General features: G+C 41.1%; 38 protein-coding genes and 1 tRNA gene (1 of these 39 running past the window's edge). 15 read left to right on the forward strand and 24 right to left on the reverse strand.

Translation table 11 applies throughout. The features are described from left to right. Positions 1 to 917: 917 nt before the first annotated feature. Positions 918 to 1,994: an RICIN domain-containing protein gene (locus ASU31_RS27860; protein WP_209434998.1), complete on the forward strand. Its 1,077-nt coding sequence runs from the start codon at positions 918 to 920 to the stop codon at positions 1,992 to 1,994. Positions 1,995 to 2,303: 309 nt separating this feature from the next. Here the strand turns inward: ASU31_RS27860 and ASU31_RS28125 are convergent, their stop codons facing one another. From ASU31_RS28125 to ASU31_RS15260, 15 genes are all read right to left on the reverse strand, one after another. Beyond that, the gene (locus ASU31_RS28125) at positions 2,304 to 2,522 is read right to left on the reverse strand and encodes a helix-turn-helix domain-containing protein (protein ID WP_083505380.1); all 219 of its coding nucleotides are present in this window, start codon (positions 2,520 to 2,522) and stop codon (positions 2,304 to 2,306) included. A gap of 294 nt (positions 2,523 to 2,816) precedes the next feature. After that, entirely contained in the window at positions 2,817 to 5,390 is a 2,574-nt protein-coding gene (locus ASU31_RS15195; protein WP_057933145.1) for an alpha-L-arabinofuranosidase C-terminal domain-containing protein, read from the reverse strand. Beyond that, positions 5,377 to 6,720: a glycoside hydrolase family 27 protein gene (locus ASU31_RS15200; RefSeq protein ID WP_057933146.1), complete on the reverse strand. Its 1,344-nt coding sequence runs from the start codon at positions 6,718 to 6,720 to the stop codon at positions 5,377 to 5,379. Before ASU31_RS15200 ends, ASU31_RS15195 begins: the two co-directional genes overlap by 14 nt. A 291-nt stretch (positions 6,721 to 7,011) precedes the next feature. After that, positions 7,012 to 11,190: a hybrid sensor histidine kinase/response regulator transcription factor gene (locus ASU31_RS15205; protein WP_057933147.1), complete on the reverse strand. Its 4,179-nt coding sequence runs from the start codon at positions 11,188 to 11,190 to the stop codon at positions 7,012 to 7,014. Between the two features lie 136 nt (positions 11,191 to 11,326). Further along, positions 11,327 to 13,411 (reverse strand): beta-galactosidase, encoded by a 2,085-nt coding sequence (locus ASU31_RS15210; protein ID WP_057933148.1) that lies wholly within the window; start codon positions 13,409 to 13,411, stop codon positions 11,327 to 11,329. 72 nt (positions 13,412 to 13,483) lie between these two features. Further along, a complete protein-coding gene (locus ASU31_RS27865; RefSeq protein ID WP_209434999.1) occupies positions 13,484 to 15,268 on the reverse strand; it encodes an alpha/beta hydrolase-fold protein in 1,785 nt (594 codons plus the stop codon). After that, entirely contained in the window at positions 15,265 to 17,064 is a 1,800-nt protein-coding gene (locus ASU31_RS15220; protein WP_245224545.1) for a glycoside hydrolase family 2 protein, read from the reverse strand. The genes ASU31_RS27865 and ASU31_RS15220 overlap by 4 nt, the downstream gene beginning before the upstream one ends. Positions 17,065 to 17,254: 190 nt before the next feature. Further along, positions 17,255 to 19,240, reverse strand: a complete 1,986-nt coding sequence (locus ASU31_RS15225) for a retaining alpha-galactosidase (RefSeq protein ID WP_057933149.1) — start codon at positions 19,238 to 19,240, stop codon at positions 17,255 to 17,257. A gap of 181 nt (positions 19,241 to 19,421) precedes the next feature. Further along, positions 19,422 to 21,932 (reverse strand): glycoside hydrolase family 2 TIM barrel-domain containing protein, encoded by a 2,511-nt coding sequence (locus ASU31_RS15230; RefSeq protein ID WP_245224546.1) that lies wholly within the window; start codon positions 21,930 to 21,932, stop codon positions 19,422 to 19,424. A gap of 66 nt (positions 21,933 to 21,998) precedes the next feature. Next, a complete protein-coding gene (locus ASU31_RS15235; protein WP_057933150.1) occupies positions 21,999 to 23,510 on the reverse strand; it encodes a family 43 glycosylhydrolase in 1,512 nt (503 codons plus the stop codon). Between the two features lie 54 nt (positions 23,511 to 23,564). Beyond that, a complete protein-coding gene (locus ASU31_RS15240) occupies positions 23,565 to 25,541 on the reverse strand; it encodes a sialate O-acetylesterase (protein ID WP_057933151.1) in 1,977 nt (658 codons plus the stop codon). A 383-nt stretch (positions 25,542 to 25,924) separates the two neighbouring features. Continuing rightward, the gene (locus tag ASU31_RS15245; protein ID WP_245224547.1) at positions 25,925 to 27,301 is read right to left on the reverse strand and encodes a cellulase family glycosylhydrolase; all 1,377 of its coding nucleotides are present in this window, start codon (positions 27,299 to 27,301) and stop codon (positions 25,925 to 25,927) included. A 196-nt stretch (positions 27,302 to 27,497) separates the two neighbouring features. Beyond that, positions 27,498 to 28,709, reverse strand: coding sequence for a glycan-binding surface protein (locus ASU31_RS15250; RefSeq protein WP_057933152.1), 1,212 nt, complete (start codon positions 28,707 to 28,709; stop codon positions 27,498 to 27,500). Positions 28,710 to 28,740: 31 nt separating this feature from the next. Further along, entirely contained in the window at positions 28,741 to 30,321 is a 1,581-nt protein-coding gene (locus ASU31_RS15255; protein ID WP_057933153.1) for a RagB/SusD family nutrient uptake outer membrane protein, read from the reverse strand. A gap of 10 nt (positions 30,322 to 30,331) precedes the next feature. Next, positions 30,332 to 33,502: a SusC/RagA family TonB-linked outer membrane protein gene (locus ASU31_RS15260; protein ID WP_057933189.1), complete on the reverse strand. Its 3,171-nt coding sequence runs from the start codon at positions 33,500 to 33,502 to the stop codon at positions 30,332 to 30,334. Between the two features lie 969 nt (positions 33,503 to 34,471). On the opposite strand from ASU31_RS15260, the gene ASU31_RS15270 reads away from it, so the two are divergent. Together ASU31_RS15270 and ASU31_RS15275 are read left to right on the forward strand one after the other, a co-directional pair. Continuing rightward, a complete protein-coding gene (locus ASU31_RS15270) occupies positions 34,472 to 36,169 on the forward strand; it encodes a cellulase family glycosylhydrolase (protein WP_167346192.1) in 1,698 nt (565 codons plus the stop codon). 293 nt (positions 36,170 to 36,462) lie between these two features. Continuing rightward, positions 36,463 to 36,903: an Hsp20/alpha crystallin family protein gene (locus ASU31_RS15275; RefSeq protein ID WP_057933155.1), complete on the forward strand. Its 441-nt coding sequence runs from the start codon at positions 36,463 to 36,465 to the stop codon at positions 36,901 to 36,903. A 186-nt stretch (positions 36,904 to 37,089) separates the two neighbouring features. Here the strand turns inward: ASU31_RS15275 and ASU31_RS15280 are convergent, their stop codons facing one another. Genes ASU31_RS15280 through kaiC form a run of 4 tightly spaced genes read right to left on the reverse strand, consistent with a single transcriptional unit; the run spans position 37,090 to position 41,216 of the window. After that, on the reverse strand, positions 37,090 to 38,859 hold the full coding sequence (locus tag ASU31_RS15280) for a PAS domain-containing sensor histidine kinase (protein WP_057933156.1): 1,770 nt from the start codon (positions 38,857 to 38,859) through the stop codon (positions 37,090 to 37,092). A 3-nt stretch (positions 38,860 to 38,862) separates the two neighbouring features. Further along, positions 38,863 to 39,177, reverse strand: coding sequence for a circadian clock KaiB family protein (locus tag ASU31_RS15285; protein WP_057933157.1), 315 nt, complete (start codon positions 39,175 to 39,177; stop codon positions 38,863 to 38,865). Positions 39,178 to 39,179: 2 nt separating this feature from the next. Continuing rightward, complete coding sequence (gene kaiB, locus ASU31_RS15290; RefSeq protein ID WP_209435000.1) at positions 39,180 to 39,467, reverse strand: circadian clock protein KaiB; 288 nt, start codon at positions 39,465 to 39,467, stop codon at positions 39,180 to 39,182. A 3-nt stretch (positions 39,468 to 39,470) separates the two neighbouring features. Beyond that, positions 39,471 to 41,216, reverse strand: coding sequence for a circadian clock protein KaiC (gene kaiC / locus ASU31_RS15295; RefSeq protein WP_057933159.1), 1,746 nt, complete (start codon positions 41,214 to 41,216; stop codon positions 39,471 to 39,473). A gap of 118 nt (positions 41,217 to 41,334) precedes the next feature. On the opposite strand from kaiC, the gene ASU31_RS27530 reads away from it, so the two are divergent. Next, positions 41,335 to 41,607 carry a hypothetical protein gene (locus tag ASU31_RS27530; RefSeq protein WP_157258032.1) on the forward strand — a complete coding sequence of 91 codons (273 nt, stop codon included), beginning with the start codon at positions 41,335 to 41,337 and terminating at the stop codon, positions 41,605 to 41,607. Between the two features lie 153 nt (positions 41,608 to 41,760). On the opposite strand, the gene ASU31_RS15300 is transcribed toward ASU31_RS27530, so the two are convergent. Then, a tRNA-Pro gene (locus ASU31_RS15300) sits at positions 41,761 to 41,837 on the reverse strand. Between the two features lie 165 nt (positions 41,838 to 42,002). On the opposite strand from ASU31_RS15300, the gene ASU31_RS15305 reads away from it, so the two are divergent. Further along, positions 42,003 to 42,509, forward strand: a complete 507-nt coding sequence (locus tag ASU31_RS15305; protein WP_057933160.1) for an ankyrin repeat domain-containing protein — start codon at positions 42,003 to 42,005, stop codon at positions 42,507 to 42,509. Here the strand turns inward: ASU31_RS15305 and ASU31_RS15310 are convergent. After that, complete coding sequence (locus ASU31_RS15310) at positions 42,487 to 43,173, reverse strand: hypothetical protein (RefSeq protein ID WP_245224548.1); 687 nt, start codon at positions 43,171 to 43,173, stop codon at positions 42,487 to 42,489. The genes ASU31_RS15305 and ASU31_RS15310 overlap by 23 nt on opposite strands. Next, positions 43,145 to 45,337, reverse strand: a complete 2,193-nt coding sequence (locus ASU31_RS15315; RefSeq protein ID WP_057933191.1) for a catalase — start codon at positions 45,335 to 45,337, stop codon at positions 43,145 to 43,147. The genes ASU31_RS15310 and ASU31_RS15315 overlap by 29 nt, the downstream gene beginning before the upstream one ends. Before the next feature lie 348 nt (positions 45,338 to 45,685). Between ASU31_RS15315 and ASU31_RS15320 the strand changes: the two genes are divergently transcribed. Further along, positions 45,686 to 45,961, forward strand: a complete 276-nt coding sequence (locus tag ASU31_RS15320; protein WP_057933161.1) for a hypothetical protein — start codon at positions 45,686 to 45,688, stop codon at positions 45,959 to 45,961. A 57-nt stretch (positions 45,962 to 46,018) separates the two neighbouring features. Then, positions 46,019 to 46,399, forward strand: coding sequence for a response regulator transcription factor (locus tag ASU31_RS15325; protein ID WP_057933162.1), 381 nt, complete (start codon positions 46,019 to 46,021; stop codon positions 46,397 to 46,399). Between the two features lie 102 nt (positions 46,400 to 46,501). Here the strand turns inward: ASU31_RS15325 and ASU31_RS15330 are convergent, their stop codons facing one another. Then, on the reverse strand, positions 46,502 to 47,005 hold the full coding sequence (locus tag ASU31_RS15330) for a hypothetical protein (protein ID WP_167346193.1): 504 nt from the start codon (positions 47,003 to 47,005) through the stop codon (positions 46,502 to 46,504). Positions 47,006 to 47,298: 293 nt separating this feature from the next. On the opposite strand from ASU31_RS15330, the gene ASU31_RS15335 reads away from it, so the two are divergent. From ASU31_RS15335 to ASU31_RS27535, 8 genes are all read left to right on the forward strand, one after another. Beyond that, a complete protein-coding gene (locus ASU31_RS15335; protein WP_057933164.1) occupies positions 47,299 to 47,853 on the forward strand; it encodes a YciE/YciF ferroxidase family protein in 555 nt (184 codons plus the stop codon). A gap of 215 nt (positions 47,854 to 48,068) precedes the next feature. Continuing rightward, positions 48,069 to 48,950, forward strand: a complete 882-nt coding sequence (locus tag ASU31_RS15340) for a glycoside hydrolase family 43 protein (protein WP_057933165.1) — start codon at positions 48,069 to 48,071, stop codon at positions 48,948 to 48,950. A 301-nt stretch (positions 48,951 to 49,251) separates the two neighbouring features. Further along, positions 49,252 to 50,331 (forward strand): endo-1,4-beta-xylanase, encoded by a 1,080-nt coding sequence (locus ASU31_RS15345; RefSeq protein WP_057933166.1) that lies wholly within the window; start codon positions 49,252 to 49,254, stop codon positions 50,329 to 50,331. Between the two features lie 101 nt (positions 50,332 to 50,432). Further along, a complete protein-coding gene (locus ASU31_RS15350; protein ID WP_057933167.1) occupies positions 50,433 to 51,272 on the forward strand; it encodes a sialate O-acetylesterase in 840 nt (279 codons plus the stop codon). 38 nt (positions 51,273 to 51,310) lie between these two features. Further along, on the forward strand, positions 51,311 to 52,417 hold the full coding sequence (locus ASU31_RS15355; protein ID WP_083505383.1) for an endo-1,4-beta-xylanase: 1,107 nt from the start codon (positions 51,311 to 51,313) through the stop codon (positions 52,415 to 52,417). Between the two features lie 3 nt (positions 52,418 to 52,420). Continuing rightward, positions 52,421 to 55,273, forward strand: coding sequence for a glycosyl hydrolase 115 family protein (locus tag ASU31_RS15360; protein ID WP_057933168.1), 2,853 nt, complete (start codon positions 52,421 to 52,423; stop codon positions 55,271 to 55,273). A 22-nt stretch (positions 55,274 to 55,295) separates the two neighbouring features. Beyond that, on the forward strand, positions 55,296 to 56,396 hold the full coding sequence (locus ASU31_RS15365; RefSeq protein ID WP_083505384.1) for a glycoside hydrolase family 43 protein: 1,101 nt from the start codon (positions 55,296 to 55,298) through the stop codon (positions 56,394 to 56,396). A 308-nt stretch (positions 56,397 to 56,704) separates the two neighbouring features. Beyond that, positions 56,705 to 56,851, forward strand: a complete 147-nt coding sequence (locus tag ASU31_RS27535; protein WP_157258033.1) for a hypothetical protein — start codon at positions 56,705 to 56,707, stop codon at positions 56,849 to 56,851. 386 nt (positions 56,852 to 57,237) lie between these two features. Here the strand turns inward: ASU31_RS27535 and ASU31_RS15370 are convergent, their stop codons facing one another. Further along, positions 57,238 to 57,671, reverse strand: the final stretch of a protein-coding gene (locus ASU31_RS15370) for a glycoside hydrolase family 43 protein (RefSeq protein ID WP_057933169.1). 1,117 nt of this gene lie beyond the right edge of the window; only the last 434 of its 1,551 coding nucleotides appear in the window; its start codon lies off the right edge, out of view; the stop codon is at positions 57,238 to 57,240.

A 57,671-nucleotide genomic window follows, 5' to 3' on the forward strand; every position in this document is an offset into this window, starting at 1 on the left:
AACAGGTAAAGCAGGGGTAATTAAATACGGCCATTTTGCTGGCTCTCCAGGTAGGCAGCCAGTAAATCTTTCAGGCAAAAACGATCGCTGCCAGGTAGTTTTACAGGCTTTAATGTGCCATCTTTTACCTTACGTTTGTAGGTGCTTTCGCTAATGTTCAGGTAATCTTTAACCTTCTGGCCTGCTGAAAACTTTCTTGCAACCAGATATCACCGAATAATATTAAGAAATGTATTAATTTAGTCAATCAAAGACATCGCTTGTCAAAATCAGTCCTGAATAATTTCAGATCCGTCAATTATGAGCAAAGGGTTCGACTCCCTTCCGGGGTACAAATTTTCTTTAAGCTGCAAAATTTCCTTTATTTCCACAGCTTTTTCTTTCCCATACAATTTTTTTTGCATGATGTGTTTTATGAATTTATAGCGCATAGTTGAAGAGATCGCGAACAGGTAGATTTCTCCAACATCCAAGCAAAATAAACGTAAAAAAGACGTTTATAAAAGATTACTTTTTCCTATCTAGCTTAACATCTTGTAATAAAACATGGAAACGAGGAGTTTACCCCCTAATTTATATTAGATTACCCCTCACTACAAGCACATTTTTTATGGTTAATTTGTTTCAACCAAGTATAAAAATCTGGTAAACTACCAGAAGTATCTTTTACAATTCTTTTAATCGTTACCGCTGTTTAGGCAGCAGCAGTAAGGAATGGGCATGTGATTACAGGATAAACCAAAAGCCTTATAAACCAGATCGTTTTAAAAGGATTAACCTTTTTAAACAAGGTGATTACTATAGTTTTTATTGATCATAAAAAAGAGGGGCTCACCTAAAACGAGTAGCATATGTCCTCTTTAAAATAACCAAACGAACATGTTCATATGCCTGTTCATTCATTCTTACCTAATTTTATGAAAACAAAATCATTTACTTTACCCTCAGCCGGCATATTGATGCTCGGATTTATTTTATTTTTTGGCAGTTGCAGAAAAAACGATCTTCCGGATCCAGACAACACGGATAAACTTTCGGTGAAGGCAAAACTGAGCGCAATACCGCCAAACGAAACCCCACTGTCTGTAACCAATGGCACCTTTTATATCGTAAACCGAAAAAGTGGAAAAGTACTCGATGTTGGTGGTTTTCAGACTGCTGACGGCTCGAATGTTTCTCAATATGGCGGTACAGGCGGAACAAATCAAAAATGGAACTTAACCCTGCTTTCCGGTGGTTATTATTCGATTATTGGGGTCCATAGCTCTAAAGGACTTCAGGTAGACCAAGCCGGAACAGCTGATGGAGATAATGTGAATATATCTACCTATTCGGGCGCTACAAATCAGCAATGGCTATTTACCTCATTGGGCAACGGATATTACCGTATCATTAACAGAAACAGTGGTAAGGACCTTGATGTTGCCAACCAATCAATCGCTGATGGTGCCAATGTTGCGCAATGGACTTACTCGGGCGGAGAAAACCAACAGTGGTCTTTGTTAACGGTCAATGCAGGCGGCCAACTGAATTGGGTGCTTAACAGTACAGGCGTACCAGCTGATGTAGTCGCCAGAATTACCACCGCTATGAATGATGCCTGTGCAAGATATAACGCTGGCGCCAGCTGGCCCGCCCGCACACTAACTGTGCAATATAACACAGGTGTGCCAACAGCCGATGGCAGTACAAACGGAAACATACGTTTTGGTGCAAATACCAGTTACCAGAATGTGCGTACGGCAATGCACGAAATTGCCCACACCTATGGCGTAGGCCTAAGCACCGGATGGACATCAAATACAGGTACAGGCGATTTCTTGGGCGCAAACACAGTTGCACTCGTTAAAATTTTTGATGGCACTAGTGGTGTAATACATACCGGAGGCGGGCATTTTTGGCCTTACGGCTTAAACTATGACAATGAATGGAGTGAAACAAATGCCTTTAGACATGTAAAGTTAGTTTTTGCGATGCGATCAGACGGGATGTAGAACAGCAGATCTGCTGCTAATATTGAATTGAAGAGGGTGTATCATAAAAGCGATTTCACCTCAGATGCTGTCATGTTGAGCCTGCCGAAACACCTTAAAGCGTATTTAAACAGGTCCTTCTACTACCTGTCCCGATTTTCATCGGGAGGCTCTCCGTAGGAGTCCCTTGGACAGGATGACAAATCCATATTTATGATACAACCTCTTTTTAAAAAGATATCGACGATAAAGAACGTTGATATCTTTTCATTTCCCGAAGATTTGGTTAATATTACCTGGTTCACATCAATTCGGATATTTGTCCTGTTTTCAAAGGTCCTTATCTTTATTGGCCTTCCTTTTTTCTGCCATATATTCGGAGGGCGCTACATTATATTTGGCTTTAAACGACTTAGCAAAATAATTAGGGGCGCTAAAACCTACCATATAACATATCTCCGAAACTGTTTTATCGCTTTTCTCTAATAATACGGCTGCTCTCTCCAACTTAACAGATCGTTGATGATGGTGTGATCTATTTGTCGCCAGCTAAATAATTGACCTTACGCTGGCGTGAGTTGTAAACAAAACATTTGTCTTTCGACAGGCTACCAATGATAGATTCCAATATAATGGTCGTCATCAACTGGAGCAACGCGTAGCGGAGATGACGATTCATTGTAAACCTATCATCCAGCTCCTTTGTTTTTGGCTAAATACTAACTTCTATCAATGACAGATTCTAAAAGAAAGGTCGTCATCTCTCCTCCGAAGGAGTTCCTTTGGAACACTACGGTCGAGATGACGATACTTCGAGATCATTTAACGTGGCTTTATTTGGTTTTACAGTTCAAATACAGTAAAGGAATAAGGTTTTAGTTCGAAAGATTTAAGATCCGAAAAATCCATAGGTGTTTTTATAGGTTGGATTTTATAATCACCCGGAAGACCTGATATTTCTTTTTTAATTACTTGTTTGCTCGCAGAACCTAACTTGGACAGATCAATACTGGTGTTAACTGCGACTGGAAGCATGTTTACAATTTTAATGAATAATTTTCCTGATTTTTGGTCACGGGTAATTGAGTACGCCACCCGCTTAATTACATCTTCTCTCTTCACCGAAAAATCGACTCGTGCAGGAATGAATTCATCTCCTACGTTTTGACCGTAAAGCTGTTGCACATAATATCCAATGGTGGGCTTAACTTCTGTGTTATTAAAGTAGATCAGATCAGGATTCCACTGTGTATGTTTTTCCTTTGCCAACAGCGGTGCATAAGAGGCCATAGATACCACATCTCCATTGCGCTCAAGAGAGGTGAGGTACAACGCTTCAGCTAAAGCGGTTTCCAGGTTTGTCCTATTTCCTACCGGGAGGCTTGCCGCATACTCTCCCAGATAAACCTTTGATTTACTGCGGTCATATTTGTCATAAAAATCCTGATTGTTTATAAACCAGCCTGGTGGACGATAATAATGTTCATCTATCATGTCAACCTTCATTTCGTTGGCAAAGGCCCAGCCTTCCTCATAATCTGTGCCTTCAAAAAATGGTCCTGAAGTTCCAATAATGGTTATTTCAGGGTGCGCTTTTTTAAGTGCTTTATAGATCATGGCGAAATGCTCACGAAAAACATCTGTTATCTGGTCTTCATTGCCGATACCGATATATTTTAAATTAAATGGTTTCGGATGTCCTGCCGCAGCACGTTCTTTTCCCCACTTTGTATTGGTGGCTCCGTTACAGTATTCAACCAGATCGATGATATCCTGAATATATGCAGGCATATCTGCCATCGGGATTCCGCCCTGTTGCCCGCCCCCATTGGCTCCTGAGTTTTGGCAAGGTACCCCAGCGGCAATAACAGGTACCGGAGTTGCGCCGATATCTTCACAAAACTGAAGGTACTCAAAGTATCCCAGCCCCATACTCTGGTGATAGCCCCACAAATTGCGGTCAGGAACCCGGGCCTGTAAGGCCCCGATTGTATTTTTCCATCTGTAAATGTTATGGATCCCATCTCCATGGGCCACACATCCACCGGGAAAACGTACAAAACGCGGCTTTATCGCTGCAATTGTATCTGCAAGATCTTTTCTAAGACCATTTGGGCGATTTTTGAAGGTGTTTTGAGGAAATAGTGAAATCATGTCGAGATCGATACGGCCATTTTGTAATGGCCACAATTGCAAGCTAACATCAGAGGCTGAAACCGATGATTTGAGCGTTGTTTTTATTTCCTTCCAGGACTTTGAACTGCAACTGATCAATGCTTTCGAAAGCAAGCCATATTTTTCACTGACAAGCCTTACTTCAAACGACTTCTTTCCTGCTGTAACCCGGACAAAACTGGAGAACAGGTAATTTCCCCCTTTTTTGATCGCAATTCCGTCATAACCAGCATTCGATAATGAACTACCATCGGCCGTTAAATTTAGTGCTGCATAATGTGGGTTATTCGGGTGTAGTGGCTGCGCTGTTCGAATTGCAAAATCCCCTTCTTTACCTTTGAATGTCCAGGAATGGTTGCTGTTCCATTTTGTATCATGGTTTTCTTTATCTGATGGCTGATATTCAAAGTCACGATTTTGAATCAGTTCGCCATAAAGCCCGCCATCTGCTGCATAGTTGATATCTTCGAAAAATATCCCTGTTAACAGCTTGCTTATGGTTTTAGCTTTTTCAGGTGCTGCCGAAATATGCAGGTCCAGCTTTGTTAAGTTTGCAAAACGTACCGGATCTTCTTTGGTTGTCTCCGCATCTTGCCGCGCCTTGAAATTCCTGAGCTCCGCAGTTTTATTCAACGCTTCAACCACCGCCCATTTAACACGGTGCAACTGTCCGCTTACCGTATTGTTTTGAATGGTAGTGGTGATGGTATTGCTTTTATAGGCAGAGAGCGGTACCTCCTTTGCCGCACTATAGGTTTTGAAGTCTTTTGTTTCTGTCTGGAAATAGGCGCCATCGCTATCCGTATATACAATCTGATAAATGTCTAGATCTTTATTGTAACTAATTACAGGACGAAGGATATTCTTACCTTTTTCAAAAAGGGGATAACCTTGCGGCCCCCAGTCAATCAGATTTTTTGTTTGAGTATGGGCAAATTGTTTTACCCGATCATTTAAGCTCCAGACACATTGCCAAACTCCCCCACGCCCCAGAATCACATATGGAGCAAACATTTTTTTATCTGATCCCCAGCGGCCAAAGTCAGAACGAAGGTAAACCTGTCCTGTTCCAACAGGTGTCCAATTATTTCGGTCATCGCTCCATGCAAACCGTAATCCATCATTCCCGTAAGAAAACAGGTAAACAGAATCAGCCGCAGCATGTTGCGTTGGTTCTGTTGCAAATAAGTTTCTGCTAAACAACAGAAACACCAGCACCATAGATAGCTTACTTAATTTCATACAAAACGCAGCTATGTGGTTTAAGATTTACGGTTATTTGTTTTCCATCGTTTTGAACAACTTTTCCTGTCCAGCTATTTGTAACTTTAGGTACTTTATTTATTCCTAAATCCGAGAGTTTTACAGAAATTTCCTTTGGATCTGGTTCATCAGAAAGATTGAACAGGGCGAGATAGTGTTGTCCGGTTTTAGCATTCGTTGATGTTACCGCAACTTTCTTGCGATCGTTAAAGAGAAATTTTACATCCGTACTTTCTCTGTGCATTTTAAGCACAGCTTTATTGGTAAGCAGCGAAGTGGTGAAAGGATCCAGACTGGGCATATCACCACCAAACATCAAGGGTGAGCGGAATATGGTGAAGAAGGTCATCAGCACCTGCTGCTCATCCTTGGTCAATCTGCTCGCACGGTCGCCGCCCCTTTCTCCGCGAATGGAAATTCTACCCAAAGGAATCATATCACAATCAGGCCATGTGCCAGGTTTAATATATGGCGCCCATGGTTGGGCAACATTAATCAGGTGAGTAATATGTGGCCAGGTATCCCATACATCATCTACCATTCTCCACATATTTGCATGTTGCTGAACGTGTTCTGCTTTTTCTATCGGTGTTTCGCCTGGTGAGGTGCTCAGCACAATCGGGCGGCCAGTTTTATCAATTGCTTTTCTGATGAGCTCTATTTCTCCCTGATGATAAGGACGGGAAAGATCATCTACTTTAATAAAGTCGACACCCCAGCTGGCGTAAAGTTTCATTATTGAATCGTAATATTCCTGTGCACCGGGTTTTGTAGCATCTATCGTATAATTGTCAGTGAGCCATTTGCATTGCAAATCAGTGCTATAGATCTGATCAGCAGTGTATTTTGTGCCCATAATAGGCATCTTTTCTTTAACGGCAAGCGTAGGGATGCCACGCATAATATGGATACCAAATTTTAATCCCTTAGCGTGTATATATTTGGCCAGGTTTTTAAAGCCCTGTCCGTCTGCTGCTGACGGGAACCGGTTCAGGGCAGGCAGATAACGGCCAAATTTGTCAATTACATATTTTGGATCCGTTTGGTTATATCCCCCTGCTTTATCATTTTCCACAAACCAGCGGATATCTACAACGATATACTCCCATCCAAAAGGTTTCAAGTTGGAAGCCATGTAATCTGCATTGGCTTTTACTTCAGCTTCTGTAACAGAAGAGCCGTAGCAGTCCCAGCTATTCCAACCCATTGGAGGAGTCTTCGCCCAATTCTTAAAATTCTGTTGCGCGTAAGTTTGATCAATTGTGAACATTGAACAAAGTAAAAGCAATACTAATGTTATTCTTTTCATGCGTTTTATATTTGGTCTTTCACAAATATAAATAATAAACGTTAAAGCAACGATTATTATCTGATCATTTTAGTACGCATCAAGAATAATATTACTCAAGGTGCAACACCAATGTCGTTAAGTTAAGCGCTTTTAACCACAGATGCACACAGATAAACACGGTTTTTCATATCTGTGTATATCCTTTCTATCTCCCGAAAATCGGGACAGGTCGTGGTTAAATTGCTTTTGCTTGTGCCGAATGGATTAACTTAACAATATTGAGCCGCAACAAGCCCCAAGGAGCTGTTTTTAATCCGAATCCCTTTTTTTTGCTCTATACTCTGAAGGAAGTAACTGGTATTTTTCCCTGAATGCCTTTGCAAAATAGTTAGGGGTGCTAAAACCGACCATATAACAGATTTCAGAAATGGTTTTACTGCTTTTTTCCAATAAAACCGCCGCTTTCTCGAGCTTAACAGACCTGATAAAATCAATAGGGGTTTTGCCGGTAACCCGTAAGCACTTTCTGTATAATGATACCCTACTGATCACCATATGTTTGCTCAGATCTTCTACGGATAATTGAGGTTTATGGAGATTGTCTTCAATGTAAAGCAATGCGGTATTCAGGAATTTCACATCATCAGATTCGATCTCCATTTCCGGTGATGCCATGCTCACCTGTCTGGAATAAGTTTTTTTAAAGGTTTGATGGAGTGTGAGCAGGTTCTTGATCTTGGAATGTAAAATTTCAAAATTAAAGGGTTTGGTCATGTAATCATTCGCCCCAATTTCCAGGCCCTTTAGCTGTTCTTCTTCACCTGTTAAAGCCGTTAAAAGAATAATCGGGATATGCTTTGTCCTTTCATCTGATTTTAGTTTCCCGCACAGTTCATTACCATTCATTTCAGGCATACTGATATCAGAAACAATTAGATTTGGATGTAGTGCGAGTGCCTTTTGCCATCCCTCCTTACCATTTGAAGCCTCTACTATATTATAAAAAAGGCCCAGGTTATCTTTCAGGTAAAACCTAAAATCGTCGTTATCCTCAACCAGCAAAACTAATGGTGCATTTTTTTTGTGCTGGCGTTTATCAGCAGGTTCTTTTTGTACTTCCTTTTTATCCTGCAGGACATTTGGAAGTTCAGCTTCTAATTCTACCTGACGCTTTTGTTCCAGTCCTGGAGATGTAACAGGTGTAAGGTTTAATTGTACGGTAAAACAAGTTCCCAAACCGGGCTCACTCAGTACGGAGATTTCACCACCCTGCATTTTTACAAATTCTTTGGTAATGGAAAGTCCAATGCCCGATCCCTGGTTCAGAATAGATGAGGAAGTTTCATTTTGAAAAAAACGTTCGAATATTTTTTCCTGTTTATCTTCTGGAATACCAATACCCGAATCTGCCACCTTTACTTCCAGAGAAACCTTGTCATCTTGATCTGCACGAGGCAACATTTGTAACGCTACGCTAACTTTTCCACCTGACGGTGTAAATTTAAATGCATTTGAAAGCAGATTGAACAGTATCCGTTCTACTTTATCCTGATCATATGATACATATAAATTTTCTACAGTACTTTTAAAAGTAAGCTTGATCTGCTTCCGTTCTGCCAGATCGTAAAAAGAATCTGTTGCATCTTTAATGAAGGAAACAATTTCGCCATCGCTATTATTTAACCGTAGTTCCTGCTCTTCCATTTTACGGAAATCGAGCAGCTGGTTTACCAGGTTTAATAACCGTCGTGCATTTCTTTTTATCATGGCCAACTGACCGTATCTTTCCTTCTCCTTCGATTCGATCAAAAGTTTGTCTACAGGTGCCAAGATTAATGAAATAGGGGTTCTGAACTCATGGCTCAGGTTGGTTAAAAATTTAATTTTTAGTAAATCCAATTCCCGTAATCTTTCTGCCTCTTTGCGGTCTTGTTGGCGCAGTTGTCGCGCCTCCGCCCTTTCCTGTGCCAAAGCAAACTCCCGTCTGAGTTTAGTAATGCCTCTGCTGCGAATATAAAGCAGCGCGAATCCTATCAATGCCAGGTATAATATGTATGCCCAGGTGGTTCTCCAGAAAGGGGGCGAAATGCTGATATGCAGATCAGACTCAGCTATGGGAGCAGAATCGTTTTCGTTAAATGCCCTTACATGAAGAATATAATTCCCGGGATCAAGATTGGTAAAAGTAGCCTTACGTACATCAGACGAAACAGTAAGCCAGCGTTGATCGAACCCTTCGAGATTATATTTATAAATTATTTTGTCTGGATTAAAATAATTGAGCAGCGCAAATTGGATTGAAAAGATATTTTCCTGGTAAGTAAGCTTTAAATTATTTAGCGAGGTTATGGCTTTGGGTAAAACAATATGTCCGTTGATGGGCTCTCCTACGCGGACTTTATGGTAAAACACTTCCAGGTCGGTCATCACTAAACTAGCAGGAAACTTATTTTTTTTGATTTCACTGGCCTTGAATATATTAAACCCACTTGGCCCTCCAAAAATCAACTCTCCGCCCTTGGTTTTACCTGCAGCATTGATATTGAACTGTGTACTTTCCAGTCCATCCGATTGGCTATATTTGCTATATCTGAATTGATAATTTTTTCCGCCAGGGATTACAGAAATCTTATAAAGGCCCTTACGTGAGCTATACCAAATATCGTGATGCTCATCTTCCAAAAGTTCAAACACCATATCCTCAGGGAGCCCAGCAGTTTCGTTCAGATTTTTAAATATGCCCGTATTCGGATCGTATATACTGATCCCTTCTTTTGTACCAATCCACATCCACCCACGTGCATCCTGTAAAATTGAGTTTACATCATTCTGGATCAAACTGTTGCTGTCTGCAGGGTTATTTTTTAGGTATTTGAAGGTAGCGCTTTTATGATCATATATATTTACGCCCCCAGTGGTGCCAATCCAGATATTTTTATTTCGATCTTCGTATAAACAGGAAACAACAAAAGAGTTCAGTGTATTTTTAATATCCGGTCTAAAATGTTTAAATGTTCCGGTCTGACGATCCAATAAGTCCAGTCCACCATTTAATGTGCCAACCCAAAGTCTGTTATAAGAATCTTCTAATAAGGCATAAATGCGGTTATCAGACAAACTTGTAATGTCGCGACCAGGCTTAAAATGCCTGAAATTTTTTCCATCAAAAGCATCAAGACCGCCCAAATAAGTGCCAATCCACAATATACCTTCATGGTCTACCTCAAGACTTACCACAATGTCACTAGTTAAAGAAGTATTGTTATCGGGGTTATTGCGGTAAGTTGTAACCTCGCCTGTTGTTTTGTTTAGACGTAACAAGCCCTCCCCATTGGTGCCAATCCATAGATTGCCATAGTTATCTTCTGCAAAACAATTAACATCCTTCTTAATTGGTTTTTTTCCGGCCAGATACCGGTTAGCCGGGAACTTATAAATGCTTTTATGATAGAAACAAATTCCTTTTTTAAAGGTGCCGATCCAGATGATATTATTGTTATCCTTGTACAATGCCGAAATACTGTTATCGCTTAAGCTTCGCGGATCGTTCTCTTTATTTAAAATATAGGTTAATCTATTGGTCTTTTTATCCAGAATATTAATTCCGCCATGATCGGTACCAATCCAAATATTTCCGTCTTCTCCTTCAATTACGCGGCTTACATTTTTGGAACTTAAACCGGTATGATCTTGCTTTTTCCCGAAATAATGGAACTTCTCGTTTTTTGCATTGAGATAAAAAAGGCCAAAGGGATTGGGCCCGCTAAAAATATAAATATCACCTGCCGAATCATGATTAAGGCTGTATACGGTTGTTTGCCCTGAAAAATGCTCATTTACAGCATTAAACCGATGGGTTACCCGATGTTGTTTTAAATTAAATTTATCAAGTACACCATTAGTGTAAATAATCCATAAATTACCCTTTAAATCATCGATAAAATCACTTACCTCAGCATTCTCCAATGCGCCTATCAGCTCTCCCTTTAGCGTATATTTTATTGTTGTATTGGTTTTCGAATCGTAACAATAAATACCATGATTTTGAATATTAAAATATAACTTCCTCCCGCTATCTGTTTTTACATTTTTAAGGTATCCGCTAGGAATTTTATACTTTCTATAATGTTTTTGCTGAAAGCGCTCAAACTTTTCGCTGGTGTGGTCATAAATACTGAAGCCTTCGTTTGATCTAACCCATAACTGTTTTTGCGGTCCTTCAAAGATGCCGATCACATAACCATTTGGCAGGCTTGAACTGTCTTTTGAATTGTGTCTGAAAATCTTAAAATCGTGCCCATCAAATCTACTCAGTCCGGCCATGGTTCCAAACCACATAAATCCCTTATAGTCTTTATATATCGAATTTATTTGGTTATCTGATAACCCATTACTAATATCAATACGGGAAAACCGGTAACTATCATCCTGGGCATAAAGCGCATTACCCCATATCAGCGCACAGATCAGGGCTAAAAACCTAAACATATTTTTTTATTAAATCGGGTATGTCTGCTTAGAAGAAATTACTTACAACTAAAAGCACAAGTTCATAATCGTTTGGTTAACGTTAATATTGCTAATTTACAATAAAATCGGGGATATACTTAGCATTCCTGCATGTTTATTCGGTCCAAACCAGTACGCCTGCCGGCCCCAGGGTTTTCTTTCCGATAATAAGCTGTGCAGTTTTAGGGAGATTAAAAGTATAATCAGCCGAAGAATAATTAACAGCGATATAATATCCATCTCTCCAATATACGTAAATCCCTTTAGGGTAATTTTCGGTCGTAGCTCCTTCATCGGTGTAAGTACGGGTTAAAATATCTTTTTCCAATTCAAAATCTGCTGTAGCCACGCCAATATAAGTTACTTCTCCTTTGCCAATTTTATGCTTCACTACAGCTGATTTACCTTTGTAAAACTGGTCCTGATAAGTGCCGATAACCGCTGAATTTTGTTCGGCCTGAAGCAAATCTGCCCAACTATTCCAGCTATAATGCTTTGAACCGACCTGAATATCACCTTTGGCATGCCCCGAAAGCATATCTGTCGCAACGATTTCAGCCCCGATTAGACCAGCTATTGGCGCAGCAGTTTTGCCCTCCCAGAAATGCCCCATACGGTTTTTGGTTGCGGTACGGCAGGTGATAATTAAGTGCCCTCCGTTAGCAACGTAGTTCTCCCATTTTTTAATCAAAGCAGCATCTGCCATTTCATAGGCAGGTACAATTAAAACCTTATATTTAGAAAAATCAGTTTTTTCATTGATGATATCGACCGGGGCTCCCAGCGATTTTGCGATCTCCATAAATTTAACGGGATAACCCCAGGTATCCCATTGGTTGGTTTGCTTTTGCCTGTCTATCGACCAGTAATTTTCCAGGTTCCAGAGTATGGCCGTTGAACGGGCTACCAGTTTTTGCGGTAGCTTAGCATCCGGCTTGTATTGCCTGCGCAGCTCTTTTATTTCTTTCATAAACTGAATATAATCTTCTCCCCCTTGTGAAGGTGTTACACCATCAGTTTGTATAACGCCCGAATGGTATTGTTCTGCACTATATAATATCTGTCTGAAACGGTAAGAACAGGCCAGTTTTCCACCTGCTGCAAAAGAATGGTATAACCACATGCGCACTGTGCCGGGTAAAAGCAGCGGATTATAGTTTCCCCAGTTTACAGGCCCGGGTTGAATCTCCATCACCCCTGACAGTCCTCCTAACTGTTGATAGTATGCTGATGCAAATAATAATACCCGGCTATCGCCCAGCCTGAAGCCAAGCTCGCCGAGATTATCGCTGCCTCCGTTGGGATAGGCAGTATATGCTGCAAAATCGACTTTCTTCGTTCTGCCAGGATCAGCCCCGGTAGAAACAGCTGTGTAGTTGGTGGTAATGTATTGTGCTTTCGAAATGTTTTCTCTTAACAGCCCGGCCTGGAAATCAAGAAAATCGGCCTGTGCATCGGCGCAGTAGCGTTTAAAATCGAGCAATGCATGTGGGTTATTTCCCCACCATCCCACCAGGTTGGTATTGTGGATCATAATCTGGTCAAAATTGTTATACCATTGACTCCAGAAAGCTGTTCCCCAGGCATCGTTTAAGGTATTAATCGTTTTATATTTGTTTTTTAGCCAGTTCCTGAATGCTTGCTGCGATGACGGACTGTAGTCGGCTTTGGCATCCGGCTCATTATCAAGCTGCCATCCTGTTACCTGACTATTCTTCCCATAGCGTTTTCCCATTTCACGCACTATTTTTCCAACAAACAAGCGGTATTTCTGATTAACAATTGATCCCAATCCGCGTGTACCGTGCTCAGCACGGATATAGTGCCCGTCCATGATAAAAGTTTCGGGGTAATTTACACGCATCCATACTGGTGTTGTTGCCGATGGGGTACACATCACAACTTTAAGCTTATATTTTGAGCATAAACCTACCACCTTATCGAGCCAGGTAAAATCAAACTTTCCTTCTTCTGGTTCCATTTTAAACCAGGCAAATTCTGCAAGGTGCACAAACTCGTAACCCATATCCGAAATCTTTTTGATATCGCGTTCCCACTGGCTTTCTTTCCAGTGCTCGGGATAATAGTATATCCCGGTGGTGATCAGGTCTTTTTCAGGAAAATATGGATTGGCATTTTGGGATTTCGCGGTAGTACCGTAGATCACAATTAACATAAATGCCATTAAATATTTCTTCATAATTTTATGTTTGTTATTTTTTACTTTAAAGAATCAAACGATGAGTAAGTTGTTTAATGCATCAGCTCACCTTTATTTGAAAATATGCTGAACAAAAAGGTATAAGTTATTAGCCCACTCCTTATCATCATGAGCATTTGCATCCACATGCCATACATGTGGTATCCCTTGCGATTTGAGGTATTGGTGCACGCGCTGGCTAACACTAAACAGCCCATCTTTGCTACCACAAGCCAGCCATAATATTTTAAGTTTGTGTTTTGCAGCCGACAAATCGGGTAAAAGTTTAACATTAGAAAGGCCTCCGAATTGGTTGGTGTTAGGCGCGGAAGAGAATCCACCCACATAAGCAAAAGTGTTGATATGTGCGAGGCCTATGTTCAAGGATTGACCACCTCCCATAGACAAACCCGCCAGCGCACGATGTTTTCGGTCGGTGTAAACTGAATAATGAGATTCAATAAATGGAATGATTTCATGGAGCAAATCATTCTGAAAAGATATCCCGTAACCTTTATAGCCTCCTTTTCGTTCCTCATGCTCATCTGGTTTTGGATTATTTACAGTCACGTTGGTATTGCCGTTTGGAAAAACGATTATCATGGGCTTCATTTTACCCTCGCTTATCAGGTTATCGATAATATTATTGGCACCAACCCAATATGGCCATTGACCATTACCTGAATTAAGTCCATGTAAGAGATAAATCACCGGATAGCGTTTAGCAGGCGAATAACCTGGTGGAGTATAAACCAGCATTTCCCGCGATTGAGCCAATGTTTTGGAATTGTACTGAACAGAGCTGACGGTACCATGAGATATATTGTCGCGTTTATCTCTGAAACCCATTGGTGGATTGTTAAACGCAGGTTTATCGTCCGGACCTGGTTTGGCAGTCTGATCAACAATACCTTTTTCTGCTCCTTGTTCTTTGATGTATCCCCTCATCTCCATCCATTTACGGCAAGCTTCAGGCCACAATGATTCCGTATTTTTAGAATGTGCAAGGCCGTAACCATGTCCACCTGACTGATAAATATGAAGTTCGCAGGCAACATTTTTTTTCTCCATAGCGAGCGCATATGCAACACTGTTTTGCACCGGAACCGCTTTATCATCCATAGAATGTACCAGAAATGCAGGTGGTGTTTGATCGTTAACCTGTAATTCATTTGAAAAATAGTTTACTCTTTCTGCCGCTGGATTTTCGCCCAATAAATTTACTTTTGAACCTTTATGCGTAATATTTTCCTGCATGGATATAACCGGATAAATCAGTATCGAAAAGTCTGGCCGCAGGCTTGTTGTATCAGTAATTGCCGAGGCCTTTTCTTTGAAATGAGTTGATACTGTAGCTGCAAGATGTCCGCCTGCCGAAAACCCCATAATCCCGATTTTTGCGGGATTGATTCCCCACGCTTTAGCGTTGCTTCTCACTAAGCGAACGGCTTGCTGCCCATCCTGTAGCGGGCCGATAGCTTTATCAATCATGACGGCATCGTTTGGCAAGCGGTATTTCAATACGAAAGCCGTAATTCCGAGGCTATTTAGCCATCTGGCAACTTCCTTTCCTTCGTGGGCAATGGCCAGCCCGGAATAACCACCTCCCGGGCATATAATTACTGCTGTACCATTTGCTGTTTCCGACGGGGCAGGATACATCTCAAGTAAGGGTTTTGTGATAAAAGTCATCCAACTATTTGCTGAATCTACTTGCTGTTTATAATTGGCATTGGCTATTGCGCCAGGAACTTCTCCATTCCAAAGATTGATCTGTTTACTTTGGCCAAAAACGTTGAGTGTACCCATCAAACAGCTCAAAACCAATAGGTTTTTTCTTATATGTATAAGTTTCATTTGCTTTTATAATATTGTTCCATAATATACCAGGCCATTTTTCTTTCACCCTTTTCCGATAACAGGCCTTTTCTGTTATATCCTTTCTGATAAACGGGGTGCATTCTGCCCAATGAGCGATAATCAAACAAAAGCCATGGGGATACGCCGCATAGATTGGGAATGGTGTTAAACATTTTGAGCTGGTCTGTATAGATTTGCTGTTGATATTCTTCTCTCCAGGAAGCAGCCTCATCGGCTGCTCCATTCCTGTTGCCAAACAATGCCTCGCCACCGAATTCGGAAATAAAAAGCGGCTTATCCGGAAAGGCCATATTCCAGGTTGTATTTTCGGGCTTTCCTTGCCAGGGAATATACCAGCCAATGTACTCGTTAACAGAGATGATATCGGCATACTTGTAAAGGCTATCCCAAACTTTAAAAGAATTATTGTTATAAGCCTGACTGTTGGTAACGTGCGTTATTAATCTGGTAGAGTCAAGTGATCTGCATACCTTAGTTAATCTGGCTAGTGCGTTGGTACGGTTTGGTGTACCATCATAGGTTTCATTAGAAAGACTCCAGATAATGACACTACACCGGTTCCTGTCTCTACTAATCATTTCTTTGAGCATCAAATCCATTTTTGATAAAACCGCGGTATCTGAAAATTCAATATGCTGGTAAACCGGTAGTTCGCTCCATACCATTAAGCCCATTTTTTCAGCTTCACTAACCATATATTCATTGTGCGGATAATGCGCCAGGCGAACCAGGTTGCAACCAAGCGCTTTCGCCTGACTTAAGAGGAGGCTGGCGTCTTCTTTCGAAAATGCCCTGGCGCCTTTATAGGGATTTTCTTCGTGGATATTAATTCCCTTGAGAAAAACAACCTTACCGTTTAAGAAAACCTTATTTCCGATAACTTCAATATCCCTAAAGCCAATTTCATCGTTGATGCTATCAGTTTCGCACTCAACAGACACTTTATAACGTTTGGGATTCTCGACCGACCACAATTTGAAAGCGCCGGAGAACCGAAGTTTAGCCATTCCCATACTATCCGACTTTGTTGAATATACCAGACCTAATTCAGGAATTTTAACTTTAAGAGCTTGTTTCCTGTGAATACCGTTTAATTTAATCCATCCAAGAACTTCTTTTCGGCTTCCTTTTCTGAGTTGAATACTATAATCTTCAATATAAGTATTACCGGTTTCAATAAGATTTACATCGCGGGTAATGCCACCGTAGTTTAACCAATCGTAACCTAATCCTGGAAGTCCGTTTTTCAGCCTTTTGTTATCAACCTTAACAATCAGTGAGTTTGTGCCAGGTTTAATTTTTTCGGTTATTTCAAATTGAAAAGGAGTAAAACCACCTTCGTGGCTTCCAATCTTTTCTCCATTCAGGTAAATATCTGCCAGGTAATTCACTGCACCAAAATGAACGAACAGCCTTTTATTTTTCTTCAGCGAATAACTAAATTCTTTTTTATACCAAACAACTCCCTCAAAATATGTGAGTTCAGGCATTTGGGAATTAAAATCACCCGGCACTTTCAATCTTGGGCTACCTTCAAAAGAATATTCTACAAAGTCGGTTTTTAACCTGGGCTTTTTTTCTAACCATATCTGCCTCCATTCGCCAATACCGGTAGGATCCAGAATAGCATTCCATTCACCGTTCAAACTGATCGGGTTTCTGGATTGTGAATTAATCATCGCGGTTTGTGCTTGCGAAGTACCGGCTACAAGCAGCATGGATAATACAATCCATATCCACGCTTTACATAATATTTTTATTCTTTTATTCATCTTACTTTTAACGTAATTACGCAGGCAAAATATCATTACCACACATTGATCTAAGTGCCAGATTGTATATAAACTCACCGAAATCGCCATAGGCTCATTTTGTTATTCCGTAGATGGTTCTTATCTCGTTCCGCTTAGTTTCCAGACTATTCATTCAGCTTTGTTTGAACAGCCGAATTATTTATTCCAACTATTTTTCAGGATCAATTATGATTGCAAAGCCACCGCCATTCGCCATATGAATGGAAAGCTTATCTGCGCTTGTAACTTTAATTATTTCGTGTTTGTAGTCTGTAGCATCCTTATCGGCATTAACGCCATCTTTAAAAAGTTCTGCCGAATATTTTCCTGTGCCCAGAAAAGACAAGTCGATTGTTGTTGTCCTTGCAGACCAGTTTGACAGTCCGCCGATATACCATTTATTTTCTTTTTTCCTGGCGACAGTAACATATTCTCCTACTTTTCCGTCAAGGGCAAACGTTTCATCAAAGGTGGTTGGTATTTTTGAAATAAAGCTGGTGCTCTCCTGTTCTTTCATATATGCTGTCGGGCTATCAGCCATCATCTGTAAAGGTGCTTCATATACCACGTACATACCTAACTGGTGAGATCTTGTCCCCTGGCTCATTGGCATGGAATTACTTGGACGAAAATCTGCTTTTGTCGCATTGCGCATTGCTCCCGGAGTATAATCCATAGGTCCGGCCAGCATCCTGATGAATGGTATTGTGGTTTCGTAATGGGGCATATCATCGTTTGGTGTCCATTTTGCATTTTCCAATCCTTTTACCCCTTCAAAATTAACAACATTAGGATAGGTGCGCTGTATGCCGGTAGGCTTGTACATGCCATGATAATCGATAAGGAGTTTATAATTTGCTGCTTTTTTAGCGATGTTATAAACCGAACTTACCATTTTCTGATCATCCCGATCCAAAAAATCTATTTTAAAACCTTTAATTCCCATCTTTGAATATTGGGTAAAAGCATCATCTAAAACCTGATTGATGGCATACCAGGATGCCCAGAGCATAATGCCTACGTTTCTCTGCTTTCCATAACTGATCAGTTCTTTGATATTTATGTTTGGCGAAATTTTCAGCAAGTCGGTTTCTTCACTCCAGCCCTCATCCAACACTACATACTCGATGTGGTTTTTGGAAGCAAAATCAATATAATATTTATAGGTTTCAGTGTTAATTCCTGCCTTAAAATCCACACCTGATATATTCCAGTCATTCCACCAGTCCCAGGCCACTTTGCCTGGCTTTATCCAGCTCACATCAGCAATTTGTGAAGGTGCAGAGAGTTTTTGGACCATATCACTATTTAAAAGGTCCTTATCATACTCACTTATTATCACAGCTCTCCAGGGGAAATTACGAGTCCCATTGGTTTTGGCAATAAAGGCTTCCCTGTCTGCTACCATGTAATTCATTTTATTAAACCCGCCTAAACGTTCTGCTTTCGGGTAATGGGCAAAGGTTCCATGTAAACTGTGCTGTTCCTGGTTGTTTTTGGTCAGGAACATGCCAGGGTAATCTACCAATTCAGCCTCCACGATAGCGGCTTTCTTCCCATTTCCCAAATCGACAAGAAGCGGAGAAATAGCCAGCGAATCTTTTACAAATTTCGACAGCGGGATTTCATCGTACATTGCTTCGAAAGCAGAAATGTATTGATTATTTTCCCTTAAATCTCGTACATAGGGAATAAAAGCTTTATGATCTTTGCTGAAGTTAAAATTGGCTTCCTCAGATTCAATGACAATTTGTTCCTTTTTACTGGTAAAAAAACGATAGGCCACACCATCGTTATAGGCCCTTAAAATCAAGCCAAAATCGCCCTTAAAGTTTACGATTAGCTGGTTGTACTCATCAATGACCGTTTTCTTTTTATAAATAGGTGTATCAAAAACGGTATTGACACTTGATTTTTTTGTGCTGATCACTTTTGCATTATTACCTAAAACGCCTGCCTTATCAAGTGTTAATGAAATAACTGAAGGCAAAATAACTGCTGTATTTTCATGTTTTACGGACCATGATATTTTTGCTCCGGTTTCCAAAGCCATATCAATTTTCCCGTTGGGAGATTTAACATGCAGGATTTGAGCATTTCCAACACCTGGCCATAGCGCCATAAAAATGATTACGCGTAAAAAAAAATTATTCATTTGTTATATTGATTATTATACTGTGATCAAAAGTCTGTTTAAATGGGTAATTTATTCGAATATTGCAGGACACCTGCACTCCTCCAAAGGCATTACAGTTTTTCCTAAATGGTGGGACTATCTGCTGAGTATTCATTCATGGTGCTGTTTTTGTGTCACTTTAATTTAAAGCATGTAATCATTACTCCTGCTCAACTGTTTTGATGGTTAAAATTTGAGCGGGTAAATCAGGCGATGTAACTGTTAATTTGATATCGCCAGCTTCATGTTTGCTCTTTATCACAACTAAAGCCTTACCTTTCCATGCCTTACGTGTATTGCCCACGTATTGTTCAAAATCTTTCAGATCAGCATTATCCACTCCTGCAATTACGCCCGGCCCCTCGATCTTGAAATGCAAACGGTTGGTGGCATTAGGCTGAACTGTTCCCTCTTTATCGGTTAGCCCGACCGTGATGTACGATAGATCCTGCCCGTTGGCCAAGATCTCTTTCCGGTCTGCTGTTAGTTTTATTTTTGCAGCCTCGCCAGCAGTTTCCAGGATGGCTGATCCCGTTTCTTTATTATCTTCAACCCCTACGGCTTTAATCAAACCCGCAGCATATGGAACCTGAAAAGTAGCTTTAAACTGTTGTTCGCGTGTGGTTGCCTGTTCACCTATCAGTTTCTCATTAAGGTAAAGCCTCACTTTAGGATATTTGGAATACACTTCAACCTTAACGGTCCTCCCTTCAAAACCGGGCCAGGTCCAGCTTTCCCAGGTTGGATAAACTGACCACCAGGTTTCTTTTATTTCCAAAGGTTCAGGCGCCGGTTCACGGACGGCCATGTAAAGTTTTTCGTTATCGTTGTACAGCATGCTCCGGTAATGGGAAATCGGTTTCCGCCATCCGGTCAGGTCGATATCGCCACAATAAGCACCATGCCATGGAAAAAAATTATTTTCCCAGTGTTCACCAGGTGTATCTCCAGAATAATACCAACGGCCGATGCCAGACTCACCCAGATAATCCATCGCTGTCCAAACAAAATCACCGATTACGTAATTGTTTTCCTGTACCAGTTTCCAATTGGCAAAAGCATCTTTCGGATAGGATTCGGTCTGAACGATGATACGCGAAGGCACTCTTTTATGATCTTCTGGGGCAGTGTGCAGGTTATAATTGTAACCGGCAACATCGTGTACGTTTATCAAAGGATCCAGGTTTTCCCATTTGCCTAAATTCACAACTGCAGAAGTTACAGGCCTTGTAGTGTCTATTTTTTTTACTTCCTGCAAAAGCATTTTAGCGGTTTCAACAGCTTCGGGTTTTCCCCGTTCTACAATTTCGTTACCTATGCTCCACATCACGATAGACGGATGGTTTCGATCCCTCAAAATCATCGACTGCAAATCTTTTTTCCACCATAGACCGAAATATTTTGCATAATCGTTAGTGTTTTTTCCAGTTTTCCAGCAGTCGAAAGATTCATCCATTACGAGAAGACCTAATCTGTCGCAGGCATCAAGAAATGCTTCAGAAGGTGGATTGTGGGAAGTTCTCACCGCATTGAACCCACCGGCCTTAAGCAATTCAACTTTGCGCTCCTCGGCACGGTCAAAAGCAGCAGCACCCAGGCAGCCATTATCGTGATGTACACAGCCGCCGTTTATCTTCACGGTTTTGCCGTTAAGCTGAAATCCATGTTCAGTGGTAAATTTTAGGGAACGGATGCCAAAATTGGTTTTAGTACCGTCCAGCACTTTTTTGTCTTTTACTACCTGGATCTGAGCCTGGTACAAATGTGGTGTTTCCGGTGTCCAGAGCTTAGGAGCTGACACCTGTATGGTCTGGGTGATTTCCTTGTCGCTATTGGCAGGAAGCTCAACCTTCATCTGGCCATCTCCCACATTTTTAGAACTCTTGGTCCAAAGAAGTGTTTTTACAACAACGCTCTGGGCAGATGCTGTTTCATTTTTGACCTTGGTTTTCACCAGTACAGTTGCTTTTTTTGAAGATACGGCAGGGGTTGAAATACTCACGCCCCAGTGTTCAATATGTACAGTACCGGTAATATTTAGCCACACATGGCGGTAAATACCAGAGCCACTGTACCAGCGGCTGTTCATTTGTTGTGAATTATCAACACGTACAGCAATAACATTCTCTTTTCCAAAATTCAGATAAGGTGTAAGATCGTAACTGAAAGATGAATAGCCATAAGGATAAACACCCAGCGATTTTCCGTTGATAAACACTTCGGAATTCATATAAACACCTTCAAAATAAATGGAAACTTTTTTTCCCTTCCATTCTGAGGGGCTATTGAAGGTTTTCCTGTACCAGCCAGTTCCTGCCGGGAAATAGCCGCCACCACCGCCGGTTGGATTGTTAGGGTTTATTTTTCCTTCGATACTCCAGTCATGCGGCAGATCAAGGCTGCGCCAGCCCGAATCATTAAAATCATTTGATCTGGCCAAAGCCTCATCGCCAAGCAAAAATTTCCAGTTATAATCAAATAACTGTTTGCGCCCGCCATTATCCTTACTTTGGGCATTTCCCAGTGTACAGTTTACCAAAAGCAAAAACATTACCATTAAAATCCCATGATATAAGCTGATATTATTCTGGGCGTTATTTTTAGTAAAATTGTTCCTGTACAGGCCCCGTGATCTCCTGCCAACTGCTGGTGTTCCAAATATTTGGTCCATAAAAATACTAGTGTTTATCAATAATTATCGAATCAGAATTGTCGCTTAGGTAGGCTTCTACACAGGCTATTTTATTGGGGTATATTTAAAGTTTCTAAAAGTTACCTTCCCATCTCCAATGGAACAGAGGCCGATCCGCAAGCTTAAAAATCCGCTAAGTACATTATGGTGCATACCCGAAACCTCAAAAGAATTTTCAATTTTATTCCATTTGATACCATCTTTACTGTAATACAGATCTACCGTATTCTCTATATTTTTAAGACGCAGGAAAACATGGTTGTTCACTACATTTTTTTCAGCTGGCGCACGCCAGCCACGCAAATCGGCAACTATATCTTCATTGTTGGCCAGTATACCTGACGAGGCAGTGCTGTTGTAAAAAAGAGCCAGCCCGGCAGTTGCTTTTCCTTCAATTAATACCTCAACATCAACGGTGTAGGAATGGTCTTCTGGTATGCATAATAAGGGAGAACTATTGCCTATTGTATTACCCTTTGCTTTTACTGACAAGCTGTTATTGGCCAGTTTAAACCTGTTGGTATCCAGTTCTTCGAAGAATTGCCATTGGGATTTTAACTTATTACCCGCAAAATTGTCGTTCAGGTTAAAATTGGTTTTAGAAGGGGCCAAATCTGGCTTTTTGATCGGTTTACTGTCATTTATACCTGTGGGTACTTTGTACCAGCCGTCTTTTGTCCATTCTATAGGCAGAAGCATCGTTTGGCGGCCTTTGTTGTAAAAATCTTTTTCGTAAGCATGGAACACCATCCACCAATTTCCTTTTACATCATCGATTATGGTCGCATGCCCTTTCGACCTCCATTTTTCAGTCTGTTCGGTTGTTCTGACAATCGGGTTATAAGGTGAATTTTCCCATGGGCCGGATAAGGATTTAGATCGCGCCGATACGACCATGTGCCCGGTTATGGGGCCTGCTGTTCCGCCTTCGGCTACAGTAATATAGTAATATCCTCCCCTTTTTATCAATTTAGGGCCTTCCAGGCAAAAACACTCAATAGACCAGTTTCTAGGGATGGGCCAGCCTTTGTATGAACTCTTTTGGTTTCCTGTGGTGGAAAGGCCATCATCAGATAAAGGTACAAATCCTCCGTCGCTGAAGAATAAATACCTTTTGCCCTGCTCATCTGTAATATGTCCGGGGTCGATGTTGCCGATTTTCAGGTCAACCGGTTCACTCCATTGACCACCGATCGAATCTGCAGTTACCACATAATTGGTACCGTTTGCTGGGAAATAGATATAAAACTTATTTTTATACTTCACCAGATCGGGTGCATACACCGAACCCACTTTTTTGTGCAAAGCGTGAGCTACGGGTTTCCAGTTGATCAGATCTTTTGAATGCCAGATCAATAAACCTGGATAATATTCGAAAGATGAATGGACCATATAATAATTGTCCCCATCGCGTAATATACTAGGGTCGGGATAATCCCCTGCGAAAATTGGATTCGTATAAAAACCGGGGGTCTTCGGGTTCTGAGCTACCTGGTATTGTGCTGTTGCACAAATGCTAAACTGTAGCAAAAAAATTGTGATTATAAATTTATTCATATATTTTATGCGGTAAAAAGTATTGTTAACCTGTTATTATAGGCTGATGATTTATTATTTTTGTGTAATTCCTTTCCAATTATCTGTTCTGAAAGGGATGGCAGGCAAACCTTCGGCATTTATCAGGTTACATTCTGGATTATCAGCCCAGGCATAACGTACAGCTACAGGCTGAGGGACTTTATTGCTATAAACGATAATTTCACTCCCTTCAATTTTAGCATCAGCCCAGTAAAAGTGTTTATCTTTACCTGCAATGGCGAAACCAGTAAGCATTTTGCCATTTTTAGTCGCAAGCCCACTTTCGGCATTAGAGAATCGGATACGAATATGTTCTCCGGCTTTGGAAAAACTTTTCATTATTGGGCCAGATGCTGTGATATTCTGTTTATATACAAGTTTATTGGCAACAAGAGCAAGCCTGCGGCCAACCTCCTGTTTATTACCAGGATGAATGTTATCTGGCTCTCCGATATCGATAGTGTTAGACATTCCGGTGTTGGGTTGCGATAAGGTTAGCGACTGGGCCTCTCTAAGCTCGGCCCATTCACTTTCGGAAGGAAGCGGCTGTATTTTTTTGTAATTTGCCAGCTGAACATAGAGAAATGGCAGATCGCCCTGTTTCCAACGTTTTCGCCAATCTTTGATCATCATCGGGAATAACTTACGGTAATTGTAGGCCGCAGTATCATTTGCTTCACCCTGGTACCAAATAAATCCTTTAATTCTATATGGGATCAGCGGATTAATCATTGAATTGAAAAGCAATGAAGGATAATATTGGTAATTACGATTTTTAGGTATAGTTGGCTCTAAATCTTTTTGATACTTCCAGGTACCGGCCAACGGTACTCTTGCAGTACCATTTGTAATATACATTTCATCTGCCGGAGGATTTAACCCACCGTTACCCCAAAGCATTGCCAGCCTGAGCGTAACCACATTCTCCCCATTTTTCAGTATTTTGGCAGGAATAGTATATTGCTGTCCAGGATCAGTATTCCATACCGTCTTACAAATTTCAGTACCATTGAAATAAAGGGAATAATTTACATCTGGTTTTCCAATATGGAGTGTTAAGTCAGATTTTGAAAAATTTTCCGGTAAAATGATTTTTTTGCGCATCCAGATCATTCCCTCATATTGCCCGATCCCAAAATCTTTGATCAGCTTAGGCATTTCGATTACCGGCCATCCCGAATCATTATAGTCTGGCTGTGATATGATTTTATCTGAATTATGCTGTGGATGGTAAACAATATCCCAGCAACGGACCTGGTCAAGACTATCCTGTACAAAATCCTGCTCACTTAAGGTATCGTTTGCCATGGTTTTTGTTTTGGTAATTGGAGAGGAAAGCAATTTTTCCCGACTTGTCCAGGATTCGATTGGTGTTCCACCCCAGGTGCTTTGGATGATCCCAATAGGAACACCCTCGTCTCGATGTATTTTTTTTGCAAAATAATAAGCAACTGCTGAGAACTGCGGTACATTTTCAGCGCTACAAACTTTCCAATTTCCGCCTGTAATATCCTGTTGAGGCGTTAATTTCTTCACATGAGTTACTTGAAATAAACGTATTTCAGGAAAATCTGCCTTGGCTATTTCATCATCTGCATTTAGGGCCTGCTTTACCGACCATTCCATATTGGACTGCCCAGAAGCCAGCCACACATCGCCAATGAGGATTCCCTTCAATTCAACTTCGGCACCTTTTGTCCCCCATTCAGAAACTTTGAGTTTATATGGGCCGCCAGCTTTAAATACAGGGAAATACACCATCCACTTCCCATCCCGGTCTGCAGTTGTATTAACGCGAAACTCTCCAAGCTCAGCGATGAGGCGCTTACCAGGTACAGCACTCCCCCAAACAGGAATTTTGATACCCCGCTGGAGAACCATATTATCACCAAATACCTTTGCTACAGTAATTTGGGCAAAGCCGCGTAACTGAATAAAATTAAGTATTATAAAAAAGGCAAAGCATATTTGCACTTTCCACCTGTTTATTTTTGCCAATAAAAAAATCATATCCTTTTAAAAATTATGATTTAAACCTTAACTGCCAGGCCTGCACAAACGCATTCATTAAACATGGTATTCAATTCGTCAGCAGTTTTGCTGAAATCGACGTGTATTATTTGTTCCGGAGTGGATGGCCTGTTTTTTTTAAAATTTCGGGCTATTAATCTTCCCGAAAATAAAAAAAGCAAAACGGCCAATAACCAAAGATTTTTTTGCATTTGTGTGTGCGTGTGTGTGTATTTCCCTGAAGTTGGAAGCGCTCCGTCCTGATTTCCATCAATAGTAGCGCTTCCTTATCTCCAGAAAGTTTATATTTTACTAAACAGTAATTGATCAGGCAACGAACATTTATGTTTGGGTTTAATTTTATAGTGTAATATTACTGTTTTCTACTTACCGGCTGTAACAAGGGCATTTATGGTACCTTGATCAAGCACAGCATTGTTTCTACGGTCTAAAGCACCACCGGTATCCCAAAAGAAAGGCTTAAGGCCAAATTGAATAGCCTGTTTGGTTACATAGTTATTCCAATAATCAACGGAAGCATTGTGTTTAGCCAAATCTAAAGGAACGTTATTAGTACCTCCCCTTTTATAAGCACCGTACTCACCCAGTATCACTGGAATTCCTTTATCTATAAATTTGGCTTTCATCAGACCAAAGGACCTAATATGTTCGCCCTCCTCAGCCCAGGTGGCATTACGGTCAGGCTCAATGGTAGAGTGGTAGCCTGTTCCCCAGTAATAGAACATTTTGCCCCAATTTGCATCATTGTCGAGTATTGTAAATTGCGAAGGCGTATAATTGTGCACTTCTACCATTAAGCGATTAGGAACTTGATCTGTAGGTAAGCTATTCATTAAAGTGTTAGATTTATCCTCATTGGTACTAGGCCCCTGAACAACCAGCACCCGGTAACTGTTTCTACCACCGGTAGCGCGAACTGCATTGATAAATGTTTGGTGATAACCATTGAGTATGGCCATCTGTTCTGCATTTTCTACCTCAGGTTCGTTGGCGCTGGCAAACATCAGGTGCTCGTCGAAATCTCTCATGGTTGTAGCAATCTGCTCCCAATATGCTTTTTGCTTTGCATTAACGGAATCTTTTTTAGCTGCATTAACATTCTTTTCCAGCCAGCCACCATCCCAATGGATATTAAGCAGCACGTACATGTCATTATCAACACAATATTTAACCACCTCTTTAACGCGGTTAAGCCACGCAGGGTCAATGGTAGCTTTTGATCGGTCACTCAAATGTTTCCAATCCCAGGAACAAGGAATTCTTATGGCATTAAAACCTGTTTGTTTTACAAATTTCACATAAGACTCAGTAATCTGCGGATTACCCCATCCACTTTCGCTTCCTGGAGATTCCATGGTATTTCCAATGTTCCACCCTAATTTCATTTTGGCTGCCAATTGCACGGCTGTGCTATTCATCCCTGTTTGATCAGGGGCTTTGGGCGATGTATTGTAGGAAGGATATAGTGTGCTCGTTTGCGATACCGTAACTCTTCGGGCCTGTCCGTTATCTGAGTTAACCACCATTACCGCAGAACGGGTAACGCCTGTAAGGTTAGGCATTGCGGTTAACTTTAATTCGGTATTTCCTTCACTTCCTGCAGTCTGGCTGATCTGCAACCAAAGATCGGCAGGATTTTTAGTATTCCATTTACCATTGCTGGTAACCGTTATATTGGAGATGCCTCCATCGGGCTGAAAAGCAACTTCCGATAAAGAGATACTAAGTTGCGGCTGCACGTCCTCCTTCTTTTTGCAAAATGCAGTAAAAAGAGTAAGTGACAGCAATACTAAAATAGCTAATTGTCTTTTATTTTTTTTACTTCTAAAATGATTCATTATTTACTTATGTTCTAAAATGATAGATGATTTTTCTTATTAAAAATGCTAAGGAAGCAAATTACAGGCTTGTGAAATTACAGGCCTGTAATTTGTTTTATTTGATTCTTACCACTCTGATGTTATCTACAGCTGCTTCAAAGTTCTCGACCATTGTTGTGCCGTCATTAATGAAAGTAAAATTAATGGCTCCATTTCCTTGAGCACCAACAAGCGCTGTTAAGTTTGAGGCTGGTAATCCATTATTTAGAAAGTTTGACAGCGGAATGGCGACGGTTTGCCAACCATTGGTTTTGAAGGGCGTACTTGAGCCATTAACGTTCTTCCACGGTCTATAAACTGCAGCATAATTAAATGCGAAATCCTTCACAACCTGGAGCGTACCATTAACCCATGGTTTATTTACTGCTATTTCAAATTTAAGCGCATAGTGACTTAGCGAATCAGACAAATTTGCAGTTGGAACCCACTGTACAGAATTTGTATTCATCGAACGCCCGCCTTCCCACCAGCTTCCATTCCCCGCAGGAACCTTTGATGCTTTCATCACACCATAATTACCAGTATGTCCAGGGTAATTTACAGCACTGTTTGAAACATCAGAGCCCCAAGCCAAAGTATTTACATCATCATAATTATTTAACATCCCAGTGGCATAATCATGAACATTATAAAAAGTTTTGGCCTCTCCTGCTTTGGTCACAACCGTAACGATTCCGCCATTTGTAAGGCCGGCAGGTACTACCAGACTAATGGATGTGCCATCGTTAGATCCGGTAAAAGCCGTTACATCTTGGCCAGCGTAGTTTACGCGCTTGATAAAAAAGAAATTCAATCCATTTATCCGTACAGAATCTCCAGGGTTAGCGCTCTCATTTGATATACCGGTTATGGTTGGCGCCGGGGCTACTATCGGAAATGAAAAAGTTGTTTCTCCGTGGGTGGTTACATAACGTATCGTATTAAGCTGCGATGGTTCAACTGTAGGAAATGCAATTACTGCAGGCATTAACACAATTGCACTGGTATCAGAAAACCAGGAATCGTTAAAAGAGCCTTTAACACCATTAAAATATATCTGAAGCGCACCTCTTAAATTTTTCCCGGTAATTACAATCCATTTTCCGGTACCTACCCTAGTGATCAGCGAGTCGCCCGGACTGGCAACATAATTCCGTATCCCGGTAATTTCCGGCGAACCGGAAGAAGAGGATGATGTTTCTTTTTTACAACCCTGTTGTATAAAAAAGATTATGGCAATTAAAACAAGTAACAAATGGCTATTAGCCCTGTTCAATAATTTTTTCATATTAATCTCAATTAATAATTAGTGCTGTTAATTAATAGTATGCTACCGGTGGATCCAACAGTTTAGGATCGGCGGTTATCTCTGTTGCAGGGATAGGTAGCGTAAATGTGGCTATGGTTGGCGGCGTGATTACGATACCACTGGTATTTCTGGTTTTCTTTCCCGTAGCCGGATCATAGGTGAATTGCACCCTTGTATTTTTTGAAATCTGGTTGCTTAGCAGTGTAATTGCTCCTTGTGGATTATAATAGGAAAGACGGACTAGATCAAACCAGTACTGCCCTTCAAATGCCAGTTCAATCCTTCTTTCATTTCTAAGCGTCTCCGCTGTGATTGTTGTTACAGGATCAACGCCAGCCCTTTTTCTGATCATGTTGAAAACCCTTAAGGCTTCGGCATCTGAAGTTGAACTATTGGTGCCCAGTAGCGCCTCCACATATACCAGGTAAACATCTGCCAGACGTAAAACCGTATTATGTTCGGTAGAAGACCAGATGTCCATCGTTGGTGCATTATTATCGACGGCTGTGCCAACAATGTGTTTTTTAACACTGCAAGATGTGGCCGTATAGCCTCCACCTGCGGCATTCAGCTCTGGGTAATGATCACCCGTAAGCATGAAAGTAGCTTTCCTACGTATGGAATCCTGAGGCGTGTACAAACTATCCAAATCAAATGTGGGACCTATTGCTCCACCCCATCCACCGCCGGGAGGAACTACGCTCCCGCTGGGTGCAAACTGGGTTTGGATCGCATTACCATTTCCATAACCTACACCGGGTGCCCACTGGAAAGCAAAGAGCGATTCTGAATTATCGTTAAATTGTGTCCTGAAAAGATTGTAATAACTTGGTAATAGCGTTAAACCACTGGTATTGATCACATTTTTGGCATAAAATGCAGCACTGTCAAGGTCTGATTGACTTCTGCTCCCTCCTAAACCAGCTTTGGTTAGGTATACCTTAGCCAGCATACCCTGCGCAGACCAGGTAGTTACGCGGCCTGCCTGATCGCGTGTTGGTAAAGCAGTAGCTGCAAAACGAAGATCGTTAACGATAAAACGATAAACGTCGGCAAGGCGATGACGGGGCAATAGCGGTTCTTTGATCAGTTTATCATTATCTTCTATTATAGGCACTGCCCCCCACAACTGCGCCAGATGAAAATATGCCGTGGCACGCAAAAATTTTAGCTCGCCAAGGGCACCGTTTTTGTTTTTCAGCGGTATGCTATCTGCTGCTTTGGTATTGATAGCCTTAATATTGGTGTTACAGTGTGCTACTATTTTATAAAAACAGCGCCAGGATGTTCCAATTTGTCCGTTATTGCTGGTTACCGCAAAGGAAGTTAACTGGGCAAGGTCGGCATTATAGGGCTGCAGCATATTGCCGCTCAGAATATCGCCAATGCCAAGTAATGGAAAATTATTCCAATCAGACCATGGCTGCGCATAAAGGGCAGCTGTGACAAGCCTTAAGTCTGAAGAGCTCTTATAAAAATTATCTGTTGTTATTTGCGACAAGGGCGCTCTATCCAGAAAATCTTTTTTACAGCCGCTTATTATTATGGCAGCGGCGAATAAAGTGAGTATGTATAATTTAATATGTTTCATAATTTTGGTCTTAGTTGTTTAAAATAGAGATGTTGGCACCAATAGTAAACACACGTGGCTGCGCATAATATCCATTATCTACACCTGCTGCTAAGGGATTCCATGAACCTATCTCAGGATCGTAACCTTTATATTTTGTAATTGTAAACACGTTGGTTACCTGGGCATAGAGGCGCAAGTTTTTCAGGTGGATTTTAGATAAAAGACTCTCTTTAAAATTATATCCCAGTGTAATGCTTTTGCACCTTATAAAAGAACCATCTTCGATATATTTGCTCGAAAAACGTTGGTTGTCGTTACCGCTGGACTGACTGATTCTGGTGATACTGGTTTCGGGATTGGTAATATATACGTTGTTGATATCAGTAGCAGAACCGGCAGGATTAATTAACCCTATGCGGGCAAAATCTCCCACATTTCTAAAGTATCCAAAATTCTGATTCGGGTTTTCGGCATCTACCCTTACCTGATTATAAAGTTTATTGCCGTAATTGCCGGCCATAAAAATATTCAGGTCGAAGTTTTTATAATTAAAGCTGTTGTTTATTCCAAACTGGAATTTCGGAATTGGCGAACCTAAATAAACCTGGTCGCTTTCATCGATCACGCCATCGTTATTTTGATCCTTAAATATAACATCACCTACCCATACGCCTCCCGAACCATTGGTAATTGGTATTGGAAGACCTCCTTTTTGCGGCAAGGCAGGATACTTTTTAAAATCTTCTGCATTTTTATAGGTACCCAGCGCTTCATAACCATAATATTCGCCAATCGATCGGCCCACCGTTGATTTGGTAATTGCTGTACTGCCTGCATAACCATATAGTGCAGCAGCATCGGTATTTAAAGTGAGGATTTTATTGTTGTTACGGGAAAATGTCAGATTACTTCTCCAGTTGAAGTTTTTAGATTTAATATTATGGCTGGTTACAGAAAATTCAATCCCTTTATTGCTCACAGAACCGATATTGATATAAGGTGACTGGATCGATCCCGGGGCATAGCCTGTAGCATCAACCATACCTGAATATAATGGTAAGGTGAGGCTTAACAATAAGTTATCCGTTCTTTTATAATACGCATCTATCGAAAAGTCGACCCTTCTGTTCAGTATACTTACATCCAGACCGGTATTATATCCTTTTGTTGTTTCCCATTTTACATCGGGATTGCCACTGGTAGCGATCAACTGCGAATTACCCGATAATGATGTTGCTACAGTAGTTAAAGTTGAACCGTAGGCATAATCACGAATATTTTGGTTATTCTGCAAACCATATCCTATCCTAAGTTTCAGATCATCGATCGCTTTTACGTCTTTAAGAAATTTTTCCTGTTTAAGTTTCCAGGCGAATGCACCAGAATAAGTGGTTACCCATCTGTTATTAGCTGCAAATTTGGATGACCCATCATTACGGACGTTAAGCGTAATATTATACTTATCATCGTATTTAAAATCAATACGACCGAAATAGGACTCTCCAGCTGTTTGCCCTTTATCACCAGAGTTGGTTGCCGTTGTGGCATCACCACCATTTATGGCCTGTACATTATTGCTGGGAAAATTTGTTCTCTTTGCCGATACGTTTTCATAATCCCACAGCTTAGACTCGTGCCCAACCATTGCATTCAGGTTATATTTGCTGGCAAAAGAATGTGAGTAGGTTAGGTAATTGGTAAGGGAATAAAATGTATTTTTTCCGCTAAAATAAGTTGCCGAATTAGAAGTCTTGGAGTAAGCGCCCATGGTATAAATAGGATCAAACTGATCTTCGGTAGCCGTCGTAAAATTCCCTGATATCTCATTGCGTAGTGTAAGTCCTTTAGTAAACTGAACTTCAGCATAAGCATTTCCGAATAACTCGTAGCGGTTTTTAAGGTCTTTTACAATTTTTGCCAAAGCAAATGGATTGGTTCCCGTAGCGCCATAAATATTGGGATCATTGCCACCCCAGGTACCATCTGGATTTACCACATTTACATCCGGCGTTTGATTTAACGCCTGCCTGATTACGCCTGATTGAGAAGTAGTTACATTTTCTTTTACATTTGCCAATTGCAGGCTCACCCCCATTTTTAACCAATCGGTTGTTTTGTTATCCAGGTTTAAGCGGCTTGAGATCCTTCTGAAATCCGATCCCAAAGCAATTCCGTCCTGAGAAAAATAAGTTCCTGAGAGATAATATTTTGTTCTGGCATCGCCTCCTGTAAGAGCCACATTATGATTCTGCATCAGCGCGGTCCTGAATAAGGCTTTTTGCCAATCCGTTCCCACACCAAGGTATGCCGGATTTGCAAACTGCGGTCTGAGATCATAACCAATAATCGCGGCCTTTTCATTCATAAAGGTTGCATATTCCCTGAGGTTCATCACATCATAGTATTTGGGCAATGCCTGAGCACCGGCATATCCATCATAACTGATTACCGGTGGACCAGAAATCCCCCGCTTGGTAGTGATGATAACCACACCGTTGGTTGCCTGTGCGCCATAAATAGCTGTAGCGGATGCATCCTTCAAAATATCTATTGAAGCGATTTCTGAGGGATTGATGCTGGATAATGGATTTGTACCCTTATCACCTGTTGAAGGCAAGATCTGAAGACCATCTACTACATATAAGGGAGGGTTATTGCTAAAGCCTGAGAGTCCACGGATCTGAACCGAGACACCACCACCGGGCTGGCCCGAAATCTGCTGTACTACAACGCCGGGAACTTTTCCCTGCAGTGCCTGATCAACAGTAGTAGGCTGTGTTCTAAGGAGTTCTTTGCCAGAAATCGAAGATATAGATCCCGTAAGATCACTCCTGGCCTTATCACCATAGCCAATTACAACAACTTCATCTAGTTTTGTAGATTCGATCCTTAAAATAACATTGATGATGCTACCATCACCTATCATTATTTCCTGTGATTGAAAACCGATCATTTTGAAAACAAGTACATCTCCAGTATTTGCCCTTATAGAATACTGTCCCTGTTCATTTGTTGATACAGCCGTGTTCTTAGCCTTGAGCAGCACAGTCGCTCCGCGCAAGGGTGCGGGATTATCGCTCCCTACGATCTTTCCTGTAATCTGCCTCTCCTGAGCATAGCTTTTTAAGTGCAGAAGCACTAAGAAAATTACCACCAGCAAAAAAGCCGGTAATTTCCGAATAGAAATTGTTTGGTTCATATTTGGTTTATTTTGGTTTGTTTCGCCCTTAATTAACGGCATCTCCAGGAACAACGAGACATAAGAGTTTATTCTTCCCTAACACTGACCCTAATTGCTTGCCATTAATTATTGGCTTTGAATATTCAAATATAGTTTCAAGTCAAATTGACGAATGCCTCAAATGATACAAAGAAGGATATTTTTGTTACATGGCTATCGGTAGCATTTTGATTAGAAAGCTGAATAAAACATCTTTAAACACTGAAAAACAGATAAATAACTAAAAAACAAGAGAATTCTGCTTTATAAAAACATCTCTCCCTTATGTAACATTTTATCACTTTTAAGCTTTATCCGGAAATGATTCTGTTAACTTAAGTCACATAAATCCCCTAAAACCATTTACGTTTTTAACGGATAATTATAAGCAACCCTAGCCTATAAAACTCCAAAATTAACGGGCAACATTTGTTACCTATTTAGTAACATATATGCCCTTTGTACAGATTACCTATCGCTACTTTTAATTGTTAGTATGCAGATCCTATAAACCGATGGACCGTTCTTAATTTTATAATCAGCGTGCTGCTGGTTCGAATCAGTATTACCATCCATTGCAGGTTTATCAGCTTCAGCCTACTAATAATAACCACATCTAACCAAAAACAATTATGAGCATGAAAATTATCAATCTAACAAGGCTGTTAGAACCAACAAGACTGCGGCTCCGGCTAATGCCGAGAAGTGCATGGCCCGTCAGTGTACAAACAATCGGAAACAGAAAAAATACAACATCAACCGATGGTAACAAACCACTTTCCTGTATTAACTTAATAAAAAAGGAAGGCAAAGCGCATTACCTGCACCGATGGTTTCCAATCCGCTCAATAAAAAAACTATCTGTAAAAAGCTAGTCGTTTAACCTATTATTAGCTGTTATTGGATCAAATATCAATACAGTTCACTAACCAAATCATCTATAACAATATGAGAACCTTAAAATATTTTATGGGCATCTTCCTGTTCCTTTTAGTAACAAGATGTCAAAAGCCGGAAGTTACCGTTCCAGAATCGGATACGACTAATAAAACAACTGCCAGGGCGTTAACCGCAACCAGTTATCCAAGTTATAATGTATCACCTCTTCCACCCGACCAATCAGGGGTAAACAGCACTGCAATGCAGCTCTCGGCAAAATTCAAACTGGGCTGGAATATAGGCAATACACTTGAGGCAATTGGCGGCGAAACAAACTGGGGCAATCCTATGGTTAGCCAGGCACTTATCGATCAGGTGAAAAGAAGCGGTTTTACTGCCGTTCGGATCCCTTGCTCATGGAACCAATACATGGCCAACAGTGCTACCGCACAACTTCAGCAATCATGGCTGAACAGGGTAAAGCAGGTTGTGCAATACTGTGTTAACGATGGGCTGTATGTAATATTAAATATCCATTGGGACGGAGGCTGGCTGGAGAACAACTGTACCACAGCCCAACAGGCCGCGGTTAACGCCATGCAAAAAGCTTTTTGGGAGCAGATTGCCACACAGATGCGTGATTTTGACGAGCATGTTATGTTTGCCAGTGCTAACGAACCTGCGGTATCAGATGCTACCGGAATGGGCGTTCTGCTTTCCTATCATCAAACCTTTGTAAATGCGGTCAGATCAACTGGTGGCCGAAATAGTTATAGGGTGTTGGTTATCCAGGGGCCCACAACCAACATTGAATACACCAATAATTTAATGAATACCCTACCCACCGATCCTGCAGCCAATCGCCTGATGGTTGAAGTACACCATTATACTCCTTTTAATTTTGCCGGTCTCACGCAGGACGTAAGTTGGGGCAATATGTTTTATTATTGGGGTGATGGATATCATTCCACTACTGACGCTTCACGGAATGCTACCTTTGGCGAGGAATCAAATGCCGGAGCAGATTTTTCGCTGATGAAGACCAAGTATATTGACAAGGGCATTCCGGTTATATTGGGAGAATATGGCGCAATCCGGCGGTCGACAACGCTTTCTGGAGATGCGTTGACACTCCATCTGGCCAGCAGAGCATACTATATAAACCATGTCACCCACCAGGCACTCTTAAATGGCTTACTTCCATTTTATTTCGATGATGGATCAAGTGGAAACAATGCATTCAGAATCATTGACAGGCAGACAAACGGAGTTGCTGATCAGCAAGGTCTTGCCGCAGTGGTGCAGGGAGCGCAAAATAACACAAGCTCAACCATTCAGGTGGGACAAGTTTACCAGATTGTAAACAGATACAGCTTTAAGGCATTGGAAATTGGAGGATGGGGTACTGCCAATCAAACACCCGCTCAGCAGTGGGCTTATGTAGCGGGGGCAAACCAACAATTCAAAGTGGAAGATGCAGGAGGTGGATATTACAGGCTAACACCAATGCATGCCACCGGAAAGTGTTTAGAAATTAATGGCTGGAGCACTGCTGATGGCGGCCAGGCAACTTTATGGGATTACAGTGGTGGTGCAAATCAAAAATGGTCAATTCAGATTACCACAAATGGATTTTATAGAATCATTAATGTAAATAGCGGAAAGGCTTTGGATATCAATGGATCGTCACTCAACAATGGTGGCACAGCTATTCAATGGTCTTATAGTGGTGGTCGTAATCAGCAGTGGGCATTTTTGAAAATATAAACATTACAAACCAACAATCTGATACTGTTGCTCAGCATTTATGTCAGGCGCTATCAGGTCTTTTAGGCAGCCTGACTAAAAGAGAACTTCATACAATACAATGAAAAAATTTCAGTCCCGTGAACTGAAAAAATTTCAGAAAAAATGAAAATTTTTCAGTTCGACAGCTATAATTACTTTATTTTCACCACTGGCATAGCAGTTGATCAGTCAAAATGGGACAATCAGCGTCCAGAGAAAATTAATTGATTTATAGTCCATTTATTATTAAAAATTGTAAAGGAGAAAACACTATGACATTGGTTAAATTCAATCCGGAAAAAAAGAACAGCTCATTATTGCCAGGCTTTAATGACATTTTTGAATCAGTACTCGGCGACACTTTTTTTACCGACCGCCGTTTAAGCAGCGTTCCAGCTGTAAATATCTCGGAGTCAGCCGACCACTATCACATTGAGCTTGCTGCACCCGGACTTAAAAAAGATGATTTCCGCGTTTCGGTAGAGCGGGACATGCTTACTATCTCAACTGAAACAAAAAACGAAAATCTCAGCGAAGGAAGAACCTATAACAGAAAAGAGTATAGTTATTCGGCCTTCACAAGATCTTTCACACTTCCTGAAAGTGCTGACGTTGAAAAGATCAGTGCAAGCTATAACGATGGGATTCTGAAACTTGAACTTCCTAAAAAAGAGGAAGCCAGGGCTGTCGCCAGGCAGATCGAAATCCAATAAAAAAATGCCGCTATATGCGGCATTTTTTTTATCACGACTTCGAATCAATAGACTTAAAAAAGAGCTGATGGCAACTGAAAGATCAATGCATTGCCCCCTCTAAGCTGGAATAGAGTTCTAACACCCGGCCAATTAACCAGTTAATGCAATGTGTGAGAACGGAAGGTAAATCCGCCTGCTTTCGCACTAAAAGCGTTTTTCAGGGTTAATTAATGGTAAACTGAAATAAAAAACCGAGCCCTTTTTTAACTGGCTTTCTGCCCATATTTTTCCGCCATGTCTCTGTATAATCTCGGCAGATAGATAAAGTCCTATTCCAAAACCGGCAACAGTACTCATCCGATTGTTTTCTACCCGGTAAAACCGTTCGAATAGTTTTGGGATATCGTTTTCATCTATTCCCATCCCATGATCCATTATGCGGAACACGGCTGTACCGTCCTCAAGATAACTGTCAATAGTTATTTCACTATCAACCGGCGAATATTTCACCGCATTGCTGATCAGATTATTAACCACATGTCCAAGTTTGTCCCTGTCTGCGTTAACAAAAAAACCTGGCTGAAATACAAACTTTATATTATGGTTGTTTACCGTTGCAATATATTCCTCCACCACTTCCTTAAGCAGGACAGACATTTCTATGGGCTGAAAATCCATCAGCATTTTTCCCGACTCCAAACGCGAGAGGCTGAGAAAACCATTGATCATGCCTGTCATTTTATTGATCTGACGCTCAGCGCCGTGGAGGGCCTTATCTGGAAAGCCGTTCAAGGTACCTCTGGCTTTCAGCTGCATCACCTGAATATACCCTTTCATGGAAGTAAGCGGTGTTTTGAGTTCGTGACTAACCATCGCAATAAAATCGTTCTTCCGTTGTTCATCCCTTTTCTGATCTGTCACATCCATCAGCACGGCATAAAAGCTATCAAAATCGCCATAACTGCTTTTTTTAAACTTGCCTACTATCCTCATCCAACGGTTATCACCGGAAATAAGATGCCTGATGGGATAGGTGTAATCAAGCGGCTTTCCAAGATTGATACAATCCTGAAGGACCTCCTGGAGCGCTGACAGATATTCACTGTCAACACTGCTCAACACCATAGGCCAGTTGATTTCCCCCTCCAATGGCAGGCCACAGAGTTTCCTGAACCGCTCTGATACTTCAACCCGTCCTGTTTTAATATCCAGGTTACAACTGCCCAGCTCGGCGGCATCGAAGGCCGACTGTAGGTTATCTTCACTCTCCCTAAGTGCATCGAGTGCATCTTTAAGCTGACCGTTGACTTCTTTCTGAAGATCATTGACTGCTGCGAGTTTTTCATTGATAGTCTCGAGCTCCTGTGTCCTTAGCCTAACTGTATTTTCAAGATTTTCGTTGAGTTCATCTGCATTTTTTCGTGCCGCTTCAAGTTCCCTGTTCCTGGTTTCCAAAAGCAACTGGTTTTTCTTCAGCTCGCTCAAATCAGTAATAATGACGCTTAGTGAAGTACCTTCATCAAGGTTAAGCGCCTTTAGAGAGAGTTGAACCGGCAAGGAAGTCCCGGAGCTGTTGATGATATCGACTTCTGCCCTGGTGTCCACTTCCCACGCTCCATCGATCGTTTCTTTGACAAAGGCCTGATCTTCTGTTGAAAAAAATGCCAAAAAATTTAAACCGATAACTTTTTCTAAAGGTAGCCCCAAAAGCCTTGCGAGTTGTGAGTTGCAATACAGTATCCTGTATGATTCATCGAGTGTAAGTGCGCTTTCGGTCATCTGTTCGATAAAGATCCTGTAGGTATGATCAGCACTCTTAAGCGTAAAAAGCTGATGACCATCCTGACCATTTACAATCAGGGCATCAACTTCTCCAGAGCGGATCGCATGGATAATATCGTTGGCTTCCTCGAGCTGAATACGAAGTTCTTCATAGGCCCGCTCGAGCTTGATATGTTCACTTGACTTCTGCATAACTTAATAACTGATCCCCAAACCTTTCAATACTTTCTCTCTGTCGGAGCAGTCCCCGATCAACTTCTTGATAGGAATTGGCGATTTTTTGATCAACATCGGAATGGCCGTCACATCATCCTGCTGCACTAACAAGGGCTGCTGATGTGCATCAATAATATCCAGCTCGTACCTGCCTGCAATAAATTCCTCACATATTGCGCGGATGTTGACAACTGCCCTTGCGGAAACCGGTGATGCACCTGCAATAAAAAGCCTAAGCGAAAAAAAATCAGCGCTTTGGGTACTATCTGGATGATCCGGGTTTCCTGTCTGCATAACTAATTTTTAATCTTTGCACGTATATCCAGTCCAACCAGAACCTTTTCCTCATTTGAAAGGTCACCAATAATTTTGCGGACTGGTTCAGGCACTTTTTTTACCAGTGTCGGAATGGCAAATATCTGATCACCCTCAGCCAGCTGTGGTTTTTCCAAAAGATCGATCACCTCAATGCTATACTTACCTTTCAGATGCTCCTCGCAGAGCTTTTTCAGGTTTTCAAGCGCAGCTACCGATTTACTTGTTTTCCCGGCAACATACAGCCGGAGTTCATATGCTTTCCCCACTATTTATTTGTTTTTGTTTACATTTTTTTCTTCCCCGCCATTATCTCCCCTGCGCAGACCGGCAATTTTGCTTATCGTCTCGCCCATGATCTGTTTTTTTAAAGCCTCCTCAACATAAACTTTATTAAGTTCCTCTTCTGCTGATTCATATTCAGATCTTAGACTTTCGATCTTTGATTCTAAAATTTTCCGTTTGCGTTCGAGTTCACGGTCCTTGCGGCTGACAGCCTGGGCATGGATGACCTCACCAGTCTGTTCCATAAGCATCCTTGCCTCCCGCGCCGAACCGGTAAGCACGCCATCCTCGGTAAGGTATACATCCACCAGATCCAGTCCCTTATCTGTAATCACAAATTCGCGTATCTGGTTGGAATGTTTCATCCCCCTGGATTTCATGATATACAATCCTCGGTTCCGTTCACCATTGCTCTCAATATCGCGGATCAAAAGCCAGGCATCAACAAGCGAGGAAACCCCTTCATCGGTCTGTTCGTTGACTATATTATTAAGGGTAAGGGCTGTAAACATTACCGTAATCTGTTCAGCCTGTAGAAAATCGATCAGGCGCACGAGCATGGTTTTCACATCGCTAACCGATCCTATCGTGATCAGGTTGGTAATCGGATCAAGCACAACAACAGATGGCTTGGACTTTTTGATCGCTTTATGGATCGCCACCAGATGCATTTCCAGTCCGTACAAGGTAGGGCGTGAGGCGTAAAACTCAAGAGATCCTTCCTTAAGGTGTTTTTGAAGGTCTATGCCTATAGAACGCATATTTCTGATGATCTGTTTTGGGGATTCTTCGAAAGCAAAGAAAAGGCATTTCTCTCCCCGCAGGCAGGCCGCATTGGCAAATGTGGCCGCTATACTGGTCTTGCCCGTGCCGGCCGTGCCTGAAACCAGAATACTGCTCCCTTTATAAAAGCCAGAATTTCCCAGCATTTTGTCCAGCGAAGCAATACCTGAGGACAGGCTTTTTGTAGAAACCTCATGATTCAGCTGCAGAGAGGTAACAGGAAGCACTGAGATGCCCTCATCGTCGATCAGAAAGGGATATTCATTGGTTCCATGGACCGATCCACGGTATTTTACAACCCTAAGCCTCCTGGTAGAGATTTGGTTGATAATCCTGTGATCAAGTAAAATAACACAGTCTGACACGTACTCTTCAAGGCCCTGACGGGTAAGTCCGCTTCCGCCACGTTCACCTGTTATGACTGCCGTAACGCCTTTCGATTTTAGAAACTGAAAAAGCCTCCTGATCTCTGCCCGCAGCACTGCCGTATTATTTAGCCCCGCGAAAAGGTTCTCGATGGTATCAAGCGCTACTCTTTTTGCGCCTATACTGTCAATTGCATAGCCAAGCCTGATAAAAAGTCCCTCCAGGTCATACTCTCCAGTCTCCTCAATTTCTGAGCGGTCAATATGCACGTAATCCAACCTTATCTTCTTGTCCTTTTCTAACTGTTCCAGATCAAATCCAAGTGATGCTACGTTCGCTTTAAGTTCTTCGGCCTTTTCCTCAAAAGCCATAAATACTCCTGGTTCACCGTACTCCATGGCTCCTTTTACAATGAACTCTATGGAAAAAAGTGTTTTGCCAGAACCAGCCTCACCACAAACGAGTGTAGGTCTTCCAGAGGGTAACCCGCCTAATGTAATCTCATCGAGGCCGGAAATACCAGTAAGTGTTTTTGGAATAGTACCAGTTGAGCGCGCTTCCAGTTGCTTTTTTGATTTAGCCATCTATTTTTTTTAACGCTTAAATCTATTAGATAATAATAAATATTAATCAGTTCTTTCCAAACAAACAGGGAATATTAAAAAATGTTTGCAGTAAGCGCCGGAAATTGCCGTATGTACATTGAGTAATGGCAACGCATCTGTTGCAGGCCAACAAAAAAAGAGAAACATCATCCCGTCCGTTCATCCGACATCACAGATCATTACGCATCTATCCGGCAGAACATATAAAAGCGGGCATGCCATACTGCTGCCCGCTTTTAAGGTACCAGGCATTTCCGCCCGCATTCCCGGCAAGATCTCCCCCAACATCGTCTTCGTCATCAGTTTCACCGGTAAGCCCCCGTTGAACCTCATTATCATCGGCTTCTTTTTCTTCGTTGGGGATTATTAGTGACTGTTCATTGCCATTTTCATCTTCTTAGTCTTCTCTTTTGGGCCTATGTAATTTTTCATGTATCTGTTTTATTGTAAAACAGATAATATATAACTATAGTTTCAAAAGATTATCAAAACTGGCACCAAATATGGCTACCTGCTCAATAACTGGTCGGGATAGGAAGATTCGAACTTCCGACCTCCAGCACCCCATGCTGGCGCGATACCTGGCTACGCTATATCCCGTTTGCTGAATTCCCTTAGGAAACACGAAAATTGATACAAAGATATATCAACTTACTCTTTTGACAGAAAAATTTTTAAAAAAAGGTTGAAGGATTAGTGAGTTTTCACTAGAAAATGAACAGCTCTTTACTTTAAACTTTTTAAGAATGCGAATGTTATATAAAAATGGAAAACATAGAACAACTCATTATACCTGCCGCAAGAAAAGGCGATACCGAGGTTTTAAAAGAACTAATGCTCAGAGAGGCGAATATAAATTTTCAGGACGATAAAGGTTATACTGCTCTGATTATTGCCTGCTATAACAACCAGCTGGAAGCCGCAGCATACCTGATTGCGTCGGGAGCAGATTTGAATCTTGGAGATCTGGGAGGCAACACAGCTTTAATGGGCGCAGCATTTAAAGGCTATACCGATATTGCAAAACTATTGATCGAAAGTGGGGCAGATATTAATCTTCAGCATGGAAACGGTGGAACCGCATTGATGTTTGCTGCAATGTTTGGCCGCAATGAGGTATTAAAACTACTTTTAGAGCATGGCGCAAAAACCGGGCTCCAGGACATTAGGGGACAGCATGCATTGGATCTGGCCATTTTACAGGGGAACGAAGCAGGAGCAGAACTGCTTGAATTATACAGCAAAAATGTTAATCTTGCAAAAGCGCCTTAACCAGCCCTTTCCATTGCGGATATGAAAAGCCCAGTTTGGCCGCCATACCCACCATAAAATTCCTTCCCTTATCATAAAGGCTGCCGTTATCAGTATTTGGGACTTCATTTCTAGCATGTTCTTCCGCACTAACATGTAGTCCTGTCTGTGTAATGATAAAGCTTGATGTAGCCTCACTTTTTAAAAAGTGGGCAGTTTCCTTTTTTTGTGATAGAGGATGTGCACAGGGCCTCACCCTCATGGACAATACCTGCTTCTTACCATCGGTTTCAGTTGTGATCTCCTCGATTTGAACCCAGTCATAGCCCATTCCTGCCTGTGTTCCAGGACCGGGAATATCGATCCTGATATAATCATTTAACCGCGCCTGCCTTTCTGCACGGATCCCTTGAGGATCGATTAGTTGGAAAGCGGATATACCTGGATAATGTCCCCATTCGTTCACGGATAATAATCTGGTACAAGCCCGTTCAAAAACCTTTATCGCTTCTGCAGGGGTGCTACAGTTCCTATGTTCTATTACATCCATCTCGCTACCGATATATTGGGCAGGTACGGTTTCTAAATTGTTTTTATTTTCCATAGCCAATAAATTTGGTGAAGGCCAGCAGCCTTCACCTGGTTTGTACCTTAAACTATGCAGGTATTTTTCTTTGAATTTCACGGTCCCAAAAGCGGTGTAAGGCAATCATTTCTACAAAAGTCTTTGTTAGGGCCTTAATATCTTCAGTAATCAAAATTCCTTCGCGTAGTGCAGTACCATTGGCATATTCTGCTGGTAGCTTTTTAGCGAAATAAGTAGATTCCAATACCTGGAGCGCCTGTTTGTCGGCAGCAATTGCCTTACAATGCTTAAACGCCTCATTTAAGAAATGAATGGCATTGGCTTCTCCACTAAGTGCATTAACTGAATTAGTTCCCCCAGGTACATATACCGCATCGTAAAGAACGGATGCTGCTGTTAGAAGACTTTCATCCACTACAATATTTTTACCACCTGCTGAAATAATTTCACCCAGCCTTGGCGCTATAATATGCACTACCGCTCCCTGTGCAACAAGGAAATCTTTAACTTTGCTAAGTGTCTGTTCATTTACTCCATCTGCAGCAAGTATTGCAATTTTCCTTGATTTGACGGTATCTTTGATCGTTGTAGCCATACTTAGCGCTATAGACTTTACAAGGCTTCCTTTAGGATTTACAGAAGCATAATCCTTCCTTTTGCCATCAGCTGGCAGGCTATTGTTAAGATCTGCCAAAGGGATTTTTGGAATCTTCAGGCCAAGTGCCTGCGCAACGGCCCCAGCCAAGTCCTTATCTATCTGGATTAATACAGCCAGCATACGTTCCCTAACAGGAATGGCCTTTACTTTGCCGAGTTCAAAGCTAAAGGCATCAATAATGTGGTTCTTTTCGGCATTACTCTGTGAATTGAGGAATAAGCGGGCCTGCGAAAAATGATCAAAAAAACTTCTGCTCCTTGCGCGGATCTTTCTGGCATCAATTGCTTCGTTATGACTTACAAAGCCACCCTGTGCAGCCGGTACCTGCCTTGGGTCGTTTGCAGCGATACCGTTCGGACCATAACTGGTTTTACCCCTGTTGATCGTTTGGCGCATATGGCCATCGCGTTGGTTATTATGAACGGGAATTACAGGTCTGTTAATCGGGATTTCATGAAAATTTGGTCCTCCCAGTCGGATTAGCTGGGTATCGGTATAAGAAAACAATCTGCCCTGCAATAACGGGTCGTTAGTAAAATCGATACCTGGTACAACATGGCCAACATGGAAAGCGACTTGCTCCGTTTCTGCGAAAAAGTTATCGGGGTTTCTGTTCAGTGTCATTTTACCAATACGCTGCACAGGAACAAGTTCTTCAGGGATCAGTTTAGTAGGATCCAAAAGATCAAATTCAAACTTAAACTCATCAGCTTCAGGAACGATCTGCACACCGAGTTCCCATTCGGGAAAGGCACCGGCCTCAATGGCATCCCAAAGATCTCTTCTATGAAAATCGGGGTCTTTGCCCGAAATATTCTGCGCCTCATCCCAGGCCACCGAATGTACTCCCAAAAGGGGCTTCCAATGGAATTTTACAAAGCTGGCTTCACCATTAGCATTCACAAACCTGAAGGTATGTACGCCAAAGCCCTCCATCATGCGGTAGCTCCTTGGTATGGCGCGATCGCTCATCAGCCACATAATCATATGCGACGACTCCGGCATCTGAGAAATAAAATCCCAAAAAGTATCGTGAGCCGAAGCGGCCTGTGGCATTTCATTATCAGGCTCTGGTTTTACTGCATGAACAAGGTCTGGAAATTTAACCGTATCCTGAATAAAAAATACTGGCATGTTATTGCCTACAAGGTCAAAATTCCCTTCCTGCGTATAAAATTTTACGGCAAAACCCCTTACATCACGCGCCAGATCTGTCGATCCCCTGGAACCTGCCACGGTTGAAAACCTAACAAACACCGGAGTTTCTGCTCCCGGATCGCATAAAAATGCAGCCCTGGTTAACTTAGACATGTCTTCGTATACCTTAAAAACACCATGTGCAGCAGAACCCCTGGCATGAACTACCCGTTCGGGTATGCGTTCATGATCGAAATGTGTAATTTTCTCCCGGAGGATAAAATCCTCTAAAAGTGTTGCTCCTCTTTCCCCGGCTTTGAGCGAATTCTGATCATCGTTAATCCTGACCCCATGGTTGGTTGTTAAAAATTCGCCTGTCGAATCTGCTACAAAAGATTCCAGTTTGGCCGTCTTATCATTTTCTGGCTGGGCAGGTTTATTTTTTCTTTTTGGTGCTTTCTTGTCCATAGTTTTTTTAGCTTGCGCCTCTTTTTGGGCTGTTAACATTTAATTCTTTCTGCGGTTAATGCATTACTGGTTGAGGGAAAGCTGTTCAATGAGTTTTTCCATGTAGTTTTAAGGATAGATACGCTCCCATGTAGGAAACCTGCAAAAACAATAAATAGTTTTAACAATTTGCGGGGCTATGCTGCTTTTAATGCGCTCGAAATAAAAAAATGATCGGGCCAGCGTATCAAAAATAATTTAGCAAATAAAAAGTTAAGCTAAATACCCAAGCTTATGTTGGTTAATTTTCGCTTTGCTTAAAACTTTTAATCTGATGGTTCTGTTTATTTTAACAAAGTAAACCGCATTATGGCAAATACCAAAAACGACAGAAAAGACCTTGAGAAAGGCAATGAAAGGAAAAACCAGGAACAGCTGAATCAAATGGCTTTGGGTAATACTGAAATAAAAAACACGCCGTTAGCCAATAACAACGATCTTTTAAGTTTGCCTAAAACTTCTGGCACAGGTGCGAACCCTTCCGCTGCCACCCCTCATTCGCTTATTGTACACGAAGATGAGAAGGGGAAAGACAGGTATGAAGAAGGCAGCAGTATAGATCAAAAAAATGTTGGTACCGAATAACGTGAAAACGCAATTGCTATTTAATAAACAAAATTTTAGTGTGCAAACTATTTCTTTATGGGTAAACTGATCTGTATACTTGAGGATGATGCAGGGATAAGGGATATATTACAGTTCCTGCTTTTAGAAGAAGGCTACCAGGTAGCAAGTTATACTACCGTTAATGAGTTTCTTAGCAGAAAACATATCAATCCAGACCTGTATTTACTGGATGTAATGCTGCCCGATGGCAATGGCATGGCGGTATGCAAACTGCTTAAGGCTGACCCTCAAACTACTGATATACCAGTAATTATGATGAGTGCCCATGCCGATATACAACAAATGACCAGCGGATGTAACGCTGAAGAATTTGTGGTAAAACCTTTTGACATTTTTGTATTATTAAAAAAGATTGTCGATCTATTAAATTTAAAAAGTGCTGGAAAAGATATATAAAGTGGCTAATTAAACTTAAATCAGCCAAGTTGGATTAAAACTTCATGTAATTATACGGCGAACACCAGAACGATAAAACTGGGGCGGCAATATCAGCTTTAGTTATTTTTTTAAGCGTTGTATTTCATGTAGGTTTGCCGTCCAATGCGCAATTTTTGCTTCAGCCCATGCCCTCAAATCAGGGTTGAGCAATCCTGTAGAACCAGTAGCTTTTACATGAAAGCTAATCATTTTTTGGTCTGAATCTATGAGAAGTGAATGTAACTGTTCAAATTGAACGGGATTATGTTGACGCAGTAGCGTTAGCTTTTGTACGTGTTCTTCTTTGAGCGAAGTTTGTGAAAATTGATTCTGTGTATTTGTATTTGCTGCTAACTGCTGAATATAAGCTTGATTTTCATTCTCTCTCCTGAAGCCTAAATCTTTAATTTCTGGAGCATCAGCCATCTTTTGCAGTTCAAGATTCAACTGCTGCTGATACCGCATTTCAGGATACACGGAGTCGGTAAATTCGCGATCTTGCATGGCAAATTCGGTCTGATCGTGCTTACAGCTAAGTAAAAACAGCGCAAGGATAAGAAATAGACAAAACTGGTGACATTTCATGATTTTAACTCTTTTTACATACTAATTAATTAACTGTAGATAAACCAGTATAAAATTGTTCGGCTTGCTTAATCCGTTTTTTACCATAAACAAAGTAAAAACAGAGATGGTTTTACAAAATTAATGGGTTGATCGTGAAGAATGCATAACACCTGTGGTTTTGCACTGAATAGTTGTACAGACTAAAAAGAAAAATTCATAAAACATTGACAAAAACTTAAAACGAAAAACATAAAACCTTTTGAAATTTCAGCCTGTTCTATAGATATCAAAAACCTATTAAAATTATAATTATGGCAACAAAAACAGCGGGCAATAAAGCCTCAAAATCTACATCAAAAACAGGAAAAATAGAAAATTCTGAATTCCATGATTTTTTCATTGATGAATTAAAGGATATTTATTGGGCAGAAAAACATCTTGCTAAAGCGCTTCCAAAAATGCAGAAAGCAGCCACTAGCCCTGAGCTTGCAGCAGCTTTTGAAAAGCACACCACGGAAACTCAACAACATGTGAGTACACTGGAAGAAGTTTTTGGGCTTTTAGGTGAAAAACCGGTAGCTAAAAAGTGTGATGCAATGGCAGGTTTACTGGAAGAAGCCGATGGAATTATCGCTGATACCGATAAAGGTACGATGATAAGAGATGCAGGACTTATCCTGGCGGCTCAAAAAGTGGAACATTATGAAATTGCAACCTATGGTACGCTTAGGGTGTTTGCCGAAAATATCGGTCACAGCGACGTGGCCGAACTGCTTTCTCAGACCCTTGACAACGAAAAGGCAACTGATGTCGCACTCACCGAGATTGCTGTCAATGCGGTTAATGAAGAGGCCGTTGCAGAATAAAAAAGAGGCGATATCATAAAGGCTGTCATGTTGAGCCTGTCGAAACACCTTAAAGGGTATTTAAGTGGATCTTCGACAGGCTCTAGGCTCTCCACAGGAGTCCTTTGGACAGGACGACAATTCTATATTTATTATACAGCCTCTTTTTTATAAAAGAAATCTATCAGATCACATCCAACAATAACGGGCATGTAAGTGTAATTTATGCAAATGATATGATCAACACAGGAAATCCCATATTCAGCCACAAATTCACTTCTGATCCAACTGTTTTGGTATACGATCAGAAAGTATATTTATATACTGGCCACGATGAAGCACCAGCAGAGTCACAAAACTACATCATGCGCAACTGGCTCTGCTTTTCTTCTGCCGACCTGATCCATTGGGAAGAACATCCGATACCATTACAGGCAAAGGATTTTAGCTGGGCAAGCGGAGATGCATTTGCATCCTGTGTGATTTTTAACAAACAGCACTTTTATTGGTTTGCTGCAGTCTCCCATAGCGATATACCGGGCAAAGCAATTGCACTTGGAATATCAGAAACACCTACAGGTCCTTTCCGTGATGCAATCGGATCGGCCCTGATCACAGGGAATGATATCCCTTTCGACAAAAATCCTATGGCAAACCTTGATCCTTCTGTAATCATTGACACAGACGGGCAGGCTTATATCTTCTGGGGTAACCAACAGTGCTATTTCGCTCAACTAAGTAATGACATGTTCAGTCTGCAGGGCAAAATCAATACGATTGAACTACCTGATTTCTCTGAAGGTGCTCATGTTTTTAAACACAACAACTGGTATTATCTGACTTACGGTTATGGCAATCCAGAAAAGGTCGCCTACGCCATGAGCCGGAGCATACATGGACCATGGATATTTAAAGGGATATTGAACGAACTGGCTGGAAACTGTGAAACAAACCGTCCTGCCATTGTCGAATTCAAAGGAAAAAACTACTTCTTTTATCATAACGGCGCATTAAACGGTGGAGGCAGTCACAGGCGTTCGGTCTGCGTGGATTATCTTTATTATAATCCAGATGGAACAATTAAGCGGGTGCTAATGACCAGCGAAGGATTAAGGTAGCACTCCCAGCTTAGACCGCCTGCAATTGAACATCAATTTTCAACGAAATATCTGCCCACAAATTTCATATAACGCCCTATTTGGACTAGATGCCAGATCTGACAAATAAAAAACACCCTTATAATATACCCCTTTATTGTTCTAATCCAGATCACTGTAATTGCATTTACAAGGGAAGCGCAAAATAATGGGGGCTAAAAAAAACACCCGATTATTCAAATGTACTAGTAAAAATGACGAAATAAACTATTCCCATAGCCACAATCCGAATAATTTAGCCTGCTGATCATCAAACCAGATTATGAGCCGAAAGCCGAATAAATTACTAGTGATTCTTCTATTCCTTTTCTTAGGAATTTTAACCTTAAGTGCATACAAAAGAGCCAACGGGCTTAAAGATTACTATAAAAATTATTTTCCCATAGGTGTTGCCGTCAAGCCCAGCGACCTCAATAATCAGGAAAAGTCGCTGATCTTAGCACATTTTAATAGCATCACGGCAGAAAATGCAATGAAAATGGGTCCAATACATCCCTTTGAAAATAGATTTTTCTGGCAAATAGCAGATTCAATTGTTCAATTTGGATTAAATAATAAGATAAAAGTAAGGGGGCACTGCTTAATCTGGCATGCACAAACACCACGATGGCTATTTAAAGATTCTACAGGAAACCAGGTAACTAAAGAAATATTACTTTCCAGGATCAAAAACCATATCAACACTGTTGTATCCCGGTATCGCGGGAAAATTTATGCCTGGGATGTAGTGAATGAAGTGATTGCAGATGACACCAGCACTTTCCGAAAATCTCAGCTGTATAACATTGCCGGAGAGGAATTTATTGAACAAGCATTTAGGGATGCACATGCAGCAGATCCAAAAGCATTGTTGTTTTATAATGATTACAATACAGAAAATCCTATAAAACGGGATAAGATATATCGGATGCTTAAAAAGCTGTTGGCTAAAGGAGTTCCCATCCATGGTGTTGGATTACAGGCACATTGGTCTATCAGCAACCCTACCCGCTCGGAGCTTGAAAAATCTATTGAATTATTCTCATCTCTTGGCCTTCAGATCCAATTTACCGAGTTAGATGTTTCCGTGTATTCGGGAAGACAGGGCGGCCAGATGATTACAGGAGAAAAAGGCGTTAATGCAGCTGTTTTTACGCCAGAAATGGAACAGCAGCAATTGGAAAAATATAAGATGGTTTTTGAGGTGTTCAGAAAACATAAAAAAAACATTACAGGTGTTACCTTTTGGAACCTCTCAGACCGTTATAGCTGGCTCGATGCCAGAGGTAGAAAAAACTTTCCATTATTATTTGATGCCGATTTAAAACCCAAAAAAGCATACTACGAGGTTACAAAGTTTTAAACAAACAACAAATTTGATGATTAAAGACGATATGTACTGCTAAATCATCAGCTATTAAGCGTAACAATACCTACATCCATACAACCAACTTATAACCAAATATGATTAAACTACGTGCCATCTTTACTTGCGCAGCTTTTTTGCTGATCAGCATTCCCTCATTTTCACAGGATTCGAATTTTTATATATTTCTGTGTTTCGGACAATCGAACATGGAAGGTGCCGCTAAATTTGAGGCACAAGATACTACAGCAGTTGACCAACGGTTTCGCCTGTTGGAAGCCGTTAATTGCGATAACTTAAACCGTACAAAAGGCAACTGGTATACTGCTGTTCCGCCGCTAACACGATGTAAAACGGGACTTGGCCCGGTAGATTATTTTGGTCGGACACTTGTTGCAAACCTGCCAAAAAATATTAAAATCGGTGTAATCAATGTCGCCGTAGGCGGATGTAAAATTGAACTGTTCAATAAAGAAAATTACCAATCTTATACGGCAACAGCACCAGATTGGATGAAGGGCATGTTAGCTGAATACGAGGGAAACCCATATGCCCGTATGGTAGAGATGGCTAAAATTGCACAGCAAAGTGGCATAATCAAGGGGATATTGTTGCATCAGGGAGAATCAAATACAGGCGATAAAGCATGGCCGGAAAAAGTAAAGGGCGTGTATGAAAACTTATTAAAAGACCTAAAATTAGAAGCTAAAAATACACCGTTACTTGCCGGAGAAGTGGTAAACGCCGACCAGGGCGGAGTTTGTGCCAGCATGAACGCTATTATTGCAACTTTACCACAAACCATCCCCAATGCACATGTTATTTCTTCTGCGGGCTGCCCCGATGGACCAGACAATCTACATTTTTCTGCCGAAGGATACCGTATGTTAGGCAAAAGATATGGAGAAAAAATGCTGAGCTTACTCGGCAAAAAATAATCAAGTAGCCCATAGTTTTAAAAATTGATCAAGATACAATGAGTGCCAAAAATATATTTTCTAGTTATATCCTATTTTTATTCTTCGTACTGGGCTTTGGAGGATGTAAAACGGGTCAATCGCTTTCCAGTAATCAAACTGATGCCAGGGGTTTAAAAGATTTTTACAAAAATTACTTCCCCATCGGTGTTGCTGTTGGCAAAAGAAATCTGAGCGGAGAAGAAGGCGCGTTGATTAAAAAACATTTTAACAGCATTACAGCAGAAAACGACATGAAAATGGAGTCGATGCAGCCTGTAGAAGGGAAATTTAATTGGCGGGAAGCCGACTCGATTATCAGCTTTGCCGCGCAAAATAACATCAAAGTACGTGGGCATAATTTATGCTGGCACGAACAGGCACCCTCATGGTTTTTTACAGATAAAGCCGGAAAGGAAGTAAACAAAACAGTATTGCTCCAACGATTGAAGGCACATATTGATGCCGTAGTTGGGCGATATAAAGGAAAAATATATGCCTGGGATGTTGTAAATGAGGCCATTGACGACTATTCTACAAAATACTTAAGAAATTCGAAATGGTACCAAATCTGTGGTGAAGACTTTATCATTAAAGCGTTTGAATATGCGCACGCCGCCGATCCCGATGCAAAGCTTTATTACAATGATTATAATACCGAACGACCAGAAAAAAGAGAACGCGTATATAAATTGCTCAAAAGCCTGAAAGATAAAGGCGTACCAATAGACGGCGTTGGCCTCCAGGCGCATTGGTCTATCTACGAACCTACTGAAAAAGAACTCGTTACAGCAATTGAACGTTATTCATCTTTAGGCCTTAAAATACAGTTTACCGAGTTAGATCTTTCCATTTATCCATGGGAGAAAAATAAACGCGCCAAACGTGCGGATGAAAGCGATGCCTACACCGCCGAACTTGAAGCCAGGCAGGTTGCTAAGTACAAAATGGTATTCAGCGTGTTCAGAAAGTATAAAAATGTAATCACCAACGTTACATTCTGGAACATTTCAGATCGCCGTACCTGGCTCGATGGTTATCCCGTACCCGGCCGCAAAAATTACCCCTTACTTTTCGACACGCAATTAAAACCAAAAAAAGCCTATTGGGCCGTTATTAAATTTTAAATAATGAAGAAAATATTTCTGCTAGTCTTACTCCTTTTCAACATTGTTATTGCACAAGCCGCTGGGATCGGTCCAATTACGGTAAATACTTATTTGCCTGGAAGTTTTGCTGTGGTAAGCAAAGGTAAAGTTCCGTCTATTTTGGTAAGTGCCAACGAATGGCCAGGTGCTATACGTGCCTCCCAAAATCTTCAAAACGATATAAAAAAGGTTAGTGGACTTGAAGCCGAATTTTTAACGGATAAAATAACCAGCATGCCTATTATCATCGGCACTATCGGCAACAGCAAAATCATCGACGAAATGATCAGAAACCATAGTCTAAATGTCTCTGAAATTGCCGGAAAATGGGAAGCCACATTAATTCAGGTGATAAAAAACCCAATTAAGGGCATAGATTCTGCTTTAGTAATTGCCGGAAGCGATAAACGAGGAACGATATATGGAATATACGAGTTTTCTGCTCAAATTGGTGTTTCGCCTTGGTATTATTGGGCCGATGTTCCGGTAAAAAAAAGCAGTTCGCTCTATGTTATTGCAGGGCGCCATATCATTTCTTCACCTGCGGTAAAATACCGGGGGATATTTTTAAATGACGAAGCTCCAGCACTTTCCGGATGGAGCAGAAAAGAATTTGGAGGGTTTAACCATAAGTTTTATGAGAAGGTGTTCGAATTGATTCTTCGCTTAAAAGGAAATTATTTATGGCCAGCCATGTGGGGAAGTGCATTTAACGACGACGATAAACTCAACCCTGTTTTAGCTGACGAGTATGGCGTAGTGATCGGAACTTCTCATCACGAACCCTTAACACGTGCCCATGATGAGTGGAAAAGATATAAAGGTGGCAAATGGAACTATGATCAAAATCCAGAACAGTTACGGGCATTCTGGGAAAGCGGGCTGCAACGTGTAGCCGATAAAGAACAGATCATCACTGTTGGCATGCGTGGCGATGGAGACGAGCCCATGTCTACAGGCACAGCTACCGCCCTATTGGAAAAAATTGTAAAAGATCAACGTGAAATTATTGAAAAAGTAACAAAAAAACCTGCAGCACAAACGCCACAGCTATGGGCCTTGTATAAGGAAGTTCAAGATTATTACGACAAAGGGATGCGCGTTCCCGATGATGTAACTTTACTTTTATGCGATGATAATTGGGGCAACATTAGAAAATTGCCAAATTTAGGTGAGGTGCCCAGAAAAGGCGGTTATGGGATTTATTATCACTTTGACTATGTGGGTGGGCCCAGAAACTACAAATGGGTAAACACCAACCCTATCCAAAAAATTTGGGAACAAATGCGATTGGCTTACGAACATGATGCCAATCAGATATGGATCGTAAACGTTGGCGATTTAAAACCAATGGAGTTTCCTATCCAGTTCTTTTTAGATTATGCCTGGAATCCTGACGCCATCCCTGCCGATAAATTAATGGACTATACAATTAATTGGTCGGCCAACCAGTTTGGTAATGAACACGCCACAGCAATTGCCAGCCATATAGACACTTACCTAAAATATGCAGGTAGAATTAAACCAGAACTACTTCATGCAAATACCTATAGTTTGAGCAACTATAATGAGTTTGAACAAGTTACCGCTGACTTTAAAAAACTTAGAGAAAAGGCAGTCGCCACGAACCATCAATTAATTGATAATCAAAAAGATGCCTATTACCAATTGGTTCTTCACCCGATTGAGGCTGTGGCTAATTTATATGAGATGTATCTCGCTGTAGCCAAAAACAAACTATACGCCAAACAGGGTAGATTTTCTACGAATAGCTTCGCCAGGAAAGTTGATTCTTTATTTAAGCGGGATGCCGAAATCAGCACTTACTACAACAAAACAATGGCTGGCGGAAAATGGGACCATATGATGGATCAAACGCATATTGGTTACACTTCCTGGCAACAGCCTGATAGCAATATTATCCCTAAAACTACGCTGATTAACAATACGACCACCACCCTTGGTATTTCACTGGAGAACTCGGAGCCCCACTTTACGGGAAAAACAAAGGTGGCGCAAGGCTTCACTTTTTCAGCGCTTACAAATACATCACATGCGCTCGAAATTTTTAGAACAGGTGCGGGTGAACTGAAATACGACATCAAAGCTCCTGATTTTGTAATGTTAAGCAGTAAAAAGGGATCACTTAACGATGATCAGAAAATTCAGATCAGCATCGATTGGGATAAAGCTCCAAAAAATACCAAAACAAGTGAAATTCTCGTTTCTGGCAGTGATAAATCTAGCATCGCCATCCCCATTAAAACCGAAAAAACTATACCAACCGACTTACCTGCTAATTTATTCCTCCCTGATAACGGCTACATTTCGATGGAAGCGACAAGTTATAGCAGAGCGGTAAACAGCAGACCTATTTTTTGGAAAACCATTCCCAATTACGGAAAAACCAGGGGCGGAATAATTGCAACACCTGTAACTTCGCCAATTCAGCAACCTGGTAAAGGCTCACCACATTTGGCTTACGACATTTTTTTAACCAAAACGGGCAATTTTACCTTAAATACCTTTATCTCGCCCACTATAGATTTTACGGGGAAAGATGGACTAAAGTTCGCTGTTTCATTGGATGGGCAAGCCCCCATAGTAGTTAATATCAGCAAGGATTACGCCTCTGATTATACCTGGGGACAATCAGTTGCCAGCAACATCAAAATTTTTAAAACTCCCCTTCTCTTTAACAAAACAGGGAAACACACCATCAACTATTGGATGATTAATCCAGGCGTGGTACTCCAAAAATTAGTACTCGATCTTGGAGAATTAAAACCAAGTTATTTAGGACCACCAGAAAGCATTAAAAGCATACGAAATTAAATTAACCAAAACCATGAACAACATGATTAACGAATTAAAAAAAATTACCCTCTTTACATCCATTATGGGAATGGCTATTGCCAGCTCCTGCCAGCAGGCAAACCAAAAAAAGGAGAAGGAAACGGCAAACACGGCTAAAAAATCCAGCTATTTATCACAGCCTATAATTTCCAAAATTTATACGGCCGATCCGTCTGCACACGTTTTTAATGGAAAAATTTATGTTTATCCTTCACATGATATCGAGGCTGGCACTCCGGAAAATGATAATGGTGACCATTTTGACATGAGAGATTACCACATTTTGAGCATGGACAGTGTTAATGGTAAAGTTACCGATCACGGTGTGGCATTAAGCATAAAAGACATTCCATGGGCCGGCAGGCAACTTTGGGCACCCGATGCTGCCTTTAAAAACGGAACCTATTATCTGTATTTCCCGGTTAAAGATAAATCTGATGTATTTAGAATCGGTGTTGCTACATCAAAAAATCCAGCAGGACCATTTAAGGCTGAACCTGAACCCATTAAAGGAAGTTTTAGTATCGATCCGGCAGTATTTACAGATACCGATGGCGCCAGTTACATGTACTTTGGTGGAATTTGGGGCGGGCAGCTGCAACGCTGGGATAACGGAAAATATGATGCCAATGGATCTAAAACCGATTCACAGAAAGAAAATGAACCCGCATTGAGTGCTAAAGTAGCAAAATTGAGCAGCGATATGTTATCGTTTGATGGTGAGGTAAAAGATGTTCAGCTCGTAGATAAACAAGGAAAAGCATTACTCACTAATGACCACGACAGACGTTTTTTTGAGGGTGCCTGGATGCACAAATTTAATGGAAAATATTATTTCACGTATTCAACAGGCGATACCCATTATTTAGCTTACGCTATTGGCGATAAGCCTTATGGACCATTTGTTTACGAAGGCACTTTTATGAAGCCTGTTCAAGGTTGGACTACCCACCATTCCATTTTAGAGATAAAAGGCAAATGGTATATCTTTTACCACGATACCCAGCTTTCGGGGAAAACACACCTTAGAAATGTGAAAGTGACCGAATTGAAGCATAATGCCGATGGAACAATCCAAATGATTGAACCATGGGTTGAATAAGTATAAGTTGAAACTTAAGATTTTTATGGGAAATTGAAGGAATTGATAAAATTAATATAGGTAGAACTATTATTATCCCCAGGTTTCAGGAATTGACAAATTGAGAAACCTGGGGACAAAAAAGCCACGCAATACAGCGAATAAATGTCCTTCGACTACACTATCAATGACGTTATTTTGCAATTATTTACTAATAAGATATTTGCGACACTATACATTTCCACCCAGCTAGGCCACAGTACCGTATCCCCGTTCCACTTAAATCCGGCCTAACAAATTTTTCGGATTCTGCTGCCCCAGCCAAACCAATGACCTCTAAAGAAAAATTTTCAGCCGGCATTTTTTGTTTCTTTTTGATGCCAAAAAGAAAGAGCCTTTCGGCGGCGGTGAGCCGAAGCAAGAATGAGCCGCTGGGCAAAAAAAAGTTAAAGCTTAAAGTTGTTATGGGGAATTGAAACATTGACGAAGTTAATCCTGATAATAGCTATTATTATCCCCAGGTTTCGGGAATTGAGAAATCTGGGGACAAAAAACACGCAATACAGTGAATAAATGTCCTTCGACTACACTATGAAGGATATATTCAAAAGAAAGGTCGTCATTGCGAGGAGGAACGACGAAGCAATCTTAATGCGCACGCTGGTAGCGATCGTTGTAAGATTGCTTCGTCGGCTGAAAAAGCCTTCTCGCATCCGATAGCTATCGGATGACGATAATCTGAAGAGATTAATATTTAAAATTTTCCTGTCGTTTATATTGATTTTTATCCAATAAATTATCCCCTCAGGTTGACATCTTTTTGCGATTTATCGCTTGGATAAGATTAGGCGGGGAAACTATTTTATTTTGCTTCAATCCTAAAATAATCGAAGTCAACATATCCTCCGGCATTTTCAGTTGCGTAATTAAACAGTCCGAAACGATAGCCTATAAAATGGGGAAGCGTATACGACATTTGCAGCGGCTCTCCTATCGGTTTCCAGACTTTGCCATCAAAGCTGTAAAAAAAATAACCATTATCTGTTCGGTTCTCAAAATCACATCTCGCTTTGAGATAAACGGTTTGCTGTCCAGCTGGAACATCTTCACCCTTTACAGTACCATTTTGGGCGCTTACCGTTACCATCGTTTTTTTTGACCCCATGTTTTTTACGCCAACCCAACCAAATTTGCGTTGCAGCAACATCAATCCCGCCTGATCTCCGGTTTCCATATTGGAAATATCAATTGAAGTGATTGCGGTTGATACTGGCCCGATGGTACGCTGGGTTAATG

Origin of the sequence: Pedobacter ginsenosidimutans, assembly GCF_001442625.1 — a bacterium.
Classification (GTDB): Bacteria; Bacteroidota; Bacteroidia; order Sphingobacteriales; family Sphingobacteriaceae; genus Pedobacter; species Pedobacter ginsenosidimutans.

Excerpts from the sequence above, each read along its gene's own strand:
- ASU31_RS27860 (WP_209434998.1), top strand. The coding sequence starts at position 918 with ATGAAAACAAAATCATTTACTTTACCCTCAGCCGGCATATTGATGCTC.
- ASU31_RS15195 (WP_057933145.1), bottom strand. The coding sequence starts at position 5,390 with ATGAAATTAAGTAAGCTATCTATGGTGCTGGTGTTTCTGTTGTTTAGC.
- ASU31_RS15200 (WP_057933146.1), bottom strand. The coding sequence starts at position 6,720 with ATGAAAAGAATAACATTAGTATTGCTTTTACTTTGTTCAATGTTCACA.
- ASU31_RS15205 (WP_057933147.1), bottom strand. The coding sequence starts at position 11,190 with ATGTTTAGGTTTTTAGCCCTGATCTGTGCGCTGATATGGGGTAATGCG.
- ASU31_RS15210 (WP_057933148.1), bottom strand. The coding sequence starts at position 13,411 with ATGAAGAAATATTTAATGGCATTTATGTTAATTGTGATCTACGGTACT.
- ASU31_RS27865 (WP_209434999.1), bottom strand. The coding sequence starts at position 15,268 with ATGAAACTTATACATATAAGAAAAAACCTATTGGTTTTGAGCTGTTTG.
- ASU31_RS15220 (WP_245224545.1), bottom strand. The coding sequence starts at position 17,064 with ATGAATAAAAGAATAAAAATATTATGTAAAGCGTGGATATGGATTGTA.
- ASU31_RS15225 (WP_057933149.1), bottom strand. The coding sequence starts at position 19,240 with ATGAATAATTTTTTTTTACGCGTAATCATTTTTATGGCGCTATGGCCA.
- ASU31_RS15230 (WP_245224546.1), bottom strand. The coding sequence starts at position 21,932 with ATGGACCAAATATTTGGAACACCAGCAGTTGGCAGGAGATCACGGGGC.
- ASU31_RS15235 (WP_057933150.1), bottom strand. The coding sequence starts at position 23,510 with ATGAATAAATTTATAATCACAATTTTTTTGCTACAGTTTAGCATTTGT.
- ASU31_RS15240 (WP_057933151.1), bottom strand. The coding sequence starts at position 25,541 with ATGATTTTTTTATTGGCAAAAATAAACAGGTGGAAAGTGCAAATATGC.
- ASU31_RS15250 (WP_057933152.1), bottom strand. The coding sequence starts at position 28,709 with ATGAAAAAATTATTGAACAGGGCTAATAGCCATTTGTTACTTGTTTTA.
- ASU31_RS15255 (WP_057933153.1), bottom strand. The coding sequence starts at position 30,321 with ATGAAACATATTAAATTATACATACTCACTTTATTCGCCGCTGCCATA.
- ASU31_RS15260 (WP_057933189.1), bottom strand. The coding sequence starts at position 33,502 with ATGAACCAAACAATTTCTATTCGGAAATTACCGGCTTTTTTGCTGGTG.
- ASU31_RS15270 (WP_167346192.1), top strand. The coding sequence starts at position 34,472 with ATGAGAACCTTAAAATATTTTATGGGCATCTTCCTGTTCCTTTTAGTA.
- ASU31_RS15275 (WP_057933155.1), top strand. The coding sequence starts at position 36,463 with ATGACATTGGTTAAATTCAATCCGGAAAAAAAGAACAGCTCATTATTG.
- ASU31_RS15280 (WP_057933156.1), bottom strand. The coding sequence starts at position 38,859 with ATGCAGAAGTCAAGTGAACATATCAAGCTCGAGCGGGCCTATGAAGAA.
- ASU31_RS15285 (WP_057933157.1), bottom strand. The coding sequence starts at position 39,177 with ATGCAGACAGGAAACCCGGATCATCCAGATAGTACCCAAAGCGCTGAT.
- kaiC (WP_057933159.1), bottom strand. The coding sequence starts at position 41,216 with ATGGCTAAATCAAAAAAGCAACTGGAAGCGCGCTCAACTGGTACTATT.
- ASU31_RS15305 (WP_057933160.1), top strand. The coding sequence starts at position 42,003 with ATGGAAAACATAGAACAACTCATTATACCTGCCGCAAGAAAAGGCGAT.
- ASU31_RS15315 (WP_057933191.1), bottom strand. The coding sequence starts at position 45,337 with ATGGACAAGAAAGCACCAAAAAGAAAAAATAAACCTGCCCAGCCAGAA.
- ASU31_RS15320 (WP_057933161.1), top strand. The coding sequence starts at position 45,686 with ATGGCAAATACCAAAAACGACAGAAAAGACCTTGAGAAAGGCAATGAA.
- ASU31_RS15325 (WP_057933162.1), top strand. The coding sequence starts at position 46,019 with ATGGGTAAACTGATCTGTATACTTGAGGATGATGCAGGGATAAGGGAT.
- ASU31_RS15330 (WP_167346193.1), bottom strand. The coding sequence starts at position 47,005 with ATGAAATGTCACCAGTTTTGTCTATTTCTTATCCTTGCGCTGTTTTTA.
- ASU31_RS15335 (WP_057933164.1), top strand. The coding sequence starts at position 47,299 with ATGGCAACAAAAACAGCGGGCAATAAAGCCTCAAAATCTACATCAAAA.
- ASU31_RS15340 (WP_057933165.1), top strand. The coding sequence starts at position 48,069 with ATGATCAACACAGGAAATCCCATATTCAGCCACAAATTCACTTCTGAT.
- ASU31_RS15345 (WP_057933166.1), top strand. The coding sequence starts at position 49,252 with ATGAGCCGAAAGCCGAATAAATTACTAGTGATTCTTCTATTCCTTTTC.
- ASU31_RS15350 (WP_057933167.1), top strand. The coding sequence starts at position 50,433 with ATGATTAAACTACGTGCCATCTTTACTTGCGCAGCTTTTTTGCTGATC.
- ASU31_RS15355 (WP_083505383.1), top strand. The coding sequence starts at position 51,311 with ATGAGTGCCAAAAATATATTTTCTAGTTATATCCTATTTTTATTCTTC.
- ASU31_RS15360 (WP_057933168.1), top strand. The coding sequence starts at position 52,421 with ATGAAGAAAATATTTCTGCTAGTCTTACTCCTTTTCAACATTGTTATT.
- ASU31_RS15365 (WP_083505384.1), top strand. The coding sequence starts at position 55,296 with ATGATTAACGAATTAAAAAAAATTACCCTCTTTACATCCATTATGGGA.
- ASU31_RS27535 (WP_157258033.1), top strand. The coding sequence starts at position 56,705 with ATGACCTCTAAAGAAAAATTTTCAGCCGGCATTTTTTGTTTCTTTTTG.